A 56,853-nucleotide genomic window follows, 5' to 3' on the forward strand; every position below is an offset into this window, starting at 1 on the left:
ACCCGAACCAATTCACGCCGAACCTCAGGCCGACCAAAACGTCCCACAACACCACCAACCACTCAGGCGTTGCAACGACCCCCTGAACCCGCCGGGGGATTGGGCTCCGTAGGTGACCGGGCGTTGGGGGCGGTCCCGCTTAAGCGGGTGCCAGAGCCTGGTTGAGAACCGTCCGGATGCGCTTTTCCGAGACCGAGTAGGCCGTGCCGAGCTCGACGGCGAAAAGGCTTACGCGTAGTTCCTCGATCATCCAGCGCACCCGTGTTAACTCGGCTCCTGCCCGTCTGCCGGGCAACAGCGCGGACACGGCGTCGTCATAGTCGTCCTCCAACGCCTGCACCACCGACGTGTTCAGCCCGTCACGCTGGACATTGTTCGGGAGCTTTTCGAGGCGCTTCTCGATTCCGGCCAAATACCGGGGAAGCTGGCTCAACTGGGCGTAGCCGGTCTGTGCCACGAAACCCGGGAACACGAGCTGCTCGAGCTGGCTCTTCATGTCGTTGAGCGCACTGATCAGAGCGAGGCTGGTGCTGCCCTTGAGTTGCTTCTCGATCCGCCGGGTGCTCCCCAAGATGCGCTCGACGACGGCGGTCACCGTGAAGACGGTGTCGATCAGTTCGGCACGGACCACCTCGTACAGGGCGTCGAATGACGCTTTGTCCCATGGAAGTTCGGCGGGGGTCAGCTTGTCGATCGCAGCCAGGACGCAGTCCGCGATCAAGGCACTCACTGAGCCGTGGGGGTTCTGGCTGAACGTCAACTTCTCCGTGTTGTTCAAATGTTCCAGGACATAGCGGTCAGGGGCCGGAACCCTCAGGGCGAGCAGCCGGATGACGCCGCCGCGCATCGCTGACTCCTGCTCCGCTCGGGTCTGGAAGACGCGCAGTGCAACGGATTTGCCCTCATCGACGAGAGCGGGAAAGCCCGTGACATCGTGCCCTTTCACCGTGCGCGTCACTTGGCGTTCGATGGCTCCGAAAGTCCAAGCGGTGAGCCCGGTTTGCTCGGACAGGAAACCGGCTCCCGGCGGGGTAGCCCCGCCGCCGTTTCCTGCGGGGGAGCCGGTACCTTGGGCACCGGGGGAGCCCTTCGGGCCCTTGGCGCGTGCCGTCGTCGCGGGAGTTGCCCCGAGGGATTCGGCGATGGCCCGGCGCGTAGCCGGGGCCAGCTTCTCCTGGAGCGCGGCGAGGTCCTTGCCTTCGTCAAGCACCCTGCCGCGGCTGTCCACTACCTTGAAGCTGACGCGCAGATGCGCCGGAACAGCGTCCCAATTCCACGATCCCGGAGGAATGATGTGCCCGCGGATACGCCGCAGCACCAGTTCGAGCGAGGCCTCGAGATCGTCCGAGGCGGGATCGAAGTCAGCTTCCAGGGCTGCAGCGGCTTGCCGTGCCACATCCGGCGCGGGCACGAAGTTCTTCCGGAGCTGTTTGGGCAGCGACTTGATCAGCGCGGTGACGAGTTCCACCCGCTGGCCGGGTATCTGCCATCGGAAGGGGGCGTCCTCGAGCTGGTTGAGGAAGAGCACGGGAACCTCGGCTGTGACACCGTCCGAGGGATTCGGCGGAGAGCCGGGAGCCACGGGATGGAACTCGTAGCTCAGGGGCAGTTCAAAGCCCTTGTGCAGCCAGGTTTTCGGGTAGGCGGAATCATCCAGGGCTTCGGCGTCCTCGCTGATGAGCAGCGACTGATCGAAGTCCAACAAGGTGGGATCCTGCTGGCGGGCTTCCTTCCACCATTTGTCGAAGTGGCGTTCCGAGACCACGTCCTTGCCGATTCTGGCGTCGTAGAACTCGAAAAGCGTGTGGTCGTCCACCAGGATGTCCCGACGCCGCATCCGCGTCTCGAGTTCCTCGATCTCGTGGAGCAGGGCGCGGTTGCGGTGGAAGAACTTGTGGTGGGTCTTCCAGTCTCCCTCAACGAGGGCATGCCGGATGAAGAGTTCGCGGGAAAGTTCGGGATCGATCCTGCCGTAGTTGACGCGGCGGTTCGGGATGATGGGAACTCCGTAGAGCATGACCTTCTCGTGGGCCATGACCGAACCCGTCCGGGTGGACCAGTGCGGCTCACTGTAGGAGCGCTTCACCAGATCCGGCGCAACCTGCTCGACCCACAAGGGATCGAACTTCGCCGCGACCCGGGCCCAGAGCCGGCTTGTTTCGACCAATTCCGCGGCCATCACAAAGGCGGGCGACTTCTTGAACAATGCGGAGCCCGGGAAGATGGCGAAACGGGTGCCGCGTGCTCCGGCGTATTCGCGCTTGCGCTCATCCAGTATCCCGATGTGGCTCAGCAGCCCCGAGAGCAAGCTGATGTGGATTCCCTCGTTGTTGCCTACGGCGTCGGCCTCGCGCTTGTTGTCGATAGTGATGCCCAGCGGCTTGGCGAGCTGGCGCAACTGCTGGAAGAGATCCTGCCACTCGCGGACGCGCAGGTAGTTGATGAATTCGTTCCTGCACAGCCGGCGGAATTGGGTGGAGGAGAGCTCCCGTTGCTTTTCCTGGATGTAGTTCCACAGGTTCAGGAATCCGGTGAAGTCCGAGTTTTCGTCCCGGAAGCGTGCGTGCTTCTCCGCTGCAAGCTGCTGCTTGTCTGTCGGACGCTCGCGCGGATCCTGGATCGTCAAAGCCGCCGCCAGGATCATGACTTCTTTAACGCAGCCTCGCTTTCCGGCCTCCACGATCATTCTGCCGAGCCGGGGGTCGACCGGGAGCTGGGCCAACTTCTGCCCGACGGCGGTCAGGCCGCCGCGGGTATTAGCCCCGCCCGTCCGCGCGGGGCTAAGGGCCCCGAGTTCGCGCAACAGCGTGACGCCGTCGTTGATGGCGCGGGAGTCCGGCGGCTCAACAAAGGGGAAGTTCTCGACGTCTTTGGGACCGCGGGCAACGCCCATGGCCGTCATCTGCAGGATGACGGCGGCAAGGTTGGTCCTCAGGATCTCCGGATCAGTGAACGGGGGGCGGGACTCGAAGTCCTCCTCGGAGTAGAGCCGGATGGCGATACCTTCGGAGACACGCCCGCACCGGCCGGAGCGCTGGCTTGCCGATGCCTGCGAAACACGTTCGATCGGCAGCCGCTGCACCTTGGTGCGGTGCGAGTAGCGGGAGATGCGGGCCGTGCCGGTGTCGATGACATACTTGATGCCGGGCACCGTCAAGGAAGTTTCCGCGACGTTGGTTGCGAGGATGATCCGCCGCTTACCGCCCGGGTTGAACACCCTGTGCTGCTCCTGCAGGCTCAAACGGGCAAATAGAGGCAGCACTTCGGTGCCCGCAAGCCTACGGTTGGCCTGGATCCGGCCGTTCAGGGCTTCCGCGGCGTCACGGATCTCGCGCTCGCCGGAAAAGAACACGAGGATGTCGCCTGGGGCCTCCAGCGCGAGCTCGTCGACGGCGTCGCACACGGCGTCGAGGGGGTCGCGGTCTTCCTCAAGCTCGTCGTCGGACGCGTCCTCGTCTTCACCGGAGGCAGTCCCTCCGGCCGGTTGGGACAGGGGCCGGTAGCGGATTTCCACCGGGTAGGTCCGGCCCGAGACCTCGATAATCGGCGCAGGTTCTTCTTCGCTGCCGAAATGCTTCGCGAAACGCTCGGGGTCGATGGTGGCCGAGGTGATGATGACTTTCAAGTCCGGCCTTTGCGGAAGGATCCGCTTGAGGTAGCCCAGGATGAAGTCGATGTTGAGGCTGCGCTCGTGTGCCTCGTCGATGATGATGGCGCTGTATTTGCGCAGCAGCTTGTCCCGCTGGATCTCGGCCAGCAGGATGCCATCGGTCATCAGCTTGATCTTGGTGGCTTTGCTGACTTCGCCGGTGAAACGGACCTGGAAGCCCACTTCCTGCCCGATCTCCACGCCCATCTCGAAAGCGATGCGTTCGGCGACGGTCCGCGCGGCAAGGCGGCGCGGCTGGGTGTGGCCGATCAGGCCCTTGTCCCCGAGGCCGAGTTCCAGGCACATCTTGGGGATCTGGGTGGTCTTGCCGGAACCGGTTTCGCCGGCGATGATGGTCACCTGGTTTGCGGCAATCGCCGCCATCAAGTCCTCGCGGCGCTCGGAGACGGGCAGCTCTACGGGGTAGGAAATATGAAGTGTCATGGCTGCTGCCAGTCTACTGTGGCGGCGCGTCGCCTTGCAGTGCGTGGTTCCTTGCGGCTTTTTCCAATCGCCCGGCCATGGTGCGGGCGTACTCCTTGAATTCCTCCGGAGCGATGATCTCAAAGTCCATGTCCAGCGCAGCGAGGTGTGCTGCCGGCTGCGCCAGGCTGTCCCAGCCGGCGTGGAGCAGGGTGGCGTTCCCGCCGTCGTCGCTTAAGCTCGCGAGCTGCGGGCCGACGACGGCGGCCACCTCGCCAATGGGGGCATGAAGGCGCACGACGACGTCGTAGCGGTAGGGCGAGCGGGTCACGGAGCGCTGGACGTAGTCCGCGAGGTCCTGGGCCGGCAACGCTCGCGGTACGTACTTTTTCCGTTCAGCCGGAAGTGAGGCGATGCGGTCGGCGCGGAACGTGCGCCAGTCATCCCGGTCCACATCCCAAGCGACGAGATACCAGCGCCGCCCGGTGTCCACGAGCCCGTACGGCTCCACCAAGCGCCTGCCGGCGTCGCCGTCGGCCTTGATGTAGTCGAAACTGAGTTGTCGCCTGTCCGCAATCGCAGCGGAGACCACCGTGAGCTGCTGGGGGTCCACCGACGCCGCGTTGCTGGGGAGCGTAGTGACCGCGGCCTTGAGCATCGCAAACTTCGGGCGGAGACGTGCCGGCAGCACCTGCTCAAGTTTGGCAAGGGCGCGTACCGATGCCTCGCCGATACCGGCCACGGGTCCCGCCGCCACCGAGTTCAGCCCCAATGCGACCGCGAGTGCTTCATTATCGTCGAGCAGCAACGGCGGGAGCTGCGCCCCGGCGCCCAGTTGGTAGCCGCCGGCTATGCCCGGGGAGGCATGGATGGGGTAGCCAAGGTTCCGGAGCTTGTCGATATCGCGGCGGACGGTGCGCTCCGTGACACCCATCCGTTGGGCCAATGCCGGGCCGGTCCATTCGCGCCGGACCTGGAGCAAGGACAGCAATTGCAGCAGCCTGGCGGACGTCTGGATCATGGAATGAATCTAGCCCAGGATGCGGACAAAAGCCGTCCTCGTTCGGGGACGGGGTGTTGAGGAACAGTTGAGGGACAGGGTGCCGTTCAGGCCGGGCCGTGGCTAGAACGCGCGCAGCGTCCAGCATGAGTTGTCCGGCAGCTCCCGCGCGGTCCAAGGCTCGGCATGGTCGGGCAGATGGTGGCCGCGGCCGTCCCGAAGGACGGCTGAGACGGTACCCGCGAGGGTGACGAGGATGAGGATGAACACCAAGACTCCGACGATTTCCATGACTCCATCGTGTTCCTGGCGCGCCCCAAGAAACAGTGGCAGAAATGACCCATTTGAGCAATTTTCTGCCAAACTGGATCTATGTTGAAAACGGTGGCAATCATTGTTGTTCCCAACTTCTCGGTCTTCGAATTCGGCACCGCGTACGAGGTCTTCGGCATTGACCGTTCGGACCGGGGGAGCGGTGTTCCCGGCTTTGACTTCAGGGTCTGCACTCCGGTTCCGGGCGACGTGAAGATGAAGTCCGGCCTGTCGATGCATGTTGGCATGGGGTTGGAAGCCGCGGCCGATGCCGACCTTGTCATCATGGCTCCGTACGGACGGGACGAAGACGTGCCGGAGTCTGTGTTGGATGCGCTGCGTGCGGCACACAACCGGGGTGCTTGGGTCATGTCGATCTGCTCGGGCGCGTTCGCGCTGGCGCGTGCAGGACTTCTGGATGGGCGCCGTTGCACCACGCACTGGCACTATTCACAGGACCTGGCCAGCAAGTATCCGAAGATTCACGTCGACGAAAACGTGCTCTACGTCCAGGATGGAACGATCATCTCCAGTGCCGGCACGGCCGCCGGTATCGATGCCTGCCTGCATCTGGTCCGCGTCGAGCTTGGCGCCAACGTAGCTGCTGCCATTGCCCGGGACATGGTGGTTCTGCCGCATCGCGACGGCGGGCAGGCCCAGTTCATCGACCGGCCCATGCCTACTTGCGGCTCGGCGCCCATGGAGGCGTTGCTGCGCTGGATGGTGGAGAACCTGGAGCACGACCACAGCGTCAACGAACTGGCCGCCCGGCTGCACATGTCCGCCCGTACCTTCGCACGCCGTTTCCGGGCCGAAACGGGTGCCACGCCGGCGGCGTGGCTCAATTCGCAGCGGGTGCTCCGGGCGCAGGAGCTCCTGGAAACCACTGAGTTGAACATCGACGAGGTCGCCCGCGAAGCGGGGTTCGGGCATTCCGTGTTGCTGCGGCACCACTTTGCCAAGGTCCTGGACACGAGCCCGCAGTCGTACCGGAGGGCTTTCCGCGGCCAGTTGGCAGAGGTTGGCTAGCGGCGGAGGGTCTCCCGGCCCTCTACCTTGGCGTTCTCGACGAGAGTGTGCCACGGCCCGGTGACATCGGTCTCGGGAAGCGTGGCCCGGTGTTGTCCGGCGCGGATCGAATACATGAACCGGTCGGCTTGCCCTGCCGCCTTCCCGGCTGCTTGCGCGGTCGCTCCTTTGGCTTGGCCGCGGGATGGCACCTGGTCCCAAGGGCAGGCCTCGACAATCGGCATCCAGCGCCGCCTAGCTTCGGAAGTGGCGGCATCCACAGTCCAGACACGAGTGATAGCGGCGACGCCACCGCTGCGCTGGACAGTGATTTTCATGTTCTGCGGCTTCCACTGCTCCGGAGGGTGCTGCTAGAGCTTTACCTTCACAGTTTCCCATGCCCTGCGGACTGCGTCATGCTCGTTTGAACCGGCGCCGAAGAGTTCCTCCGCCGAAGCGACTGTGGCCTTCGCAAAGCGTCCGAAGGTGCATGTGGCAGGGAGGGCGCCGCCGCTCAGCGTGTTGTACCAGATCTGTCCCGGCGCCTCCCAGGCGTTGCCGCCCAGCTCCAGGGCAACCAGGGAGAACGCCCGGTTGGGGATGCCGGAGTTGATGTGGACACCGCCGTTGTCCGCGGTGGTGCGGACGTACTTGTCCATGGAGTCCGGTTGCGGATCCTTGCCGAGCACGTCGTCGTCATACGCGGTCCCGGGCGCTTTCATGGAGCGGAGCGCGGTGCCCTGGACGGCGTCCGTAAACAAGCCCTCGCCGATCAGCCAACTGGCCTCGGCTGCAGATTGCTTTTCGGCATACTGCTCCACAAGCGCACCGAAAACGTCCGACATGGATTCGTTGAGGGCTCCGGCCTGATTCCGGTAGGCGAGGGCGGCCGTGTACTGGGTGACGCCGTGGGCAAGTTCGTGCCCAATCACGCTGAGTGACTTGGTGAACCTCTGGAAGATCTCGCCGTCGCCGTCGCCGAAGACCATTTGGCTGCCGTTCCAGAAGGCGTTGTCGTACAGTTCGCCGTAGTGGACAGTGGCATCAAGTTTCAGCCCGGCGCCGTCGATCGAATTCCGGCTGAACGCCCCGGCATATAGGGCGTGGGTTTCACCCAGACCCTCGTAGGCTTCATCGGCGGCGGGGTCGCCCGTCGCGGGGCCTTTCTCCTTGCGGACGAGCTTGCCGGGCAAGGCTTCGGCAGAGCCCGCGTCGTAGATGGTCCGCTTGGGCGGCCCGGGTTTCGCCTGGCGCGCCGTCGGCACAGGGACCGGCACCGGAAGCGCCCTGACCGCCTGGAGGTTCCTGATGTGTAGCAAGGACTCCTTGGCTGCGCGCGCAATCACCCGCAAGCGGGGCTCGCGCTGGGCCGCCAGCCTTCGCAGCATGTAGGGAGGAACGATGGAACAGATCACGGCGAACCCTTTCGTACCGGGTGGACGGGTACGAACAGCTTAGGAGCGGCCACCGACTTTTTAGCCGGACCGGTTCGGCATGTCCGGGACACCTCGGATCGGCCCGACAATTCGTGGACACCGTCGGATTCTGCTGGATCATTCTTCTCGTCGAAGTTCCCGGTCCCCGGGATTCCGCGGTTCCGGATTCTGTCCATTCGAATGATTGAGCAGAATCCGCTGTTCGAACGACGTCGATCCCGGGACGCCAGGCAAAGGAAAACCCCGCCGGTTCAGTGAACCGGCGGGGTTTTGGTTGTGCCCTCGATAGGATTCGAACCTACGGCCTTCTGCTCCGGAGGCAGACGCTCTATCCCCTGAGCTACGAGGGCATCCGGGGTTCCCGTCCGTTGCCGGAGGGACGTCCATGAGCTTAGCAGGTCCCGGCGCTGCAATGGAAAACGGGGCGCCCGCCAGGTGCGCCGCTAGGGAGAGTGACCTGCCTTCCGTCAGTAGCCGGCGAAAGCGTCCACATGGATTCGCCGGGCTCCGGCACGGCGGGAGGCTGAGCGAAGGGCGTCCACGTTTGCCGGGGAGCCGGAGACGTACACCTCCCGTTTGGCCACATCCGGGACGAGCTCCCGCAGGGAGTCGCCGTCGATGCGGACCCGCCCGGCGTCGTGCATGAACGTCGGCGGCGGGGAACCGTCAGAAACGCGGGCAATAACCCGCGCGCCGGAAGCCGCCAGGACATCGCTCCCGGCAAGTTCGGCCGCGCTGGGGGCGAGGTACAACACGACGATGTCCCTTTGCGCGGAGTCGGGCGATGCGAGCTGGGACAAGAAAGGGGTGATCCCGATTCCCGCCGCGATGAGCAGCACGGGTTTGCCGGCGTCGCGCGGTAAGACAAAGTCACCGCCCACAGTGGTTCCATGCACGCAGTCTCCAGGCTCCAGCGCGAGCAGCACGCGTTTGGCGGCCGAGACGGGTTGCCCGGTGCCGACGCCGAACGTCAGCTCGGGTGAGTCCGGCGCGCTGGTCATGCTGAAGACCCGCCGTCGTCCTTTCCCGTCCGAGCGCGGGTGCGGAAGGTCGAGCTCCATGAACTGCCCCGGGAGGAAACGGACTGGCCGTCGCGGTTCGAAACGGAATTCGGTGGTGAAGGGCGTCAGGGGCCGCGAACCCTTGAACGTCAGCATGAGGCCGCCCCGCTGTCCCGCGAGGAACGCCAGAAGGTTCCCGATGAGCAGCGCGAGCTGAGGTGAATTGGCCATGCCGGCCAGGTTGTACGGCACGGCAAAGAACAACGCCACGACGACGGCCAGCGCCACCTGTTGCCAACGACGGGGAGGGAGGGTGAGAGGTTCCGTGAGCATGAAGCCGGCGAAAAACAAAAGCGGCTGCTGGGAGATCGGCTGCCACAAAGCCGATCCGAAGGTCATGCCGCCCCCGAGGAGTACGGCACACACCACGGACACCGCCACCAGGAGGAAAGTGCAGGCCATGAGCACCTTGAGTGTCCGGTACAACACCAGCAGCACGCCCGGGACCAGGAGCCACAGCATGGCTGGGGTCGCGGCCCACCACGTGGCGATGTTCAATCCCGTGAGCCCGGCGATGAAGGCGCCCGCCGCGGCGGGATTGAAAATGTGCCGTCCTCTGAAGGCCAACACATATTTGGATGCCGAAGCGAGGACACATGCCAGGGCGACTCCGGCAAGATCGGGGATCTGGACCGTCGGAATCAGTTCAGTGGGCCAGAACAGGAAGTACAACAGCAGGCCCGTGATGAGCGAAGACTCCGAATGTGGCCGCACCTTGAAGGGCATCGCCAGGAACCGGTTGGAGGCGTACGTCAGACCCAGGCACAGCACAAGGTGGACCAGCATTTCAGGCAGCCCGAAGCTTAGCCAGCCCAAGGCGTCCAACACCATGCTGTACACCACGAGCACCGCAAGGACCCAGAGGATCAGCCGATACATCGTGAAACGGCCGAGCCATGCATCCACTCGCGCTTTGATGCCAATCATGAGAAGAGCGTCCCTTCGAAACCGGCCGAATATTCGGCGTGTCCGTCCGAATAGACCTTAAGCCAAGAGAATTCGAACTCTTCCGCAAGCACCTTCGGATCCACCATGAAGAGCGCCGTGGCCAGGGCATCGGCCTCCATTGCCGTGGCCGCCATGGTCCACGTTGCCACCACCGTTTCCACCGGGCGCCCGGTCGAGCCGTCGAGGACATGGTGCAGTCCGTCGCCCCACGCGCGGCGGTTGGCCGCGGAAGCGCACAGCGCACCGTCATGGAGTTCGACGACGCCGATCGCCTGGGTGGGGTCGTAGGGGTGTTCGAGGGCCACACGCAAGGGTTCGGTCCCGGAATGGAGCATGTCGCCGCTGGCATCGACAAGGAATTCCGTGATTCCCGTTCCGCGCAGGACCGCTGCGAGCAGGTCCACCAATTGGCCCTTCCCGGCAGCGCCGATGTCCAGGACCACGGGAGCGGAGGAGGACACGACCGCGCCCTTCCATACAAGGACGTCTTCCCAGCGCGGCGCCGGCACGGGATGGCCGAGGGGCCGCACGGCGTAGTCATGCCCGTAGCCCAGGCGCTCGAGGCTGCCGCCGATGAGCGGTGTCATGGCGCCCCCGGTGAGGCGGTACAGCGTCTTGAAAAGCCCTTCGAGCTCGCTTGCGCCGGCGGGGAGGGTGACGGTGCCGGGTCCGCGGGCGAGTGCGGAGACCAGGGAGTCGTCCCGGAACCGCGAATAGCTTCGGTCGTAATCCTCCACGACGCCGAGCAGGCCGGCGCGCACGTCCTCCTGGAGTTCCTCCGGCGTCGAGATTTCCCAACTGGTCCCGATTCCGTCGAAGCTGAAAGCATTCCAGCCCGGGTGCGTCATGTGCCTATTTGGCCTCGGATTTGATGGTTTCCACGGCCTTGTTGAATCCTTCGCTGGTCAGGGAGGAGCCGGCTACCTTTGTGACGTTGATCTCGTCCAGTTTCTTGCCGACGACTTGCGCGGCGATGCCGTTCTTGAACTGTCCCTGGAACTCCCGGGTGTTCGGGTTGTTGGCATGGACGGTGATGTTCACCGCGGAAATGGTGCTGCCGGACAAGGTCAGCTGGACGCCCACGGTTTCACCGCCGTTGGGCGAAAAGTAGTCACCGTCCGCACTGTAAGTGCCGTCCTTGTAGGGGCCGGTAATCGTTGAGGTCTTTTGCGGGGTGCTTCCTTGGGCCGAAGGGGCACAAGCTGCCACGGAACTGGCAAGGGAGAGGCCAGCGGCGCCCACCAGGAGGCCCTTGCGGAGTGGCGTAGTCATGGTTCTGCTCGTTTCAACTGGACGGGGTTCAACTTGACGGGAAAAGGGTCCATGCGGATTGCTGTGGGCCGCTGGCCCGTTCACCCCGTTGACGTAGATTTCAGCGTAGCGGTTCAGTCTGGGAGCTGTACTGGCCGAAGCTGGGCGCCAGCTGGGTGTGTGCTGGTGCCCGCGTGTACGCATTACTAAGTGTAGGAATTCCACCAGTTGCAAGCCCCACCGGTACGCTAGACGGGTGACTCCCGAAGAACTCTCAGCCGCCATATCCGCCTGCCTGAAAGACGCTGTCGCCGCCGGCGAGCTTGCGCTTTCCGAATCTGCCCTCCCCGAGGACGTGCGCGTGGAGCGACCCAAGAACCGGGAGCACGGGGACTGGGCCACCAACATTGCCTTGCAGCTTGCGAAGCATGCCGGAACCAACCCGCGTGAATTCGCCACGATCCTGGGCAAGCGGCTGGAAGCGATCAACGGCGTCACGGCCGTGGACATCGCAGGCCCGGGCTTCCTCAACATCACCGTGGACGCGGCCGCCGCCGGCGCGCTCGCCAAGGTCATTGTCGAGGCGGGGAGTTCCTACGGAACCAACCAGGCGCTCGCAGGCCATGTGGTCAACATGGAGTTCGTCTCGGCCAACCCCACGGGACCACTGCACATCGGCCACACTCGGTGGGCCGCCCTGGGCGATTCCATTGCCCGCGTCCTCCGCGCCTCCGGTGCCGACGTCACCGCCGAGTACTACATCAACGACGCCGGCTCGCAGATGAACGTTTTTGCGAACTCGGTGCTGTCCCGCCTGCACGGCCGCAGTGTGCCCGAAGGCGGCTACCCCGGCGAATACATCCGCGAACTCGGCGACGAAGTGCTCAAAGCCCACCCGGCAATCCGGGAACTGACCGACGAAGCCGCGCTGCCGGTGATCCGGGCTGCCGCCTACGAAGCCCAAATGAAGGACATCAAGGACACGCTCGCCGAGTTCGGCGTCGCCTTCGATGTCTTCTTCTCCGAACAGGAACTGCACGACGCCGGTGCGATCGAATCCGCTGTTGCCCGCCTCCGGGAGCAGGGCCACGTGTTCGACGACGGCGGGGCAGTCTGGCTGCGGACCACTGACTTCGGCGACGACAAGGACCGCGTGATGATCCGTGCCAACGGCGAACCCACGTATTTCGCCGCCGACGCCGCCTACTACCTGTCCAAGAAGGACCGTGGCTTCACGGAGAAGATCTACTTGCTCGGGGCCGACCACCACGGCTACATCAACCGGCTCAAGGCCATCGCCGCCTGTGCGGGCGACGACCCCGAGGTGAACATCGAGGTCCTGATCGGACAGCTGGTCTCCGTCAACGGCGCCAAGCTGTCCAAGCGTGCCGGCAACATCATCGAGCTCAAGGACCTCATCGAATGGCTCGGCAAGGACGCGGTGCGCTACTCGCTGGCGCGCTTCCCCGCCGATTCGCCGCTCACGCTGGATCCTGAATTGCTGAAGAAGAACAGCAACGAAAACCCGGTGTTTTACGTCCAGTACGCTCACGCCCGTTCGCGCGGAACAGCACGCAACGCGATCGAGGCCGGCGTGGACCACAGCGCCTTCGACGCATCCCTGCTGGACCACGCCACCGAAAACGAACTGCTTTCCTACCTGGGCAGCTACCCGTCCATCGTGGCCAAGGCAGCCGAGCTTCGCGAACCGCACCGTGTGGCCCGCCACCTCGAGGTCATCGCCGGCGCCTACCACCGCTGGTACGACGCTTGCCGTGTTTCACCTTTGGGCGACGAGCCGGTGCAGGATGTCAACCGCACCCGCTTGTGGCTCAACGACGCCACGAGCCAAGTGCTGGCCAATGGGCTGGGACTCCTCGGCGTGTCAGCTCCGGAACGGATGTGACAGGCATGGAAACCACCAACAACAGTGCAGCCTCACCCCTTGCTCCCGAATGGCTCGCCGTGCCGGCGGACCTGAACGCGCTTCACGCGCCGATGTGGGCCGAAGGTGTCCAGAGGAACGACGCCGGTGAACTTGCCATCGACGGCGTTCCGGTCAGTGAACTCAAGGCCCGGTTCGGCACGCCGTTGTTCGTCATGAGCGAAGACGACTTCCGTGCCCGCGCACGCTCCTTCAAGGACGCCTTCGACGCAGCCTTCGAGGACATTTGCGGGGGAGTGGACGTCTACTACGCCGGTAAGTCCTTCTTGTGCACCGCCGTGGCCAGCTGGGTTGCCGAGGAAGGCCTGCGCCTGGACACCTGCTCAGGCGGCGAACTCGGCGTCGCTGCCCGTGCCGGCATCGACGGCGCGAACTTGGGGCTGCACGGAAACAACAAGTCCGACGCCGAGATCAACCGGGCACTGGACATGAAGCTCGGACGCATCGTGGTGGACAGCCTCGACGAGCTTGAGCGTGTTGCGAAGATAGCCTCCGGTCGCGGCGAGACGGCAAAGGTGATGCTGCGGCTGACTCCGGGCGTCCACGCCCACACGCACGAATTCATCGCCACGGCCCACGAGGATCAGAAGTTCGGTCTCTCCATGGCCGAGGATTCCACGGAGTCAGCCGGCCTCTCGGCTGCCGAAGAAGCCGTCGCTGCGGCCACCTCCTACTCGAATGTGGAACTTCTGGGCCTGCATTGCCACATTGGTTCGCAGATCTTCGAGCCCGACGGCTTCGCCCTGGCAGCCGAAAAGCTGTTGGGATTCCTCGCCGCGATGCAGTCGAAGTACTCCATCGTGCTGCCGGAACTGGACCTGGGCGGTGGCTACGGGATTGCCTACACGCCAGTGGACACCCCCCGCCCGCCAGCCGAAATCGCGCAGGCGATGGCCGCCGTCGTACGCTCCAAATGCGCCGAGCTGGGCATCACCGCGCCGCGAATTTCGATTGAACCGGGCCGCGCAATTGTCGGCACCAGCACCTTCACGTTGTACGAGGTCGGGACGCTGAAAACCGTTCGCGTGGACGCGCCCGCCGACGCCGCCGCCAAGCAAAACGTTACGTTCCCGCGTCGCTATGTGTCGGTGGACGGCGGCATGAGCGACAACGCCCGTCCGGTGCTGTACGACGCGGATTATTCGGCCATTCTCGCCTCGCGTGCCTCCGACGCTGCTCCGCAGCTGTCCCGAGTGGTGGGCAAACATTGCGAGAGCGGCGACATAGTTGTTAGAGATGTATATCTGCCCGAAGACGTGGCAGCCGGTGATCTGCTCGCTGTACCGGGAACCGGCGCTTACTGCTGGGCCCTTTCAAGCAACTACAACTATCTGGCCAGGCCTGGCGTTGTCGCAGTGCGTAACGGATCCGCCCGGCTGATCGTCCGCGGGGAAACCGAAGAAGATCTCTTGAACCGCGACATGGGAGTGGCGAATGTCTGAAGTGCGAACCCTGAAGGTGGCCCTGCTGGGCTGTGGCAACGTGGGAGCCCAGGTAGCGCGGATTCTCCTTGACGACGCCGACGCCCTTGCGGCCCGCACCGGTGCTCACCTGCAGTTATCCGGCATCGCCGTACGGAACCTCGATTCAGAGCGCGACGTCGAACTGCCGCGCGAACTGTTCACCACCGACGCCGATACCCTGGCCAAGGACGCAGATCTGGTGATCGAGCTCATGGGTGGCATCGAGCCGGCCCGTTCGCTCATCCTGACGGCCATGCAGAACGGCGCTTGTGTCGTGACCGGCAACAAGGCACTCCTGGCACAGGACGGCCCCACCCTCTACGAAGAGGCCGACAAGGCGGGTGTCCAGCTCTCCTACGAGGCCGCAGTCGCAGGAGCCATTCCGATCCTCCGTCCCATCCGCGACAGTCTTTCCGGCGACCGCATCACCCGGGTCCTGGGCATCGTCAACGGCACCACCAACTTCATCCTCGACCAGATGGACAGCACGGGCGCGCAGTTCGCCGACGCGCTGGCCGAGGCGCAACGGCTCGGATACGCCGAAGCCGATCCGACCGCCGACGTCGAAGGCCATGACGCCGCCGCGAAGGCCGCCATCCTCGCGTCGTTGTCCTTCCACACGCGCTTTGCCCTCGAAGATGTCTACTGCGAAGGCATCACGAAGGTCAGCGCCGCGGACATTGCCGCCGCGAAGGAAGCCGGCTTTGTCATCAAGCTGCTCGCCATCGCCGAGAAGATCACCAACGCAAACGGCGAGGGCGGAATTTCCGTCCGCGTCCACCCGACCCTCCTGCCCCGCGAACACCCGCTTGCAGCCGTCCGCGGTGCGTTCAACGCCGTCTTCATCGAAGCCGAGAACGCCGGCGAGTTGATGTTCTACGGCCAGGGCGCCGGCGGAACCCCGACGGCGTCAGCCGTCCTGGGCGACCTCGTCTCGGCGGCCCGCAGGGTGGTGCTTGGCGGTCCCGGTCGAACCGAAACCACCACCGGGTTCGTGCCGGCGCTGCCAATCGACGCCTCCACCACGAGTTACTACATCGGGCTCGACGTCGCCGACCAGGCCGGCGTGCTGGCCCGGATCACCCACATCTTCGCGGAGCACGGCGTATCGATTGAAATCATGCGCCAGACGATCCACCGCGACGCCCCCTCGAAGGTTGAGTCGGCCGAGCTGAAGATTGTCACCCACCGCGCATCCGAAGCCGCACTCGCGGCAACCGTCGAGGCCGTCAAGGGCCTGGACGTCATCAATTCTGTGACATCCGTCCTGCGGGTAGAAGGGGTCTAAGTGGCTCACCAATGGCGCGGAGTCATCCGCGAATACGCTGATCGTTTGCCTGTAACGGAAGCCACGAAGGTCATTACCCTCGGGGAGGGCGGAACCCCGCTCGTCCACGCGCAGAAGCTCTCCGAACTCACCGGATCCACGGTGTACCTGAAGGTGGAGGGGATGAACCCCACCGGGTCCTTCAAGGACCGCGGCATGACGATGGCCATGACGGCCGCTGTCGAAGCAGGCGCCAAGGCCGTTGTCTGCGCCTCCACGGGCAATACCTCTGCCTCCGCCGCTGCCTACGCCACGGCCGCAGGGCTGAAGTGCGCGGTGCTGGTCCCCGAAGGCAAGATCTCCATGGGCAAGCTCAGCCAGGCGATCGCGCACGGCGCCACGCTCCTGCAGGTTGACGGCAACTTCGACAACTGCCTGGACATCGCCCGCAAGCTCGGTGAGTCCTACCCGGTGTTCCTCGTGAACTCCGTCAACCCGGCACGTATCCAGGGCCAGAAGACCGGGGCCTTCGAAATCGTGGACGCCCTCGGAGACGCTCCGGACATCCACGTCCTGCCGGTGGGCAACGCGGGCAACATCAGCGCGTACTGGAAGGGCTACAAGGAGTATTCCGCGCCTTTCGAGTCCGCGACTGCCGGCACCCTTCCCGCAGTCTCCACCAAGACTCCGGCGATGTGGGGATTCCAGGCAGCAGGCGCGGCACCGTTCGTGGCAGGCCATCCCATCACCGAACCGGATACGATCGCCACGGCCATCCGCATCGGTAACCCGGCGTCCTGGGAAACGGCTATCGCCGCACGTGATGAATCCGGCGGCTTCATCGACGCCGTGACTGACGAGGAAATCCTCGATGCCCACCGCTGGCTCTCCGCCAAGGAAGGCGTCTTCGTGGAACCCGGTTCCGCGGCAGGCGTTGCCGGCCTCATCAAGAAGCACGGCGCAGGCGAGGTCCCCGCCGGAAAGACGATCGTCATCACCGTCACCGGACACGGACTCAAAGACCCGCAGTGGGCCCTCCGTACCGAAGACGGAAGCGAGGTCCAGCCGGTCAAGGTACCGAACGACGTCGTGACCGTGGCATCCGAACTGGGACTGGAAGAAAACCAATAGTGGAAACCACCCAGCCCACCGCGACCGGTCTCAAGCTTGTCGCGGCAGGCCAGCAGGTGACCGTCAGGGTCCCGGGTACCAGCGCGAACCTGGGTCCCGGCTATGACAGCCTCGGCCTGGCATTGTCGATCTACGACACCCTGACCGTCGAAACGCTCCCCACCGGAGAGCTCGAATTCGAGCTCTCCGGCGAGGGGGCCGACACCCTTCCCCGCGATGCCAGCCATCTCGTCGTCCGTGCCCTCAACTCGGCCATGGAGCGCCTTGGGTTCCGGCACGGCGGCCTCAAGATCACCGCGGACAACGTCAACCCGCACGGCCGCGGACTTGGCTCCTCGGCCTCGGCAGTTGTTGCGGCAGTTACCGCCGCTAACGCCTTGGTGCCCGAATCCGCACAGCGCGACCGTGAGTGGATCCTGCAACTCACGAGCGAGATTGAAGGCCACCCGGACAACGTCGCACCCGCGATTTTCGGCGGACTGGCGTTGTCATGGCAGGACAGCGAGCAGTACAGCAGCACCCGCGCTGAGGTGGTTCCGTCCGTGATTCCGATCGTCGCAGTGCCTGACTACGAGCTATCCACCGAAACCGCCCGCGGGTTGTTGCCCGCTTCCATCGGGCACCACGCGGCAGCCATGAACTCAGGACGCGCGGCGCTCCTGGTCCACGCCTTGACGGCCGAACCCCGTTTCCTGCTTCCCGGAACCGAGGACTACCTGCACCAGAGCTACCGCGCAGAGGCAATGCGGCCAAGCGCGGCGCTGATCAAGGCATTGCGGTCCTCGGGCCATGCAGCTGTCGTCTCCGGAGCGGGGCCAACGGTTCTGGCGTTGGCCAACGGCGTTGAAGAAGCCGGGGCGGTTGTCGAATTAATCGACTCGTTCACCGCGGACAACACTCCGGACGTGGCTTGGCGCGTGATGACACTGGCAGTGGACCTCGAAGGTGCTAGAGTGGAGTTGCACCGGCGGTAGTACCGCGGGCAGTTCCCTGACATTGGATCCCGGCTCAAAGCCGTTCCCGTCTCATACTGTGTCGAAGTCTGCCGGTGTCGTCTCCTTATCGGCCTGTCGCAGGTGCCACAGAACCTTTTCTGTTACCCGAACGGTCAGCCCGCGCCCCGCCTGCCGGAGCATCGAAGACGTCTTAGTATCCGGGCCTGCTGAAACTTAACCGGCAAGACCGAAATCCCGGCTGCAGATCTGAACTGCAGTCCAGAACAAATCATCGCGTCCAGCTCTAGGTCTGGACGCCGTCGAGGGGGAAGGATCCTTCGTGACAGAAACCACTGAGCTGGCTCCAGCTGTGGACACAACATCTTCTGCAGCTGAATCAACGGCCGCAACCGCTAAGAGCAGCGGCCTCGCAGGCCTCAAGCTCGCGCAGCTCCAGGCTCTCGCCAGTCAGCTGGGCATTTCGGGTGGATCCCGGATGCGCAAGGGGGACTTGGTCTCGGCGATCTCGGCCCACCGTGCCGGTGCAACCACGAGCAAGGCTCCTTCCGCGGCCAAGGCCGCAGCAGCGAAGGCCGCGCCGGCATCCCCGGAAGCTGAGACCGCTGCCGCGCCTGCCGCAGTATCCGCCGAAGCTGCCGCACAGGAGGGCACCCGGGCACGCCGTGGCCGCAGCCGTCGCGCGAGCAGCGACGGCGTTGTCGCCGCGCCTGCCGGCACGGAAACCGCGGAGGCTCCTGCAGCCGCCGTCGAGGCTCCGGCCGCGCCCGGCGCCGAAGCAAGCGAGGCCGCTGGAGAACGCCGCCAGCCGCGCACGCGGAACCGTCGTCGTGGCGAGGCCGCCGTTGCTCCCGTGGAGACCGGTGAAGGCAGCGAAACCCGTCCGGCCGAGCAGCCCCAGGGTGAGCAGCCCCAGGGTGAACAGCGTCAGCCCGAGCAGCGTCAGGCACAGCCGCGCCAGGGTGAGCAGGCCTCGGCGGAAGCCGGCGAAGCGGGCCAGCGCGAACGCCGCGACAACACCCGTCCGCGTCGCGAAGACACTAACGACGGCGACGACACCGGCAACCGCCGCAATCGTCGCAACCGCCGTGACCGCAACGATCGTCAGGGCTCGCAGGACAGCCGCGATAACCGTGACAACCGCGATGGAAACAGCCGCAGCGAGCGCTTCCGCGACCGCAACGAGCGCCGCCGTGGCCGCGGCCAGGGCCCCGACGTCGACGAGGTCGAGGTCACCGAGGACGACGTCCTGCTGCCGGTCGCCGGCATCCTGGACGTACTGGAGAACTACGCGTTCATCCGCACCTCGGGCTACCTGCCCGGCGCCAACGACGTGTACGTGTCCCTTGCCCAGGTCAAGAAATACAACCTGCGCAAGGGCGACGCCGTCGTCGGTGCAATCCGCGCCCCGCGCGACGGCGAGGACCGCGGCCAGCAGAACGCCCGCCAGAAGTTCAACGCGCTCGTCCGCGTGACGTCGGTCAACGGCAAGACGCCCGAAGAGCTCAAGGACCGCGTCGAATTCGCCAAGCTCGTCCCGCTGTACCCGTCCGAGCGCCTGCGCCTCGAAACGGACCCCAAGAAGATCGGCCCGCGCGTCATCGACCTCGTGGCCCCGATCGGCAAGGGCCAGCGCGGCCTGATCGTCTCCCCGCCCAAGGCCGGCAAGACGCTCATCCTGCAGTCCATCGCCAACGCGATCACCACCAACAACCCTGAGGTCCACCTCATGATGGTGCTGGTTGACGAACGTCCTGAAGAAGTCACGGACATGCAGCGCACCGTCAAGGGCGAGGTTATTGCGTCCACCTTCGACCGTCCCGCCGATGACCACACCACGGTTGCCGAGCTTTCCATCGAGCGCGCCAAGCGCCTCGTGGAGATGGGCATGGATGTGGTGGTCCTCCTGGACTCCATGACCCGCCTTGGCCGCGCCTACAACCTGGCAGCACCGGCCTCCGGCCGCATCTTGTCCGGTGGTGTCGACTCGGCTGCGCTCTACCCGCCGAAGCGCTTCTTCGGTGCCGCGCGCAACATCGAAAACGGTGGCTCGCTCACCATCCTGGCGACCGCCCTTGTGGAGACCGGTTCCAAGATGGACGAGGTCATCTTCGAAGAGTTCAAGGGCACGGGCAACATGGAGCTCCGCCTGTCCCGCCAACTGGCGGACAAGCGGATCTTCCCGGCCGTGGATGTCAACGCTTCGGGTACCCGTCGCGAAGAGAACCTGCTTTCGGCCGAAGAAGTCAAGATCATGTGGAAGCTGCGCCGCGTCCTGTCCGGACTCGAGACGCAGCAGAGCCTTGAACTACTGACCAACAAGATCCGGGAGACCGGGAGCAACGTCGAGTTCCTCATGCAGGTACAGAAGACGACTCTTGGAGCTAAGTCGGATAACGACAAGTAGCTACGTTAGGGGCGGGTGTGCGGTGAGTTGTGTGCGGCTGGGAGGCCGCGCGGAATTCCCGCCCCCGCCCCTTCGCGTGGCGGCTCGGTCCTTGCGGACCCGAGCCGCCACGCTCCGGCAGGCCCGATGCCACTCCCGGGGCGGGAATTCCGCGCGGCGCGGTCGGGCACCTAACGCTCGGCCCACCATCGGTCCGGCAGATGGTCGAATTCGTAGGCGCAACTAGACTTGGCTACAAGTCGAAAGAGGTTTGAAATGTTTGAGTCCGTACAGGGATTGCTTGATGAACATGCTGCTATCCAGGCGCAGTTGAGTGATCCCGCCGTTTATGCCGACCAGCCATTGGCCCGCAAACTGGGCCGGCGCTCTGCCCAGTTGCAGGGCATCGTAGAGGCATATAACCGTTGGCGCGGGCTCATGGACGATCTTGAAGCGGCAAAGGAAATGGCTGCCGAGGATCCTGATTTCGCCGCCGAAGTCGAGGACATCGAGGAGCAGATCCCTGCAGCGCAGGAGAAGCTCCGCCGCTTGCTGATTCCGCGCGATCCCGACGACGCCCGCAACGTCATTCTTGAGGTCAAGGGCGGCGAAGGCGGCGACGAAGCTGCGCTCTTCGCCGGGGACCTGCTGCGCATGTACATGCGTTATGCGGAGTCGCGCGGCTGGAAGACCGAGCTCATTTCGGCCACCGAATCGGATCTGGGCGGCTACAAGGACGTCCAGATGGCCGTCAAGGGCAACTCGAACGATCCCGCAGAAGGCGTATATGCCCGCCTGAAGTTCGAAGGCGGCGTGCACCGTGTCCAGCGTGTTCCCGTCACAGAGTCGCAGGGCCGCATCCACACGTCCGCGGCCGGTGTGCTCGTGCTCCCCGAAGTCGATGAGCCCGAAGAGCTCGAAATCAACCAGAACGATCTCAAGATCGACGTCTATCGGTCCTCGGGTCCCGGCGGCCAGTCCGTCAACACCACCGACTCGGCGGTCCGCATCACCCACCTTCCCACCGGGATCGTGGTGGCCATGCAGAACGAAAAGTCCCAGCTCCAGAACCGTGAAGCCGGCATGCGCGTCCTCCGTGCCCGTATCCTGGCCCACCAGCAGGAGCAGATCGACGCCGAGAACTCGGCCCAGCGCAAGTCGCAGATCCGCACCATGGACCGTTCGGAGCGCATCCGCACGTACAACTTCCCGGAGAACCGGATTGCCGATCACCGCACCGGCTACAAGGCCTATAACCTCGACGCCGTCATGAACGGTGACCTGGAACCGGTCATCCAATCGGCCATCGAAATGGATGAACAGTCCCGCCTGGATGCCCTGGGCGAGTAACGGCCTGCAAGGATCTTCATGACGCTCTTTCCGGGCCAAAGCCTTGCGGACGCCGTCCGCGAGGCAACAGCAATCCTGTCCGACGCCGGGGTCCCCACTCCGCGCGTGGACGCGGAACTCCTCGCGGAACATCTGCTGGGTGTCGGGCTTGGGCGGCTGCGCGCCATGCTGCTTGGCGATTCCGCGGCACCGGAAGGCTACGCGGACTTGGTGGCCGAGCGCGCACAGCGCGTTCCGCTACAGCACATCACCGGCGTCGCGCACTTCCGATACCTCACGCTTGCCGTAGGCCCGGGCGTGTTCATTCCGCGGCCGGAAACGGAATCCGTGGTCCAACTGGTCATCGACCACCTGCAAGGACTCGAGCACCCCAAAGTGGTCGATCTTGGCACAGGCTCCGGCGCCATCGCAGCTTCGATCGCCCAGGAAGTACCCGGAGCCGAGGTCCACGCCGTCGAATTCAGCGCGTTCGCCCATGCCTGGGCCGCCAAGAACCTGAAGCCGCTCGGCGTGAAGCTCGTGCACGGCGACCTCCGCAATGCCTTGCCCGAACACGATGGAACTTTCGACGTCGTCGTTTCCAACCCGCCGTATATCCCGGCTGAGGCAATCCCGAACGAACCTGAAGTGGCACTGCACGATCCGCCCGAGGCCTTGTACGGCGGGGGAGCGGACGGAATGGAGCTTCCGACGGCGGCTGCCGCCTCTGCGGCGCGGCTTCTCAAGAGCGGCGGCTTCTTCGTGATGGAGCATGCGGAAGTGCAGGCAACATGGATTTGCGAACATCTCAAAGCCTCCGGCTGCTGGACGCAGGTCACCACCCACCTCGACCTCAACGGCAAGGAACGTGCCACCAGTGCGGTGTTGGCATTACCTGCCTCCGGAAAATGAAAGAATAGCGCTGTGACCACAAGCTACAACTGCACGTCAGAGGAACAACGCGCCGTAGGCCTGGAGCATGCGCAGCGCGCCATCAGCGAGAAAAAGTGTGTCGTCATGCCGACGGACACCGTCTACGGCATTGCCGCCGACGCGTTCTCACCGCAGGCCGTGACCATGTTGCTTGTCTCCAAGGGTCGTGGCCGCCATATGCCGCCTCCGGTGCTGATTCCGCGGCGCAATGCGCTGGACGGGCTGGCAACCGATGTATCGGAAGAAGCGCGCAAACTGGCACAAGCCTTTTGGCCCGGCGGACTCACGCTGATCTTCCACGCCCAGCCGTCGTTGGATTGGGACCTGGGGGAGACCCGCGGAACCGTGGCCTTGCGGATGCCCGACGATGAAATTGCGCTTGAACTGCTCAACCGCACCGGACCGCTGGCAGTGTCCTCGGCTAACCGCACCGGTCAGCCGGCCGCACAGACCGCTGCCGAGGCAAGGACCCAGCTTGCCGAATCGGTAGAGGTGTACCTCGAGGGTGGCTTCAGGCCGGTCGAGGGAACCGAGTCCCTGCCGTCCACAATTGTCGACGCCACCACGCTGCCATTGCGCGTAGTGCGCGATGGTGCCATTTCCGTGGAACGCCTCCGCGAAGTTGTCCCCGGAGTGCTTGCCCTGGGAGAAACCGCGCCCGAGCCGGCGGAGACTGGGCTGCCAGAGACTGTTCCGGCAGAGACCGGGCTGGCAGAGACAGAGCCAGCGCAGACTGAACCTGTAGCGGAGGACCAGGCCGCGAGTGCCGTCCACACGGAGACCAAGGCCGAATGAGCCTGGTCCGGGATCGTGTCCCCCTTCTGGACGTAGACGTCACCGCACTGTGCACCGGCGATCTTATCGAGGCCATCAGCGGGTACGTTTCGGACGGCACCACCAGGGTTGTCCTCGGACACAATCTCCACAGCGTCACTCTGTTCCATTCGAGCCCGGCTTTCCGCAGCCTCTACGAACGCAGCGATGTGGTGCTCATGGATGGCGCGCCTGTAGCCATGCTCTGGGGACTTGGACGGCGCGGTGCTCCACGGCGCGACGCCGCGGGGTTGATGCAATACCGCCTGGGATCCACTGACTGGGTGCCGGCACTTGGCGGCGTCGACGGACTACGCCGGATCGCCGTCGTAGGTGCCGGTCCCGAAGCCAACAGCAAGACGGTGGAGCGGCTCCGCCGGATCGTTCCGGGCGCCGAGGTCGCCGGACGGCCCGGTGAGAACTGGGACGATGCCAGCGAAGAGGCCGCCGTCGCCTGGTTGGTGGATTTCCGCCCTCAGCTTGTGCTACTTGGCCTCGGAATGCCGCTGCAGGAATCGGTCCTGCAGCGCCGACTGGACGAGCTCCCGCCCGCCGTCTACTGTACGGTCGGCGGCGCTATCGAGCAGTTGGCGGGCCTCCAGAAGCTCGCTCCACGCTGGCTGGGCCGCCTCGGACTGGAATGGGCCTGGCGGCTCGTCCTGCATCCGGGCCGCGTCGCTTACAGGGTCTTTTGCGAGCCCTGGGTGCTCCTCGGCCTGCTGGTACGCCGCCGGCTCACGGGCAGGAACAGCAAGGGCAGGAACAGCGCGCTGAAGCGACGTGCACGGCAGGGCCGTTAGAACTTCTGGTCCTCCAGCGGGCCGAAGCCCTTGTCCCGCAAGCCGGCGGAAAATGCCCGGAACCATTCAGCGAGCCCGCGGAAGTCACCGCGGGGGAGGAAATAGCCCAAGTAGCCTCCGACGTCGGCCACCATCGACTTGCCGCGGCGGTAGCGGCGGATCAAATAGCCCCGGTTGCGGTAGTAGAAGTAGCGCTTGAACGCTGACTCCGGAACGATCACGTGCCAGCGGGCGCCGAAGACGTGCTTTGTTTCGGAAAACGCATGCGGGTGGGTGATCCACGCCGTCGCGACAGTGCCGAAGCGTATTCCCGCTTTCCTCAGGCGGATCATGAAGTCCACCTCGTCGCCCCGGATGAACAGCCGGATATCCGGCACCCCCACTTTGAAGAAAACGCTGGAACGGATGAGCGCCCCGTTGAAGAAGTGTCCGACGTCGGGCAGGAACCCCGCCTTCTCCACCTCGGCGCGGTCGTGGGTCACCTTGCCGTCAATCCGGAAGAAGAACGAGAGCTTGTCCGGGTGGTCGGGTGCAACGACGAGCGGAACGACGGCGTCCAGGCCGCGGGCCTCCGCTTCGCGAACCAGGGTTTCGAGGCACGCGGGATCGCCGGGTTCGGCATCATCGTCCATGATCCAGACCCATTCGGCGCCGCTGGCCACGGCCTTGAGGATCGCAAGGGCGAAGCCGCCTGCGCCGCCCAGGTTCGCCTCCGAGCGGACGTAGTCCACCTTTGGATGGCTTGACGCAAGCTCCCGCGAAGGGGTGGTTCCGCTGTCCACGAGGCAAATGGTGTCCACGGGCATGGACTGCTTGTTGATAGCGTCGAGCAGGACTGCAAGCTCTCCGGGGCGGTCAAAGGTCACGGCCGCAACGGCAACGGAGACAGTCATGTAGGGTTCCTTCCGGGCGGTCGCGGGGAGAGTCCTCCCGGCTCGCCCTAGGGGCGCGTGAAACGGAGCAAAGCCGCCGTAGCCGCTAGTATCTTGACAGAGTCCAACTGTAGTACAGCAATATTCGGCGGTGCGCAGAGGTGTTGCAGGTGTTGTGCCGGCAGCTAATCGCCACGGACAGAATCCACCACCACCGCCAACAGGAGCCGCCAAGTGATCATGTATTCGCTCATGATGCTCACGGCTGCCGTCGTGTCGTATCTCGCTACGTGGGTAGCCCGCCAGATGGGTAACAAACTCCGGCTTTTCGCCCCCATCCGCAGCCGGGACATGCATTCGGTCCCCATTTCCAGGCTAGGTGGCCTGGGACTCTTCGCGGGTTTTGCCGTGGCCCTCGTGGTTGCCAGCAATTCGTTTTTCGTGAAGGACATATTCCACGGAAACGGTGCGCCCTGGGGAATCCTGGCAGGGGCCCTGGTGATCGTCGTGGTTGGTGTTGCAGACGACGTCATGGACATCCGCTGGTGGGTCAAGCTGATCGGCCAATGCACGGCTGCCACGATCGTTGCGACCTGGGGTGTGCAGATGTCCGTGGTTCCTTTTGTTCCGGAACCCATACGGATCGAGGGGGAACCGTTACGGATCCTCCTGACTGCCCTCGCGATCGTGACCACCATGAACGCGGTCAATTTCATCGACGGGCTGGACGGCCTCGCTGCGGGCGTTGCAGCCATCGGCGGAGTTGCGTTCTTCCTGACGGCGTACTGGGTCCACCGCAATGCAACCCTCACGGACCGCTCGGACCTGGCAGCACTGCTCATGGCCATCATTGTGGGTTGTTGCATCGGATTCCTGCCGCACAACTGGTTCCCCGCCAAAATCTTCATGGGCGACTCCGGGGCCATGCTGCTGGGGCTTGTGATGGCCTCCGCCGGTGTGGTGTCCACGGGCCAGATCAGTTCCGGACTTTACGATCGCGCCAATGGTATTCCGACCATCGTCCCCATCCTGCTGCCATTCGCGATTTTGTCGCTGCCGTTGCTGGACCTGGGGCTGGCTGTCCTGCGACGAACGGCACGAGGGCAATCGCCCTGGTCGGCGGACCGCGGACACTTGCACCACAAGCTCATTGAGCTCGGCCACACCCACCGCACAGCGGTCCTCATGATGTACGTGTGGACCTGCATTCTGGCGTTTGGAGGCCTGGCTTTTGCCATTTTCCCTTGGCAGATGGTCCTCACCGTGGACATCGCGGCCGCGCTCATTATGGCCGCAGTGACAGCCTGGCCGTACTTTGCCCGAAAAGGTCGCGCCGCGCAGTAGACGGCGTGTGACTAAGGCGTTAACATCACAGTTCTATCTCATGTAGAATTCTAGGGCGGACAGTCACTCGCCCGCGCACCCACCCTTTTGAGACTTCGGCATTTTTGCCACGACGATTGGCATCCCCATGACCTCCAACGCCGGCGGACATCAGTCCGACTCGAGCGGCGTTGCTGCCTCCCGCTCGATTTCTTCGCTGTGGCTGCGGCTTCTTTTCCTCAGCTCGACGACGGCGGTTGCGGCTCTCGCGGCAACCTCGGCGGTAGCGGCGGTCATGAACGGTGGCGTGGGCGTGCTTTCCGCGGCCCTCGGAGGGGCGATTGTCATGGCATTTTTTGCCATCAGCCTCCTGATCGGCCATTTTGTCGGCCGGAACAATCCCTCCGGCGCGGTTGGTCTCTTCGTGGCCAGCTACTTTGTCAAGGTGGTCGGCTTTGCGGTGGTGCTGTTCGTCCTGGGAGCACCCGCCTGGCTGCACGGCCGCTGGTTCGTGATCGGCGCCGTCGTCACGGTTGTCTCGTGGCAAGCCGCCGAAATCTACGGCTTCAGCAAGGCCCGGCTCCAGATCTACAACGACCCCGCAGCAGGCAAAGGGGGCGACGATGTTCACTCCTAGGAACAAGCGACTCCCGGCCACGCCCCATGCCGCAAAATCCGCTAATTCCGCTGATCAAGCGAACGATGGAAGCGACGGCGGATACAACGCCGGCATTGCCGTCTTCAGCTATATCGTTGGCGGAATCATAGTCTGGAGTTTGATAGGCTGGGGTTTGGATAATCTGTGGGGGACTCGCTGGATTGTGCTCCTTGGCGCTCTGCTTGGAGCCACGGGAGGGTTCTATCTTTCCCATATGCACGGCCTCACAAGTCATCGCTCGTCTTCCGGCGGAAGCAAAGCAGACAGTGGTCCGTCCCAGGACGGGGACAGTAATGCCAAATAATTTCACACGGGAAATGGCTGCAAGAAACGCGGCCGGATCCTCAACAACGCCCAATGATGGACACTGCAGAGAGGAAACGCGTTGATCGCGCTTGCGCTCCCGGCCCAGGATTCAGGGACCTTCACTCCTCCCGGAATCGACCAAATGCACCTGCCGGCTATCCTGCCCTGGGGTGCGAGCGATGGCTTCTCCAAGCAGATGCTGCTGGTGATCCTGTCGGTCGTTATTATCGCCAGCTTCTTCGTCGCTGCCGCCCGCAAGCAGCAGCTGGTTCCCGGCAAGCTGCAGTTCGCAGGCGAGATGGCCTACGGCTTCGTCCGCAACAGCATCGCCAAGGACATTATCGGCGGCCGCGACTTCATGAAGTTCGTGCCGCTCCTGTTCTCCCTGTTCTTCTTCATCCTGGTGAACAACATCTACGGCGCCATTCCCGTGATCCAGCTTCCGAGCTTCTCCCACGTCGGCGGAGCCTATGTGCTGGCCGCAGTCGTGTACATCACCTGGATCGGCATCGGCATCAAGAAGAACGGCCTGAAGTACTTCAAGCTGGCCACCGTTCCGTCCGGAGTGCCTTGGTACATCCTGCCGATCGTCGTGCCGATCGAAATCATCTCCAACTTCATGGTCCGTCCGGTCACCCACAGCCTCCGTCTCTTCGCCACCATGATGGCAGGGCACCTGATTGTGATGATCGCCGGTTCCGGCATTGAGTTCCTCGTCATGCAGGAAAACGTCCTTCTCAAGGGCGCGTCAGTGCTGGTACTCGTTGGCGCCGTCGCCATGTACATGCTCGAAGCGCTGATCATGGTGCTGCAGGCGTACGTCTTCACCCTGCTTACTGCGATCTACATCGAAGGCGCGCTCCACGCCGACAGCCACTAGGCACAACCCTCAATCTTCCCCCTCGGGGGTTGAAGCAAACCAAACAACCTGCCGCGACTGCGGCATCTTGAAAGGAAAACAATGAACGGCGACATCAACGGCTCCCTTAACCTCATTGGCTACGGTCTCTCCGCAATCGGCGGTGGTATCGGTGTGGGTCTCGTCTTTGCTGCTTACATCAATGGTGTTGCACGTCAGCCGGAAGCCCAGCGCGTGCTCCAGCCGATCGCGTTCCTTGGTCTGGCTCTGACCGAAGCCCTCGCCATCCTCGGCCTGGTCTTCGCTTTCGTTCTCAAGTAAACCGCTAAGAACCAAGCGAACATTCAGAACCGAGTAGATAAGGACGGGTGAAACATGAATCAGCAGATCATCTCAGCCGCCGCTCAAGGCGCCGCAGAGTCGGCTAATCCGCTCCTTCCCAATCCTTGGGAAATGGGCGTCGTCCTCGCTGGCTTCGCGGTCCTCTTTTACATCGTGGTCAAGTTCGTTGTCCCGATGTTCGAGAAGACTTTCGCCGAGCGCGCAGAGGCGATTGAGGGTGGCATTGCCAAGGCTGAAAAGGCCCAGGCTGAAGCTTCTGCGGCTCTCGAAGAGTACAAGCAGCAGCTCCACGATGCCCGCGCCGAAGCCAACCGCATCCGCGAAGAAGCTCGAGCCGAAGGTGCCCAGATCCTCGCGGAGCTGAAGGCCAAGGCGGCAGTCGAGTCGGCACGCATCACCGAGCAGGCGCACGCCCAGATCGAATCGGAACGCCAGGCAGCTGTTGTCGCCCTGCGTTCCGAGGTGGGCACTCTGGCCACGACTCTGGCAGAGCGCATCGTTGGCGAATCGCTCAGCGATGACGAGCGTGCCGCCCGCGTAGTGGACCGCTTCCTCGCAGATCTGGAGACCCAGAGCGCAGGTGCAGCTAAATAATGGCAGGTGTATCGAGCGAATCGCTGACCAAAGCGCTGGAGCAGTTGGAAGCCAGGCTTCCGAACGCCTCGCTGCAGTTGGCTAGGGACCTCTTCGGAATCCTGGGAACGGTGGACAGCTCGGCTGGCTTGCGCCGCGCCCTGACTGACCCCTCCCGCAGCGGAGAAGAAAAGTCGGCGCTGGTCAAGCAGCTGGTTGGCGGGAAAGTCTCCGCTGATGCTGCGGAAATCGCGAGTGGATTGGCCGCCTCACGCTGGGCATCCGCACGTGATATCGGCGATGCACTCGAGACTCTTGCCGCCACGGTGGTTATTGCCGTGGCTGAAAACAAGTCGGCCGTTTCTGCCTCCGGAATCACGGGGCTGGAAGAGCTGGAAAACGATCTGTTTGCTTTCAATCAGGCCGTCGCTTCCAGCCACGAGGTACAACGTGCCCTGGGAGAGCCGCAGGCAAGTGCTGCGGCGAAGATCAGCCTGGCTGAGAAGCTCGTTCCTGGCGCAAGCGAGGAAGCCAAGCTTCTCATAGCACAGGCCGTGTCGCAGCCGCGCGGCGTCAAGCCGAGCAAGCTCATCGAGAACTTCGCCAAGCTTGCAGCCAAGCGCCAGCAGCGCTGGATCGCAACTGTCCGCGTTACCCGTCCGCTGACGGATGCGCAGGCCAGCCGCCTGCAGGCCGGACTTGATGCCCTCTATGGCCGCGAACTGAAGGTCAACGCCAGCGTTGATCCGACGTTGATCGGTGGAATCCGGGTCCAGGTAGGGGACGAAGTGCTTGATGCATCTGTCGTCGCCCGCCTGTCCGAGCTCCGCCGTCAACTCGCAGGCTAGCCAGACAAGCACAACTTAACTGATACAAAAACCGGTCATCGTGAGCAACGATGATCACGAAACAGGAGAGCAGGGACTGCAGATGGCCGAATTGACCATCAACGCCGACGACGTCCGTAATGCGTTGAACGAGTTCGCGGCGTCCTACGAACCCGGAAACGCAGAGCGCGTAGAGGTCGGCCGCGTGACCGCCGCAAGTGACGGCATCGCCCGTGTTGAGGGCCTTCCCTCGGTCATGGCGAACGAGCTGCTTCGCTTTGAAGACGGCACCCTGGGCTTGGCCCAGAACCTCGACGTCCGCGAGATCGGCGTCATCATCCTCGGTGACTTCGGGGGTATCGAAGAAGGCCAGGAAGTTCACCGCACCGGTGAGATCCTGTCCGTCCCGGTGGGCGACGCGTTCCTGGGCCGCGTGGTTGACCCGCTGGGCCAGCCGATCGATGACCTCGGCGAGATCAAGGCTGAGACCACCCGTGCACTGGAACTCCAGGCTCCGGGCGTGACCGAGCGTAAGTCTGTCCACGAGCCCATGCAGACCGGTCTCAAGGCGATCGACGCCATGATTCCGATCGGCCGTGGCCAGCGCCAGCTGATCATCGGTGACCGGCAGACGGGCAAGACCGCCATCGCCGTGGACACCATCATCAACCAGAAGGCCAACTGGGCTTCGGGCGATGTCAACAAGCAGGTTCGCTGTGTCTACGTCGGCGTCGGCCAGAAGGCTTCCACCATTGCCGCCGTCCGCCAGACCCTGGAAGACCACGGCGCGCTGGAATACACCACCATCGTGGCTTCCCCGGCATCCGACCCGGCCGGCTTCAAGTACCTGGCTCCGTACGCAGGCTCGGCCATCGGCCAGCACTGGATGTACGGCGGCAAGCACGTACTGGTGATCTTCGATGACCTGTCGAAGCAGGCCGAAGCCTACCGCGCAGTCTCCCTGCTGCTCCGCCGTCCGCCGGGGCGCGAAGCATACCCGGGTGACGTCTTCTACTTGCACTCCCGCCTCCTGGAGCGTTGTGCCAAGCTCTCCGACGAGCTGGGCGCAGGCTCGATGACCGGTCTCCCGATCGTCGAAACCAAGGCGAACGACGTCTCGGCCTACATTCCGACCAACGTCATCTCCATCACCGATGGCCAGATCTTCCTGCAGTCGGACCTCTTCAACGCCAACCAGCGCCCTGCTGTTGACGTTGGTGTGTCCGTGTCCCGCGTGGGTGGTGCAGCACAGGTCAAGTCCATGAAGAAGGTCTCCGGTACCTTGAAGCTGGACCTGGCTCAGTACCGCGACATGCAGGCGTTCGCGATGTTCGCGTCCGACCTCGACGCGGCTTCGCGCCAGCAGCTGACCCGTGGTGCCCGCTTGATGGAACTGCTCAAGCAGGGCCAGTACGCGCCGTTCCCGGTCGAGGACCAGGTTGTATCCATCTGGGCCGGTACCAAGGGCTACTTGGACGATGTCCCGGTTGAGGATGTCAGCCGTTTCGAGTCCGAGTTCCTCGAGCACCTCAAGCACAAGTCCTCCATCCTGACCACGCTGGCGCAGACCAACGTCCTGGACGACGACACCGCAGAAGCGTTGAAGTCATCGATCATCGACTTCAAGAAGGGCTTCTTCGGAGAAGGCGACAACCGCTTGGTTGGTGCCGGACACGAAGAGCACGAAGCGATCTCCGGCGGCGAAGTCGACCAGGAAAAGATCGTCAAGCAGAAGCGCTAGAGCATTGGTCCCCGGGCCTGCGGTATCCGCAGGCCCGGGGCCTTCGCCAAAGCCTTAGCCGCTGATCCATCGGGATCTTAGGAAAGGAAATGTATGGGAGCCCAGATCCGGGTCTACCGCCAGAAGATCAGCTCGACGACGTCGATGCGCAAGATCTTCAAGGCGATGGAACTGATCGCTACCTCGCGCATCGGTAAGGCCCGTGCCCGCGTTGCAGCTTCGACGCCCTACGCAAACGCGATTACCCGTGCTGTTTCTGCTGTCGCAAGCCAGAGCGAAATCGATCACCCGCTAGTCACCGAGCCGGAGCAGATCCGCCGCGCCGCCGTCCTGGTCATCACCTCGGACCGTGGCCTGGCTGGTTCCTACTCCGCAAGCGTGCTCAAGAAGGCTGAAGGTCTCAACGAGCTGCTCCGGGCAGAGGGCAAGGAAGTCAAGACCTACCTGGTCGGCCGCAAGGCGCAGGCATACTTCGACTTCCGCAGCCGTCCGTACTCCCGCGTGTGGACCGGCGGAACCGATGCACCGGAATTCGAGACCGCCAAGGAAATCGGTGCCGCACTTCTCGAAGAGTTCGCCAACGACTTCGCTGAGGGTGGCGTGGATGAGATCCACGTCGTTTACACCCGCTTCAAGTCGATGGTGACGCAGGAGCCTACGATTGTCCGTCTGCTGCCGCTTGAAGTGGAAGAGCAGGCCGTCAGTGAGTCGGAACTTTTGCCGCTGTACGAGTTCGAACCGGAGTCGGAGCGGGTGCTTGATGCACTGCTTCCGCGCTACATCGAATCCCGGATCTTCGCAGCAATGCTTCAGGCAGCAGCTTCCGAGCTCGCCGCCCGCCAGCGCGCCATGAAGTCGGCGGGCGACAACGCGACCGAGTTGATCAAGAAGTACACGCGTCTGCGCAACACGGCCCGCCAGGCTGAGATCACGCAGGAGCTTTCCGAGATCGTGGCCGGCGCCGACGCGCTTAGCGCGTAGTTGCCGGTGCCTGGTCCGGCGCAAGCTGCAACCTGCACCAAATAGATAAACTTAACCCCACGCCATCTACTGAGTGAAGTGAGAGAGATGACTGCCACCGCTACCGAGCACGTAGCAACGGCCGGTGCCACCGGCCGCATTGCCCGTGTCATTGGCCCGGTTGTCGACGTCGAATTCCCGGCCGACGCAATCCCCGCGATCTACAACGCACTCACCACTGAGGTAACCCTCAACGGTGAGACCAAGACCATCACGTTCGAGACGTCGCAGCACCTTGGCGACAACCTCGTCCGCGCCATTTCCCTGCAGGCTACCGACGGCTTGGTCCGCGGTACGTCCGTCAAGGACTCCGGTTCCCCGATCTCCGTGCCCGTGGGCGACGGCGTCAAGGGCCACATCTTCAACGTCCTCGGCAAGCCGCTGGACGTTGCGGAGTCCGAGATCAACGCGGACGCCTACTGGCCGATCCACCGCAAGGCTCCGTCCTTCGCGTCCCTCGAGGGCTCCACGGAGATGCTCGAGACCGGTATCAAGGTCATCGACCTCCTCACCCCGTACATCAAGGGTGGAAAGATCGGCCTCTTCGGCGGCGCCGGCGTCGGCAAGACCGTTCTGATCCAGGAAATGATCACCCGTGTCGCCCGCAACTTCGGTGGTACCTCGGTGTTCGCCGGTGTTGGCGAGCGTACCCGTGAAGGCAACGACCTCTGGGTTGAAATGGAAGAGGCCGGCGTCCTCAAGGACACCGCCCTTGTATTCGGCCAGATGGACGAGCCCCCGGGAACGCGTTTGAGGGTCGCCCTGTCCGCGCTCACAATGGCGGAGTACTTCCGCGATGTGCAGAACCAGGACGTGCTGCTCTTCATCGACAACATCTTCCGGTTCACCCAGGCCGGTTCCGAGGTCTCCACCCTGCTCGGCCGCATGCCGTCCGCTGTTGGTTACCAGCCGAACCTCGCCGACGAGATGGGCCTCCTCCAGGAGCGCATCACCTCGACCAAGGGCCACTCGATCACGTCGATGCAGGCCATCTACGTGCCCGCTGATGACTACACCGACCCGGCTCCGGCAACGACCTTCGCACACCTCGACGCGACCACGGAACTTTCCCGTGAAATCGCCTCCCGTGGTCTGTACCCGGCCGTTGACCCGCTGACGTCGACGTCCCGCATCCTGGACCCGCAGTACATCGGCAAGGACCACTACAACACGGCTGTCCGTGTGAAGCAGATCCTGCAGAAGAACAAGGAACTCCAGGACATCATCGCCATCCTCGGTGTTGACGAACTGTCCGAAGAAGACAAGATCGTCGTGTCGCGTGCACGCCGCATCCAGCAGTTCCTTTCCCAGAACACGTACACCGCCAAGCAGTTCACCGGCGTCGAGGGCTCCACCGTGTCCATCAAGGACACAGTCGAAGGCTTCACGGCGATCTGCGACGGCGAGCTGGACCACATCGCAGAGCAGGCGTTCTTCAACGTCGGCGGCCTGGATGACGTCGAGCGCCAGTGGGCCAAGATCCAGGAACAGACCAAGTAGTATGGCTGAGCTCGAGGTTGAGATTGTCGCAGCGGACCACTTCGTGTGGTCTGGTGCGGCCAAGATGGTCAAGGCCCGCACCAGTGATGGTGAAATCGGGATCCTGCCCGGCCACTCGCCGCTCCTCGCCATTCTGGCCGCGGGCGAGCTGGCCATCGAGCCGGTTACCGGAGACCGCCTGGCAGTGGTTGTTGACGGCGGGTTCTTCTCCGTCGACAACGACCGCGTGGTGATCGTCGCTGACAACGCCCAACTGGGCGATTCAGCTACTGCGGGGATCCGATAGCAAGACCTTGATGGACGATTCTGCTCTTCCGTTCATCGCCTTGGCAACGGCGTTTGCGTTGCTGATTTTCACACTGTGCCTGGTCGGGGTGCGCCGCTTCAATTTGCGGCGCGCCCTGGGCACGGTCGACGCCTCCATCTGCACGGCTGGAAACAGTTGGCGGATGGGGGTTTGTCGTTATCAGGACTCGGAACTCGAGTGGTTCCGCCTGCTCTCCCTCAGCTTCCGTCCGAAACACAGCTTCCGCCGCAGCTCATTGGAGCTGCTCGGACGCCGGAAACCGACGGAGGAAGAGCTGACGAAGCTTCAGCCCGACGTCGTGGTCGTCGAACTCCAGCATGAGGGTGAGTCGTTCATGTTGGCAATGAAGTTTGATGCCTATACAGGGCTGTCGTCCTGGCTGGAGGCTGGCCCCGTGGTGGGCGTCGGCACCTGGCGCTGAGGACAGTGGACTTCCTTTACGGCGTGAGACTCGTCGACGGTCCGTTTTATTGGGCGGTCGTTGGAGCTGGAATTGCCGGGAGTGGATTCCTCCTCCTGCCGCGGGACCGTCGCTGGTTGCTTTCGATAGCTGTGTCGCTTGTCCTGGCGACGGGAGCTGTCGCAGTCATCCACTGGTTGCTCGTCAACGTTCTTACCGTATTCCCGGAAGACCTCCCCAGCGATGTCCTCGCATGGTCGGCTGTTGCCTTCGCCGCGTTGGTCCTTTTCCTTTTTCGACTCGCTGGCTCCTCGTGGCGAGGCAGGAGCGCCGCAGGCTTCTCGTTCCTCTCCGTGCTGCTCCTCTCAGCCCTCCAAATCAACGGCTATTTCGGGCTCAACCACACGGCAGCTGATCTCTTCGGCCACAATGTGGGACGGATCCCCGCGCTCGAGGACGGCTTCAAGAGGGGCATTTCCGGGGCCATTCCGGTGTCCGCGACGGACGGAGGGGTAGTCCGCAGGGCTTCCATTCCCGGAATCGAATCGGGTTTCGAGGGCCAAGACGCTTTCATTTACCTGCCGCCGGCCTACTTGGGCACCGAGCGCAGCCAGCTGCCCGTATTGGTTCTTTTTGCTGGCCAGCCTGGACGGCCCGCCGATTGGCTCACCGGCGGCCTGCTTGAGCAGACGATGAATACCTTCGCCGCAAGCCACGGAGGCGTGGCGCCGGTTGTCGTGGTGGTCGATCCAAACGGCTCCGATACCGCGAACACCATGTGCATGGACAGCCGGATCGCACGTGCCGACACTTACCTCGCGATCGATGTTCCGCGTTGGATCAACTCGACGCTCGAGGTTTCCGCGGACCCAAGGAAGTGGACGGTCGGCGGGTTCTCCTTTGGCGCAACCTGTGCCGTCCAGATGACTACCCTGCATCCCGAAATCTACCCTTCCTTCATCGCGTTCTCGGGAGAGCGGGAGCCTTCGCTCGGTCCTGATCGACGGCGCACCATCCAGACCGCATTTGGCGGGGACTCAGCGGCCTTCGAAGCCCTGACGCCTCTGACCCTGATGAAACAGCGGAGCTACGACGGCCATGCAGGCTACTTCGCCGTTGGGGCTGCGGACCACGAGTTCGCCGGGTTCGCCAACGAGATGGCAGCAGCTGCCCGCACTTCCGGGTTCGAGATCAGGCACGCTTCCGTTGCTGGAGCCGGCCACTCGTGGGCCGTGGCCGTGCAGGAGCTTCCCTCGGCGATGGAATTCCTGGCCCCGAGATGGGGGCTCGTCCAATGAGTACCCAGGAAGCCCAACTGTCCAAGGACCAGACGGCTGGCCCCGAAGAGGCCAAACCCGCCCGGCTGATGGTGGCGGCGCTTGCCCGGACCATCCTCGGCAACGTGGCCGCCCATATTGGCGCCATCCCCTTCACGGTGGTTGTGCTCGCGCTCTACCTGCTCACTCCGGCAATGTTCGACTCCGACCTCGGGTATGGCCCCGACGCGCTGCGGCACCTTTCGAGCGTGAGCGGCGGAGGACTGAAAGCGGGGGACTGGTGGTCCATCTGGACTTCGATGTTTTTTTCGACCAGCCCCTTCGAATACGTCATGGTCTCGTTGCTGCTCGTCGTCCTCTTGGGTTCTTCGGAGCGCAAGCTGGGGTGGTTCCGCACCGCGGCGGCCTTCTTCGGCGGGCAGTTTGCGACCGTCACCGCCTTCTTGTTGGTGGTCCAGTTGGCAGCCTACGCCGACGACGGCTGGCTGGGGCGGATGATGGACGCCAGGACGTCCGGCCCCTTGCCGGCAACCCTCTTCGTCGCCATGGCGGCCAGCGGCCTTCTCCCGACCCTTTGGCGTCGCCGGTTGAGGGCGACAGTGGTCTCCCTTGCGCTTCTCCTGGTCCTGTACGTCGGCGATCCCTCGGCTGTCATGGCCCTGGCCGGTGCTTTGCTCGGACTGGGGACCGGCCTGTGGCTCCAGCTCGACCATGGCATTCAACCGAGCCACCGAGCCACCAGACGTGAGACACGGAACCTGTTGTCGCTCATGGTGGCGATTTTCGGCGTCGGGCCCTTGGTGGCGGGCGCCGTGAGGAGTCCGGCGGGGCCGCTGGCGTTGCTGCGCGAAATGGTCCTGAACCCCGTTCCGACGCTCAATCAGTTGCAGGCGAACTGTGGTGGAACCGTGGATATCAGCTGCCTGGAACTTGGCCGCCAGGGCTACCCAGGGCCCGCCGGAGTGGCCCTCGCAGTGGTACCCGCGTTGCTTCTCTTGATCTGCGCGGTGGGCATGCGCCAAGGAAGGCGCTTGGCGCTGAAAATCGCCATCGGCGTGCAACTTGGCGTGGTGGCACTGTCCTTCGCCTACTTGGTGTTGTTTGCGAGCATTCCGCATTTTCCCGGACGGGGCCGCACCGTCGTCATGGGCTCCGCGGTGTTCCACATCCTGAGCCTCGCCCTGGTTCCCCTTATCCTGGCGGTTCTGCTTTTCCTGTTCCGGGGAAACTTTGTGGTGGGCTCGCGGGCGCCGCTCCGTCGGAAGATGGCGTGGCTTGTTGGCAGCACGTGGCTCATCTTGGCGAGCGGCTACACCGGGGCGTGGCTTGGCTCAGGCGGTTTGGCGCACGACGGCGGCATCCTGGGCCTCGTTGCCGAACTCGCCCGGCAATATCTTCCTTTGCCCATACCCACGGTTTTCGGTCGCGTGTTCGCGGAGCGAAGCGCCGCCGAATCGATATTGTTTGCGTGGTCGGGAATCATCTTCTGGCTCGTAGCCTTGGCGGCGGTGTGGACTCTGCTTCTCAAACGGCAGCACGGACCCGACGGCGATGATCCTGCCCGCCTGGTGGCCAGGGAGCTGGTCAAACGCGGCGGGGAGTCCCTTTCCTGGATGGCGCTTTGGGAGCCGAACAAGTTCTGGTTCACTCCCGGAATGGACGCGGGAATTGCCTACCAGCAGCACGGAAACGTCGCATTAACCCTCGCAGGCCCTTTCGGTGATCCCGCGCAAGCCGCCGCCGCTACCGAGGGTTTCCTGGACTACTGCGCACACCATGCATTGGTGCCGTGCCTCTATTCCTGCACTGAGGGATTGTGGCCGATGCTGCAATCCACGGGATTCCGCCGGATTGCGGTCGCCCAGGAGACCCGGCTCTCCATCCGCGACCTCGAGTTCACGGGCAAAGCGTGGCAGAACGTGCGCACGGCAAAGAACCGTGCCCTGAAGGCCGGCGTTGTGGCCCGGTGGGGGCGCTATTCGGAGTTCTCGCCCCACATACGCTCCCAACTCGGCGAAGTGTCGGAAGAGTGGGCAGCCCGGAAGACGGTACCTGAAATGGGCTTCACCTTGGGTTCCCTCGACGAGCTGATGGACGATGAGGTGCTTTGCTGCATAGCCGTCGACGGGAAAGGGATTGTCTACGGGGTCACCAGTTGGCTACCCGTGTTTCGCGACGGCCAAGTGATCAGCTGGACATTGGACTTCATGCGCCGGCGCAGCGATGCCTTTCCCGGCCTCATGGAATTCATGATTGCCTCGGCAGTCCACAAGTTGCGGCAAGAAGTGGAAGTCATTTCATTGTCCGGCTCGCCGCTGGCCGGGGAGACCGAGGAATTCTCCAGCGGGGAAGCGGGCATGGCGGGCATTCTCGATCTCGTTGGCAGGACTTTGGAACCTCTTTACGGATTCCGCTCCTTGGCCCGCTTCAAATCCAGGTTCCAGCCGGAGTATAGGACTTTGTATATGTACTACCAAGACAGCCTGGAGATTCCTTCGATCGGCGCTGCGCTGAGCCGCGCATATTTGCCGGGACTATCCGTTCGGCAAACTGCCAGGCTTCTGCGCACCCTCGTTGCGTGAGCTAACCGGCTCGGAATATTTGTCGTTATGGCGCACTTTCACGCACCTTAACGACAACAAATGCGAGCCAGCCGGGAAGGGAAAAGGGGTCCCGCATCCAGTGCGGAACCCCTTCGCTGAACCTGCCAGGCAGAATTCAAGCGGTCAGACTAGACGGCCGTTACGCCGGTGGCCTGCGGGCCCTTTGCGCCCTGACCGATCTCGAACTGAACACGCTGGTTCTCGTCGAGGGTGCGGAATCCGCCGGTCTGGATCTCGGAGTAGTGGACAAAGACGTCGCCTTCGGCGTCGTCCGGAGTAATGAAGCCGAAGCCCTTTTCAGCGTTGAACCACTTGACGGTGCCCAGTGCCATTTTTGTTTCTCCTCATTGTGGAACTTTTAAGTCCGGCACACCTCGTGCCGGCCTTGGTTACTCCGCGAGAAGACCTGGTATTCCGTCCAAGCAAGGCCTGGCTGGCTTCGCAGGAGCTTCACGCTCGCAACACGTCTTGCGAGCATGAATCACACCTACACAAAGACTGCTACAACACTTTCATGGCGAATACTGGAGGTCAACGGTCTACTGGGGAATTCCGACAAATTTTAAGTAAAAAGAAGGTAACGGAAGAAAGCGTGTCCGGCACTGGATGCGCCATTGGGAGCGTGCGAATTCCGGCCTAGGCCAGCCAATCCCCGTTGCGCAATACACCCGCGAGTTGTAGCCCCTTGTCCACGACGACGAGGTCGGCCCGCAGGCCCCGGCGAAGGCCGCCGAGTTCATCCGAGAGCCCCAGGACTGCGGCGGGAACCGCCGTCGCCGATGCAACCGCGTCGGCGAGCCCGACGCCGGCCGCAACGGTGCGCCTGACGACGTCGAGCATGGTGGCAGTACCCCCTGCGATCGATCCTGTCGCATCCAAGGTGGCCACGCCGTCCGTGACGGTCACCGGGGACGGACCCAGCATGTAGTTTCCGTCGGAGAGCCCCGCCGCCGCCATTGAATCGGTGACGAGGACGATGTTTGCGGCGCCTACCAGCTGAAAGACGGTTGCGACTGTGCTCGGGTCGAGGTGGGTGCCGTCTGCGATCAGCTCCACCACGGCCTTGCCTTGCTGGGCCGTGCGAAGGGAGGCAGCCACGGGCCCGGGGGAGCGGTGGTGCATGGGAGGCATGCCATTGAACAAATGCGTGACGGTCGGCAATGAGCTGACACCGTCGAAACCAGCGGATTCCAAGCCTTCCCGCGCCGCGATGAGGGAGGCTGCCGCCGTCGCGTCGTCGCAATCCGTGTGTCCGAGAGACGGCGTCACTCCGTGGAACGTCATCAGGTCCACGAGTGCCGCAGCGCCGGGAAGCTCGGGGGCGTAGGTCATGGTGGCAAGCTTGCCGGCAGCGGCTTCAACGAGCTCGGTCATGAGGTCCAGGTCCGGTTCCAGCAGGTAGGCGGGGTTCTGGGCGCCGCAGCGGGCATGGGAGAGGAACGGCCCCTCCAGGTGGATACCCGCTACGAGTCCCTCATCGGCCAGGCGTACGTAAAGTTCGATGCCGCGGAGCAGGTCCTCCTTGGGCGCCGTAACCATGCTGGCGAGGAGCGTGGTGGTTCCCGATCGGTGCAGGAAATCGATGGCTTTGCGTGCCGAGGATTCATCGGCCCCTGGGAAGTCGCCTCCATTACCGCCGTGGCAATGCACGTCCACGAACCCGGGAACGATATACCGCTCCGCGGGGAAATCGGTCCGGGTAGTTTCCTCGAACCCTTCGAAGGCTGCTTCGTGGAATTCGGATGCCGGCCCGGCGAAGGCGATGCGGTCGTCCTCCACCGCCACCAGGCCATCCTCGATCACCACACCGTCGCTGACGATGGTTCCGGTGATCAGGTGGCGCACAGGCGCAGAGGAAGATTCAGGCCCCTCTTGGACAGTCATGCTTCGATTCTAGTTGCCGGGTCCAGCGCCTGACCCGGTTTACCCGCGATCACCGCCGGGACACCTAGAAACGGCCGGGGCACCTAGAACAGGCGCGACTCGCTGTCGTCTACGCCTCGCATCGCGTCATAGTCCAAGGTGATGCAGTCGATTCCTCGGTCATTGGCAAGGACCTTAGCCTGCGGCTTGATCTGTTGGGCGGCGAAAATGCCCCGCACCGGCGCCAGGAGCGGATCGCGGTTGAGCAGTTCAAGGTAGCGCGTGAGCTGCTCGACGCCGTCGATGTCGCCGCGCCGTTTGAGTTCGACGGCGACTGTCCTGCCGTCGCCGTCCCGGGCAAGGATGTCCACCGGACCGATGGCAGTGAAGTACTCGCGCCGGATCAGGGAATAGCCGGCACCAAGGGTTTCGATCTGCTCGGCGAGAAGTCGCTGCAGATCCGCTTCGACACCGTCCTTGATGAGCCCGGGGTCCGTTCCGAGATCGTGGGAAGTGTCATGGAGGTGTTCGTAGATATTGATGATGAGCCGGTCATCGGTCTTGGCCGATTGCACGGTCCACTGCTCCACCACGCCTTCTTCAACCTCGGTCTCCTCAGGCGTGGTCACCCGCAGGGTAGCGGGCGGGCTCATCCAGTTCAGCGGCTTATAGGAGCCGCCGTCGGAGTGGACCAGTACGGAACCGTCGGATTTGACGAGCAAAAGCCTGGTGGCAAGCGGGAGGTGGGCCTTGAGGCGGCCAACGTAATCTACGGAACAACGGGCTATGACGAGTCGCACCCGCTCCACTTTACTTGCTCTGCCACTTCCTCCGCCGCTCGCCAGCAACGACTGGGGCAGAATGGAGGTATGCCCCGCTCCAACCGCCCGCGACGCACTGAATCAGCCAAGTCGAGCTGGAAACGGACTGGCGAGTCGCCGGAACTGGACCTGGAACGTGCCCGTTCTGGCATTGCCCGCAGGGAAAGCGCCCCCGACGGCGACTGGATGGTCCGGACCATGACCGCACGCAATGCCGAGAAGACGTATATATGTCCCGGTTGCTCGACGGCGATCGTGCCCGGAATCGCCCACTTGGTGGTGTGGTCCGAGACCCACCTCTTCGGCGATGCCGCAGGGTTGGCCGAACGCCGGCACTGGCATAACAACTGCTGGACCGGCCGGACCTATAGATACCGCTGAGGACACCCAAATGCCACCGTGACACGCAGACGGGCTGATGACACCCGGATATGAGTGTCACCAGCCCGTTTGCGCCGCACCAGTCCGTTTGCGCCGCACCAGCACTTAGGCTTGGAAGCATGAGTTTCGATCCTGCTTCCCTCGTTTTCAGCCAGCCGGAGTCACCCACGGACATCAGGGCATCGACGGTTTTGCCTGCGCGCCGCGAAAACGTGGAGTTCCGCACCGAAGACGGCAAGTTGCTTGTGGGTGAGCTGGCTCTGCCGGAATCAGGCGAGATCTCGGCGACGCTTATTACGCTGCATCCCTTGCCCACGCACGGCGGATTCATGGATTCGCACGTCTACCGGAAGGCGTCCTATCGGCTTCCGGCACTCGCCGGCGTCGCGGTTCTGCGCTTCAACACGCGGGGCACGCATTCGCCGCGGGGGACCAGCCAAGGTCGGTTCGAGGAGGGAATCGGCGAGCGATACGACGTCGAGGCTGCCGTTCGCTTCGCGGTGGAACGCGGGCTTCCGAACCGCTGGTTGGTGGGCTGGTCCTTCGGCACGGAGCTGGCATTGATGTACGGGGCCGTCGAGCCCGTGGCCTCCCAAGTGGAAGGCGCCGTTCTTCTCTCTCCGCCGCTGCACCGGGCCACGGATGTCCATCTGAAGGAATGGGCTGCCTCGGGTAAACCGCTGTCGGTCCTGGTTCCGGAACACGACGACTATCTCCAGCCGGCCGAGGCCGCCGGACGATTCAGCTTGGTGCCGCAGGCCCGTGTCCTGGGGATCGACGGCGCCAAGCACCTCTGGGTCGGAGAGAAGTATGCGGCGCGGGTCTTGGACGAGATCGTGGACGACGTGACCGAAGCCGGCGCAGGACCGGATGGCCTGCCGCGCCACTGGACAGGTCCAGTGGCCACGGCCTAGTGGCGGTCCTGGCGGGCGATGAAGACTTCCTTGAGCAGCAGCATGATGGCTGCTGCTGTCGGGATGGCGATCAAGGCGCCGAGCACGCCCAGTAGGCTTCCGCCCGCGATCACCGAAATCACGGCCACGGCACCGGGAACGGCGACGGCCTTCTGCATGATGCGCGGGGAGATGAAGTAGGCCTCGAACTGCAGGTAGGCGAAGTAGCAGATCGCGTAGACCACAGCGGTCTGCCATCCCACGGTCAGGGCCACCAGAATGACCACGACGGCGGCAATCAAGCCTCCCACCAAGGGGATGAAGGCAAGCAAGGCAACCACGAAGGCCAGCAGGACGCTGAACTGAATGCCCAGGATGCTCATGACGATGAAGGCGAACAAGGCGTTGAGCAAGGCAACGCAAGCCTGGCCGATGACGTAGTTGCCCACCGAGCGTGTGATTTCTTCGGACAATGCCTCCACGCGCGGCCTGCGTGAGCGCGGTGCGAGACGATATCCCCATCTCTTCATGGCAGGCAGCGCGCCAAGGAAATAGAGGCTGAGGACCAGGACGATCAGCGTGCCGAAGACCCCGTTGGCCACTGTGGATCCGAATCCGACGACGCCGCCGAAGATACCGCCCATGGCATCGGGGTTCTTCACGAACTTGTCGAGCTCTTGGCTGATCTTGTCCCGGACGCCGAATTGGCTGTCAAGGGAACGGAAGAAATCCGAATCCACGAAGCTTCGGATCCAGTCCGGAGCCTGCCTCACGATCTGTGAGACCTGCTCCACGATGGTGGGGATAAGGGTGGCGAAAAACGCCGCCACTCCGGCGACGAGGGCTCCGACGGCGATGACGACGCCGGCAGGGCGCGGAACCTTGCGGTCTTCGAGCCAGCGGACCACGGGGTCAAGTCCCAAGGCAATGAACAGGGCCGTCACGATCCACAACAGCAGCTGGGCGGTGTTGGTGCCGATGTAATACAGCATGAGGGCGACGCCGACGCCGGCCGTGCCCATGAAACCGACATACAGCGGATGTTGCGCAGACATCCTTGGGCCGGGGGAACCGAAGCGCGGACCGTCGAATTCATCTTGGGCGGCTTCGGCTGTTACATCGTGCTCAAGCTCGGGAGGCATCTCGAAACGGACTCTGGGCTGGGCGCCCGGAATGGGTTGGCGGAGGCGGCGGACGAAGGACGCCATCAGGCCCTCGCCGTGATCCCGGCCATCCTGGGCGGACCCATTAGCCAAACCATCCGGACCGGTCCCGGACCCTTGTCCGGCGGGGGTGGGGTCCTTACGCTCTTTCACGTGTTTCAGCTGCCTTTTCGTTCCGCGGTCAGGCTCGAGGAGTGCCCGATGTCATGTTGTTCGCCACACTATCAGCAGGGCGGAATTGCCGAATTCTAGAGGGTTAGCGGTGCGGCGGGAAGCCCTTGGGGAGCGCCCCGAACTGACTCATTGGTAACAAAACCGTTACCCTTGAAGTTCAACGACCGCTGATGATTGGTATTCCTGTGCGATTGAAGACTGCAGTTTCGCTGGTGCTGCTTGGCCTGCTGACACTGTTGGCCGGCATTGGCCAGCTGACCTTTTGGGCCCCGGCCGAGACCATAACCGCGTCCGCCCCCGGCGACTCCAAAGCCGCTCCGCTGACCGTGATCACCCAAGACGTGTTGACCCACAAGGGTGGCCCCAGACAAATCAGCATCAAGGGCGATGGCAAGTTCGTCTTGGCTCTCGGACGTCCGGACGACGTTGATGCGTGGGTTGGCAAGACCGCGCACAACAGCATCACCGGCGTCTCCGAGGACGGTAAGTCGCTCCAGGTAGCGGCCGCCGACGGCGAAACAACCGCTCCGTCGCCGGCCGGATCGGACATGTGGGTGCAAACGGAGAACGCCAGCGGACAGCTGGACTACACCTTTACCCCGCCCGCGAGCGGCAACTGGTCCCTTCTTCTGGCAAGCGACGGAACCAAGCCCGCGCCGTCGTCGGTCTCCATCACGTTCGCCAACGATGCCACCATGCCGTGGGCCGTCCCGCTCATTGTCATTGGTGCGATCCTCATTCTCGCGGGCGCGGCGTTGCCGTTCGTCGGCAAGTTCACCAAGGGCCGGGGCCTTCGTCCCCGCGGTCCGCGCGGCGGCGGGAACGGCGGCGGGAACGGCGGCGGGAGCAAGGAAACCGACACGGAAACGGGCCAGGAACCCGTCGGTGGCCAAGTCGCCGAGAAAAGCGATGAGGACATCATCACCGGGGCGGCCCCTGTCGAAGACGCCAAAAAGGGTGGGCGCGCTCCTGCCGAGGACCCCAATAAGGGCCGGGGTCCCGCACTTCGTATTTCGCTTGTAGCTGCCGCGGTCGTCACGGCCCTCGCAGGCGGCAACGCCGCAGGCGCCCAAGCAGCCGAAACCCCTTCTCCCTCCGGATCCGCGACGCCGAGCCCGGCAGGATCCTCGACGCCGAGCCCGGCAGGATCCTCGACGCCGAGCCCGGCCGGGGCGCAGGCTGCACCCGTCCTGGTGGACGTGCAGCTCAAGCGCATCCTGGACCAGGTCGCCGGCGCAGTGGCCGCCGGGGATGCTGCGCGTGACGCCTCCAAACTCGCACCCCGGGTTGACGGCACTGAGCTTCAGGTGCGCACACAGAACTACAAGATCCGGTCCCAGGTTGCCACGCACGAGGCGCGGATGCCTGTCCGGTCAAGCAAATTGCTGGGCAGCGTCATCTCCACCCAGCGGACCTGGCCACGCACAGTCATTGCCCTGACCCAGGGCGATGGCAACGTGGTTCCCCAGGTCCTGACCCTCGTGCAGGCCTCGCCGCGGGAGAACTACAAGCTGAAGAGCACCGCCCCGCTCCAACCGGGAACGTCCTTCCCGGCGATCCCCTTGGGCGGAACCGCGCAGCTGGCGGCCGGAGACAAGTCCGGGCTGCAGTACAGCGGTACCGAAGCGATGGCGGCCCTGGGCGATCGTCTGACCAAGGCGGATTCGGCCTTCAAGGACAAGCTCGTGGAAGGCACCAACTCGCCATACATTGCCGATGTCCTGGACTACCAGGCGAGCACCGTCAAGTCCGGCACCAATGGCAATTTCACCTTCACGCACACGCCCTCTCCCGCGGACACGGCAGTGTTCCGGACTTCCGACGGCGGCGCCGTGGTGGTGGGAAAGCTGGACTTCGCCTTCACCAGCAAGCCCAAGGCTGATGGCGACACGTTGAACGTGGACAAAGCCGCGGCAGTGCTTGCGGGCGGGGATTCCACGAAAGTCGGCCTTGTGCAGACGTTCGCGGAGTCGGTGGCCATTTACGTTCCACCGGCAGGCTCCACTGCTCCCATGAAGCTCGTTGCCGCGGTCCGCGGACTGGTGGGAGCCAGCTTCCAGTAGGCAAATGTGGTTGGCGCAGCGGCTAGAGTGGAAGGTATGAGTTCGCCAGGATCCCGTCCCGTCTCTCCAGCCGCCGCCAGCCAGCTCAACCTGCGCGGCGCCGTCGACCTCTCTGCCTTGCGGCGGCCCGCGCCGGCCGCACCGGCCGCCTCCGACGGAAGCTCCGGAAGCAGCCAGCCCCTTCGCGTGGATGCAACCGAGGCCAATTTCCAGGACCTTGTGCAGTTGTCCGCGCAGATCCCGGTCCTTTTCCTCTTGTGGTCCAATCGCTCCTTGGAGGCTTCGAGCCTCCTCCACAGCCTTGAGGGCGTCGTTGAAGGCTACGCCGGCAAACTCGTGCTGGCCGCAGCGGACGTCGACGCGTTCCCGCAGCTTGCGCAGGCATTCCAGGTCCAGGCCATTCCCACGGCCGTCGCGGTCTTGAAGGGTCAGCCCGTGCCGCTCTTCGAGGGGCCCGCTTCGGACCAGGAAGTCCGCAGCCTCATCGATGAACTCCTCAAGGTGGCCGAAGCAAACGGCGTCACGGGCAGCGTCGGTGCTGGTGCCGCTGCTGCGGAGGCCCGCCCGCTGCCCCCGCTCCACCAAGCAGCTTTCGATGCCATCGAAGCCGGGGACTACGCCGCTGCTGCCGCCGCCTACCGCCAGGCGCTTGCGGAGAAACCGGCTGATGCCGAGGCGAAGGCCGGGCTCGCCCAAGTGGAACTGATGGGCAGGCTCGAGCAGCTGACCGCTACGGACGCCGAAGCCTTGCGTCAGCGGGCGGCGGAGGAACCGGACAACATCGAAGTACAGCTCAAAGTGGCCGACCTCGACATTTCCGGTGGGCACATCGAAGACGCGTTCAACCGCATCATCGCCTTCATCGGCCGTAATTTCGGACCCGAACGCGAGACCGCCCGGGTGCGGCTGCTGGAGCTGTTCGACGTCGTCGGCATTTCCGACGAGCGCGTGGCCAAGGCCCGGCAAGGTCTGGCCAGGGTCCTCTTCTAATGGCGCAGCCGGCCCTGTTCAGCCCACTTCAATTGCGCTCTTTGACGTTGCCGCATCGTGGCTGGGTTTCACCCATGTGCCAGTACAGCTGCTCGCCCGACGGCGGGGGCGGCTTGCCCAACGATTGGCACCTGGTGCATCTTGGAGCCTTCGCCACGGGCGGCGCGGCCCTCATCCTCACCGAGGCCTCGGCGGTCAGCGCCGAGGGGCGGATCAGCCCGCGGGACGCCGGACTCTACACGGACGAGCAAGCGGCCGCGTGGCAGCGGATTGTGGACTTCGTCCACCGCAACAGCGCCGTGGGCGGCAAGATCGGTGTCCAACTCGGGCACGCCGGTCGCAAGGCTTCCACATATTGGCCGTTCGCCGAAAAGAGCGGATCCGTGCCGGAGTCCGACGGCGGATGGGTGGCACGGGGTCCCGGAGTGGAGGCCTTTGACGGGTTTGCCAGTCCGGTTGCCATGAGCGAGGCGGACATCCAAACCGTGATTTCGGATTTCGCGGCTGCAGCCAAACGCGCCGTGGACGCCGGTTTCGACACGGTGGAAATCCACGGTGCCCACGGCTACCTCCTGCACGAATTCCAGAGCCCCCTGATCAACAAGCGCGACGATGCCTGGGGCGGCAGCGAGGACGGCCGGAACCGCCTGATGCTTACGGTCATCGACGCCGTCCGTGCTGTCATCCCGGATTCGATGCCGTTGCTGCTGCGGATTTCCGCCAGTGATTGGGCCGAAGGCGGCATAGACATTGACGCCTCCGTGCGCCTCTCGCGGGCGGCGGCCGAGCACGGCGTGGACTTGGTGGACGTCTCCAGCGGTGGCGCCGTTGCCCACCAGCGGATCAAGGCCGGTCCTGGATACCAGACGGGATTCTCGGAACAGATCCGGCGCGAAGCAGGCGTTCCCACCGGGGCCGTCGGCTTCCTGACATCCTCAGGGCAGGCCGAACACACGGTGGCAACGGGCCAAGCCGACGGCGTATTCATGGCACGGGCGGCCCTCCGGGATCCACATTGGTGGCTTCGCGCGGCTTTTGAACTCGGATACCCTCTGGACTGGGCGCCTCAGTATCAACGCGCGGTTCCGCGGCACAGCTTCTAGGCGAAGCTCCCAGTCTTTTGGGATGACTAGTCCTTTGGGATGAGGCGGCTGCGGAAAGGGGCTCCGTAGTTCCCCCTCGGGGACGACCCGGGGAGGCGGCGCCGGGGCTAGGCTGGCTCCATGAGTGTCCAGCTTCCCGGTTCCCCCCTCAACTCGCCAGTGCCTGCTTTGGCATTGCGCGGGCTGGCAAAACGCTTCGGCGCCAAGGTCGCCGTCGACGGCATCAGCCTGGATGTGCCGGCCGGCTCCTTCTACGGGGTAGTTGGCCCCAACGGCGCGGGCAAGACGACCACGTTGTCCATGGCCACGGGGCTCCTGCGGCCGGACTTCGGAACGGCCTATATCCACGGTGTGGACGTGTGGGGTGATCCGCTCGAAGCCAAGAAACTGATGGGGATCCTGCCCGACGGTGTCCGCCTTTTCGACCGGTTGACGGGTGAACAGCTCGTCACTTACGCCGGTTTGCTCCGCGGCATGGACAGGAAGGTCGTTGCCCACAGGGTGGGAGAGTTGATGGCCGCGCTGGACCTGAGCGGCGACGCCGGCACCCTCGTGGTGGACTACTCCGCCGGCATGACCAAGAAGATCGCCCTCGCCTCGGCCCTCATCCATGCGCCCAGGCTGTTGGTGCTGGACGAGCCCTTCGAGTCCGTGGACCCGGTGTCGGCAGCAAATATCCGGGGAATTCTTGACAACTATGTGGCCTCGGGTGGGACGGTCATCGTCTCGAGCCACGTCATGGACCTCGTGCAGCGCATGTGCGACCACGTGGCCGTTGTGGCTGCGGGCAGGGTCCTTGCCGCCGGAACCGTTGAAGATGTCCGCGCCGGCGCCTCGCTCGAGGACCGATTCGTGCAGCTCGTGGGCGGCGGAAACCAGTCGGGAGGCCTGGAATGGTTGCGCACCTTCTGAGCCTGAAGTGGCGGCTCCTGCTGAATGGATTCCGACGCAGCCCGGGCCAGCTCGTGGGAATAGCGATCGGTGGACTCTATGCACTGGGAGTCGTCGCTACCTTGGTGGGGACACTCGTCGCGCTGCGGTGGGCCGACCCCGAGACGGCGCACACCGCCGTCGTGCTCGGTGGCGCTGCCGCCATCCTGGCGTGGGCTGTGGTGCCGCTGATGGCCTCGGCCGCCGACATGACGCTTGACCCTTCCCGGTTCACGACGTCGGCAATTCCCATGCGCCAGCTGCTAGCCGGGCTCACCCTGGCCGGATTCATCGGATTGCCGGGGATGTCCACGACGATTGTGGCCTTATTCACTGCGGCCACGTGGTGGCGCAGTGTCCCGGCAGTGCTCGGCGCCCTGCTGGGCGCGGTCCTGGGTGTATTGAGCTGCGTCGTCTTGTCGAAGGTAATAACGACGGCGACGGCCGGCCTCGCGGCCTCGCGCCGTTTCAAGGATGTGAGCAGCATTGTGGTTTTCGTGCCACTCGTGCTGATGGGACCCATTGTGGCCGGTGTCTTCAGGGGAGTGTCCGGTTCCGCCGGCTATCTCCCCGAACTTGCCCGGACGGTCTCCTGGACCCCGCTCGGAGCTTCGTGGTCGCTCGGCGGTGACCTGGCTTCCGGAGATGTCGCTGCTGCCGGACTGAAGGCGTTGATCGCCCTGGCCACTCTGCTCGTGCTGTTTGCCGCGTGGAATGTCCTGCTCAAACGCGCGCTCGTCGCTCCGCCGTACTCCGGTGGATCAGGAAAACGCGGCGGGAAACTTGGCTTGTTCGGCCTGCTGCCGGGAACCCCCACCGGGGCCGTGGCCGCACGGTCCCTCAGCTATTGGATCCGCGATCCGCGCTACGCAGCCTCGCTGATCGTGGTCCCGTTGTTGCCCGTGATTTTCCTGTTCCAGTCCGCGCAGTCCGGAAGCTACTCCCTGTTGGTGATTCTGGGGCCAATGGCTGCCTTCGTCCTCGCATGGTCCATTGCCGCGGATGTTTCCTATGACAACACCGCATTTGCCTTGCATCTTGCCACTGGAGTCCGCGGCAACCATGACCGGCTCGGCCGTGCCTTGGCTTGCCTGGCTTTCGCCCTCCCGGTGGTGTTGATCTTCGCCGTCGGGCCCTTTTTCCTGACGGGAGAATGGGGCTGGTTGCCCGGCGTCCTGGGCCTTTCCCTGGGTGTCTTGTTCAGCGGCCTGGGTTTGGCCTCCATCGTGTCGGCCCGGTATACGTCCAGCGTGCCGTTGCCCGGTGACAGCCCTTTCAAGAAGCCGCCGGGAAACGTTGCCCAGACGCTGGCCGTCCAGTTCGGTGGAATGGCTGTACTGTTCCTCCTGGTCCTTCCCGAACTTGTCCTGGTGCTCGTCCAGTCGGTCACGGGCGATCCGCTGTGGGGATGGATCAACCTTGCTGTCGGTACGGTCCTTGGGGTGGCTTTGTTTGTGGTCGGGGTCCGGATCGGGGGCCGCTGGCTCGACCGGCGCGGGCCGGAACTCTTCGCGCAATTGAGCGTCAATCGGTGAATCCATGAACCACGATGATAAGTTATGGGACATGGGATAACCCCTAGAATTGAATTAGTCGATCCGGGATACACAACGAGAAAGGCCGTGGACGATGGAAGTTGTCATCCTTCCGGGAAGTAAACAGATCGGGGCGCTTGCCGCCGATGCCATCGAGGCGCTGCTCCTGCGAAAGCCGAACGCCGTCCTGGGCCTGGCCACGGGGTCTTCACCGCTTCCCGTCTACGACGAACTGGCGCGCCGCCACGAGGAAAGGGACCTCGACTTCAGCCACGCACACGCCTTCGCCCTTGACGAATACGTCGGGCTCGAGCCCGGCCATCCGGAGTCGTATCGCGAAGTCATTCGGCGTGAATTCACGGACCGGGTCAACATCGACCCCGCCAATGTCCACAGCCCGGACGGTACCGCGGCAGACCTTCCTGCGGCATGCCAAGCGTACGAGGACTCCATGCGGGCACTCGGCGGAGTCGACCTGCAGATCCTTGGGGTGGGCACCGACGGCCACATCGGGTTCAACGAGCCCGGATCCTCGCTGGCTTCACGGACCCGGATCAAGACGCTGATCGAGCAGACCCGCAAGGACAACGCGCGCTTCTTCAAGAGCATTGAGGATGTCCCGCACCATGTGGTGACTCAAGGGCTCGGAACCATCATGGACGCCCGGCATGTCATCCTGATTGCGACGGGGGCGCAGAAAGCCCAGGCAGTCAGGGACTTTGTCGAGGGACCCGTGGCCGCCATCTGCGCGGCATCGGTATTGCAGATGCACCAGCACGCCACCATCCTGATCGATGAGGCCGCGGCGTCTTCGCTCAAACTCGCCGACTACTATCGCCACACCTACGACAACAAGCCGAAATGGCAGAGCATCTGACGCCGTGCATCTGATCGCGGATCTGCAGCGGCTAAGATGGATGGCATGACTACGCTGCCTCCGGACCCATTCGAAAACGATCCCATGCGCGAGCTTTCCGGAGCTGGAACTTCCACTGCAACCATTGAGCGCGAAGAATTGCGCCAGGAAGTGGAACCCGGTGACCGGGAGCGTTTTTCGCACTATGTCCGCAAGGAAAAGATCATGGAGTCCGCCCTGACAGGCGAACCAGTGATTGCGCTGTGCGGCAAAGTGTGGACCCCTGGCCGGGACCCGCAGAAGTTCCCGGTCTGCCCCGAGTGCAAAGAAATCTATGAAGGACTCCGCCCCGGCAACGACGGCGGCGACGAGGGCGGCTCCAAGTAGTGGCTCAGCCCCGGCAGTAAAGAAATCCCTGGTAGTCGGGTATTTCCTGGTAGCACGCGGGGGAGCGTTTCTCCCTGCCTGTTTACTGCCCTGCGTGATTTGGCGCATACGGAACAGATTGGTGTTTTTGTGGTTATTTGGGTCTCGCTGGCTGCAGCGGCCTCGCTTGGAATCGCCGTTGCCTCGCGCAGCGGCCTGTACGGAGCCGCGCCTGATGGCGTGGCCCGCGGCGTGATAGCCGCGAGCCGGGCAGCCGCCAGGCAGGTGGAATCCGCGTGACTGAAACACTCTTCGGCGGCCCTGCACTGCCTCCCGCATATCCGGAACGCGCAGCCTGGGGTACCGCCCCGAAACTGCGCGCCTGGCAGCAGGAAGCACTGGACCTGTACCTGAACACCAGCCCGCGCGATTTTCTCGCTGTGGCAACGCCGGGCGCGGGTAAGACCACCTTCGCCCTGCGGATTGCGTCAATGCTCCTTGACAGCGGGACCGTGAATCGCGTGACGATCGTCGCTCCTACCGACCACCTGAAACGGCAGTGGGCAGACGCCGCGGCCAGGGTGGGCATTGCGATCGATCCGAACTTCAAGAATTCCGACGGCCAGCATGGCAGGGGCTTCGTCGGCGTCGCGGTGACCTATGCGCAGGTGGCCAGCAAGCCCATGCTTCACCGGGCCAAGACCGAGGCCGCCCGCACGTTGGTCATCCTTGACGAAATCCACCACGGCGGCGAGGCGTTGTCCTGGGGGGACGGATTGCGCGAGGCCTTCGATCCCGCGGCAAGGCGCCTGGCCCTCACGGGCACGCCTTTCCGGTCCGACACCTCACCCATCCCGTTCGTCGAATACGCGGAAGACCGTGACGGCATCCGACGCTCGAAGGCGGATTACACCTACGGCTACGGCAATGCCTTGCGGGACCATGTCGTCCGTCCCGTGTTGTTCATGGCGTATTCGGGCCAGATGCGTTGGCGTACCAGCGCGGGAGACGAAATGGCGGCTTCGCTCGGCGAGGCTGCCGTGACCAAGGACATCACCTCCCAGGCATGGCGGACCGCGCTAAACCCGAACGGCGAATGGATTCCCGCCGTTCTTGCTGCCGCCGACAAGCGCCTCAGCGAAGTGCGCCGTACCGTGCCCGACGCCGGTGGCCTGGTGATTGCCACGGACCACGACGACGCCCGCGCCTACGCCGGTCAGCTCAAGAAGATCACGGGCCAGTCGCCCACGGTGATCTTGTCCGACGATTCCAAGGCTTCGCACAAGATCGAGGAGTTCACGGCAAGCGACAAGCGCTGGATGGTGGCCGTCCGCATGGTGTCCGAAGGCGTGGACGTGCCGCGTCTTTCCGTGGGCGTCTATGCGACGTCGACTTCCACACCGCTGTTCTTCGCCCAAGCAGTGGGGCGCTTCGTCCGTGCCCGCAAACGCGGGGAAACGGCGTCGGTCTTCCTGCCCTCCGTGCCGCCCCTCATGGCCTTGGCCAACTCCATGGAAGCCGAGCGGGACCACGCGCTGGACCGGCCCGAGAAGGAAGACGCGGACGGCCTCTTCAACCCCGAAGAGAACCTGATGGCCGAGGCCAACCGGGAAGAGAAGGCTTCGGATTCCTTGGAGAAGGGGAAATTCGAAGCCCTCGATTCCCAGGCGTCATTCGACAGGGTGCTTTTCGACGGCGGTGAATTCGGCACCGGAGCGGATATCGGGTCAGAGGACGAACTCGATTTCCTCGGGATCCCCGGGTTGCTCGACGCCGAGCAGGTGGGAACGTTGCTCCGGCAGCGGCAGCATGACCAGCAGTCGAGGAAGAAGCGCCAATCTCCGTTGGCTGCCGCCGCGTCACCGGCGGTTCCGGACCACCGCATGCTGATGGACCTGCGCAATGAGCTCGCGAAAAACGTCGCCGCGTGGTCGGCCCGCACCGGTACCCCGCACGGCGTCGTTCACAACAAGTTGCGTGAGGTGTGCGGCGGACCGGCCGTCGCGCAGGCAAACGAGGAACAATTGCAGTCGCGGCTGCGCAAGCTCCAGGATTGGTTCATCGGACGGAAGTAGCCCGGCGGGGCTCAGGGGCTCAGGGGCCTCAGGCCTGGGCCAGCTCGACGCCGTTTTCTTCCAGCTCCGCGTAGGTCTCGCCAAGGTCCGCTGCGATTCCGGCGGTGAGTTCACCGATTACTGTCACGGAGTAGCCCGCCTGAACAGCGTCCAGTGCGGTGGCCCGGACGCAATAGTCCGTGGCGATTCCCACGACCACCACTTCTTCCACACCGTGGCTCTGCAACCAGTCATCCAGCCCGAGGGCGTCCTCGTCCAGCTCGACGGAGGGAACGGCACCTGGCGCGAGCTCACCCGTGGGAACCTCGTCTTCGGGTGCCAGGACTCCCTCGAACCCTGAGTAGGCCGCGGTGTATTGTCCCTTGCGGAAGTAGGCCTGGATGTACTCGGCGTCGAGATCCGGGTGGAGTTCGGCGCCCTTGCTCCCGGCGCGGCAATGCGGCGGCCAACTGTCAACGAGGTCCGGCGTTTCCGAAAAATGGCTGCCCGGGTCCACGTGCCAGTCCTGCGTGGCCACGACATGGTCGAAGTGCTGGTGATTCGCGTCAAGGTATTCGCTGATGGCGGCAGCCGTGGCCGCGCCGCCTTCCACTGCGAGGGACCCGCCCTCGCAGAAATCGTTCTGGACATCCACGATAATCAGGGCACGGGACATTCAGTCCTCCTCATAGACGGTGGGGATTGCCGGCTCGCCGCGCTGCAGCCTGCGGACTACCGGGGGAAGTTCGGCCATGGTGGCAGCGTGGCGGTCCTGGGCCCGGATCACGCCCTCGTGTCCCGTCCATCCGGGGAGCAATTCGCCGTTTTTAACGAACTGCTGGAGCAACGGGCGATCGTTGCCGTCGTCTTCCGGCCGGTGGCCGATGCCCACGATCTCCTGGGTTGCTATACCGGATTCGTTGAGTTTGCGGAGGGCATACTTGCGGCCGCCCACGCTGGCTTTGTTCTTGGCTACCTTGGCCACGGGAACGAACTCCCCGGCATCGTTGGTCCGGCTGACCAGTTTGTAGACCATGCTGGCCGTCGGCGCCCCGGATCCTGTGACCAGGGAAGTGCCTACGCCGTACACATCCACCGGGGCCGATTGCAGGGCTGCGATGGCGAATTCGTCAAGGTCCGAGGTGACGACGATCCGTGTGTCGGTGTTGCCGAGGTTGTCCAGCAACTCGCGGACCCACTGGGCCTGGGCCACCAGGTCGCCCGAGTCGAGGCGCACGGCCCCGAGCTTGTCGCCCGCGAGCTCCACTGCGGTGCGGACTCCGACCTCGACGTCGTACGTGTCCACCAAAAGCGTCGTGCCCGGCCCGAAGGCGGCGATCTGCGCTTCGAAGGCTTCGCGCTCGGAATCGTGCAGGAGTGTGAAGGAGTGGGCGGCGGTGCCCACGGTCTTGATGCCGTAGCGGCGGCCGGCCTCAAGGTTGGAGGTACTGCCGAACCCGGCGATGACCGCCGCACGGGCTGCCGCCGTCGCGGACTCCTCCTGGGTGCGCCGGGAGCCCATTTCGATGCACGGCCGGTTACCGGCCGCGCTGGTCATCCGCGAGGCAGCCGAAGCAATCGCGGTGTCATGGTTGAGCACGGACAAGATGTAGGTTTCGAGGATGCACGCTTCCGCGAACGTGGATTCAACAATCAGGATCGGCGAGCCGGGGAAGTAGGCCTCGCCCTCCGGATAGCCCCAGATGTCGCCGGAAAACCTGTAATCCGCGAGGAAGTCCAGTGTCCGCTTGTCAACTACGTTGTGCTGATCGAGGAACGCGAGCTCGGCGTCTCCGAAACGGAAATCCCTGATTCCCTCAAGCAGCCGGCCGGTGCCCGCGACAATGCCGTAGCGGCGGCCGTCCGGGAGGCGGCGGGCGAAGGCCTCGAAGACCGAGCGCCGGTGCGCCGCGCCCGAGTGGAGGGCGGCTTCGAGCATTGTCAGCTCATAGTGGTCGGTGTACAAAGACGTGCGGGGGCGGTCCCAGGCGACGGATCTACTCACGAATTCACTCTAGTCCCCAGCGGCTCCCAGGTCTCGCTTCGCTCGACCCGGGGCCCTCGCCGCTGTGGGCCCACCCAGCGGCTCCCAGGTCTCGCTTCGCTCGACCCGGGGCCCTCGCCGCTGTGGGCCCACCCAGCGGCTCCCAGGTCTCGCTTCGCTCGACCGCCATTAGAATGGACAGATGATCACTACCGTCGGCCCCGGCACAGCCCCCGGCACATATTCAGCCACCAACACAGTGACAGACGCAGGCTTAAAGGGAGAAGAACGGACGGACACCTCGGAGCAGTCGTCCACGGACCTCCTCAGCGCTGCTGACATCCCTTGGAACCTGGTGGTCTGGAACGATCCCGTCAATCTCATGAGCTATGTGAGCTACGTGTTCCAAAGCTACTTCGGCTATTCGGAAGCCAAATCCAACAAACTCATGCTCGAGGTCCACAAGAAAGGGCGCTCGATCGTGGCGTACGGCGGCAAGGAACAAGTAGAGCAGCACGCTGTTGCCATGCACGGCTACGGCTTGTGGGCAACGGTCGAAAAGGCAAACAGCAGCGGCGACGGCCAGGGACGCAAGGGTGGCGCACGTGGCTAAGGCTTTCAAATACGGACTCAAGGGCATCACCGGCTACCTTGAGCCCGCCGAGCGCGAACTCCTGCGCGGCCTCCTGGACGACGTCATTTCAATGCTGGAACCGCAGCTGTCGAGCAACGAAGATCCGCTGACGGCCATGATCGGACTGGACATGAACGTCAAGGAACCGTCCGATCGCGCCCTTTTGCGGCTCTTGCCGAACGTCATGAAGAGCGACGACGCCGCGTCCCTCGAGTTCCGCCAGCTCACCGAACGCTCGCTGCGGGAAGGAAAAATCGGCGCGCTGAGGGCCGCTGCGATGGGCCTGGACCGAAACGAGCTCGTCCTCACGCCGGAGGAGGCGAAGCT

The 56,853-nt window shown here is 64.0% G+C and carries 53 protein-coding genes and 1 tRNA gene (1 of these 54 only partly in view); 38 read left to right on the forward strand and 16 right to left on the reverse strand.

The window, feature by feature from the left end:
• Window positions 1–139: 139 nt before the first annotated feature.
• The 3 genes from hrpA to J2S96_RS18050 form a co-directional block, all read right to left on the reverse strand.
• Window positions 140–4,093: an ATP-dependent RNA helicase HrpA gene (gene hrpA, locus J2S96_RS18040; protein WP_306866549.1), complete on the reverse strand. Its 3,954-nt coding sequence runs from the start codon at window positions 4,091–4,093 to the stop codon at window positions 140–142.
• A gap of 13 nt (window positions 4,094–4,106) precedes the next feature.
• Entirely contained in the window at window positions 4,107–5,093 is a 987-nt protein-coding gene (locus tag J2S96_RS18045) for a helix-turn-helix transcriptional regulator (RefSeq protein ID WP_306866552.1), read from the reverse strand.
• 102 nt (window positions 5,094–5,195) lie between these two features.
• Complete coding sequence (locus J2S96_RS18050; protein WP_306866556.1) at window positions 5,196–5,363, reverse strand: hypothetical protein; 168 nt, start codon at window positions 5,361–5,363, stop codon at window positions 5,196–5,198.
• 81 nt (window positions 5,364–5,444) lie between these two features.
• On the opposite strand from J2S96_RS18050, the gene J2S96_RS18055 reads away from it, so the two are divergent.
• Entirely contained in the window at window positions 5,445–6,413 is a 969-nt protein-coding gene (locus J2S96_RS18055) for a GlxA family transcriptional regulator (RefSeq protein ID WP_306866561.1), read from the forward strand.
• Here J2S96_RS18055 and J2S96_RS18060 read toward each other — a convergent pair.
• From J2S96_RS18060 to J2S96_RS18085, 6 genes are all read right to left on the reverse strand, one after another.
• Window positions 6,410–6,730: a protealysin inhibitor emfourin gene (locus J2S96_RS18060; protein ID WP_306866565.1), complete on the reverse strand. Its 321-nt coding sequence runs from the start codon at window positions 6,728–6,730 to the stop codon at window positions 6,410–6,412. The two genes, J2S96_RS18055 and J2S96_RS18060, sit on opposite strands and share 4 nt — an antisense overlap.
• 33 nt (window positions 6,731–6,763) lie before the next feature.
• Entirely contained in the window at window positions 6,764–7,780 is a 1,017-nt protein-coding gene (locus J2S96_RS18065) for a M4 family metallopeptidase (protein WP_306866720.1), read from the reverse strand.
• A gap of 325 nt (window positions 7,781–8,105) precedes the next feature.
• Window positions 8,106–8,178: transfer RNA gene (locus J2S96_RS18070), tRNA-Arg, on the reverse strand.
• A gap of 117 nt (window positions 8,179–8,295) precedes the next feature.
• Window positions 8,296–9,816 (reverse strand): FAD-dependent oxidoreductase, encoded by a 1,521-nt coding sequence (locus J2S96_RS18075; protein WP_306866567.1) that lies wholly within the window; start codon window positions 9,814–9,816, stop codon window positions 8,296–8,298.
• Entirely contained in the window at window positions 9,813–10,685 is an 873-nt protein-coding gene (locus J2S96_RS18080) for an FAD:protein FMN transferase (protein WP_306866570.1), read from the reverse strand. Before J2S96_RS18080 ends, J2S96_RS18075 begins: the two co-directional genes overlap by 4 nt.
• Before the next feature lie 4 nt (window positions 10,686–10,689).
• Window positions 10,690–11,109 (reverse strand): FMN-binding protein, encoded by a 420-nt coding sequence (locus tag J2S96_RS18085; RefSeq protein ID WP_306866572.1) that lies wholly within the window; start codon window positions 11,107–11,109, stop codon window positions 10,690–10,692.
• A 235-nt stretch (window positions 11,110–11,344) separates the two neighbouring features.
• Here J2S96_RS18085 and argS point away from each other — a divergent pair, with 235 nt between their 5' ends.
• The 10 genes from argS (at window position 11,345) to J2S96_RS18135 (ending at window position 24,108) form a co-directional block, all read left to right on the forward strand.
• Entirely contained in the window at window positions 11,345–12,994 is a 1,650-nt protein-coding gene (gene argS / locus J2S96_RS18090) for an arginine--tRNA ligase (protein WP_306866575.1), read from the forward strand.
• A gap of 5 nt (window positions 12,995–12,999) precedes the next feature.
• Entirely contained in the window at window positions 13,000–14,475 is a 1,476-nt protein-coding gene (lysA, locus tag J2S96_RS18095) for a diaminopimelate decarboxylase (protein ID WP_306866576.1), read from the forward strand.
• Window positions 14,468–15,784 carry a homoserine dehydrogenase gene (locus tag J2S96_RS18100; RefSeq protein WP_306866577.1) on the forward strand — a complete coding sequence of 439 codons (1,317 nt, stop codon included), beginning with the start codon at window positions 14,468–14,470 and terminating at the stop codon, window positions 15,782–15,784. The genes lysA and J2S96_RS18100 overlap by 8 nt, the downstream gene beginning before the upstream one ends.
• Window positions 15,785–16,894: a threonine synthase gene (gene thrC / locus J2S96_RS18105; protein ID WP_306866579.1), complete on the forward strand. Its 1,110-nt coding sequence runs from the start codon at window positions 15,785–15,787 to the stop codon at window positions 16,892–16,894.
• Window positions 16,894–17,868 carry a homoserine kinase gene (gene thrB, locus J2S96_RS18110; RefSeq protein WP_306866582.1) on the forward strand — a complete coding sequence of 325 codons (975 nt, stop codon included), beginning with the start codon at window positions 16,894–16,896 and terminating at the stop codon, window positions 17,866–17,868. The genes thrC and thrB overlap by 1 nt, the downstream gene beginning before the upstream one ends.
• 301 nt (window positions 17,869–18,169) lie before the next feature.
• Window positions 18,170–20,254 (forward strand): transcription termination factor Rho, encoded by a 2,085-nt coding sequence (rho, locus tag J2S96_RS18115; RefSeq protein ID WP_306866585.1) that lies wholly within the window; start codon window positions 18,170–18,172, stop codon window positions 20,252–20,254.
• A gap of 255 nt (window positions 20,255–20,509) precedes the next feature.
• Window positions 20,510–21,583, forward strand: coding sequence for a peptide chain release factor 1 (gene prfA, locus J2S96_RS18120; RefSeq protein ID WP_306866588.1), 1,074 nt, complete (start codon window positions 20,510–20,512; stop codon window positions 21,581–21,583).
• An 18-nt stretch (window positions 21,584–21,601) separates the two neighbouring features.
• Window positions 21,602–22,474, forward strand: a complete 873-nt coding sequence (gene prmC / locus J2S96_RS18125; RefSeq protein ID WP_306866592.1) for a peptide chain release factor N(5)-glutamine methyltransferase — start codon at window positions 21,602–21,604, stop codon at window positions 22,472–22,474.
• A 12-nt stretch (window positions 22,475–22,486) separates the two neighbouring features.
• Complete coding sequence (locus J2S96_RS18130) at window positions 22,487–23,290, forward strand: L-threonylcarbamoyladenylate synthase (RefSeq protein WP_306866595.1); 804 nt, start codon at window positions 22,487–22,489, stop codon at window positions 23,288–23,290.
• Window positions 23,287–24,108: a WecB/TagA/CpsF family glycosyltransferase gene (locus J2S96_RS18135; protein ID WP_306866598.1), complete on the forward strand. Its 822-nt coding sequence runs from the start codon at window positions 23,287–23,289 to the stop codon at window positions 24,106–24,108. Before J2S96_RS18130 ends, J2S96_RS18135 begins: the two co-directional genes overlap by 4 nt.
• Here J2S96_RS18135 and J2S96_RS18140 read toward each other — a convergent pair.
• Window positions 24,105–25,001: a glycosyltransferase gene (locus J2S96_RS18140; RefSeq protein ID WP_306866601.1), complete on the reverse strand. Its 897-nt coding sequence runs from the start codon at window positions 24,999–25,001 to the stop codon at window positions 24,105–24,107. The genes J2S96_RS18135 and J2S96_RS18140 overlap by 4 nt on opposite strands.
• A 213-nt stretch (window positions 25,002–25,214) precedes the next feature.
• Between J2S96_RS18140 and J2S96_RS18145 the strand changes: the two genes are divergently transcribed.
• The 14 genes from J2S96_RS18145 (at window position 25,215) to J2S96_RS18210 (ending at window position 38,695) form a co-directional block, all read left to right on the forward strand.
• Window positions 25,215–26,324, forward strand: coding sequence for an MraY family glycosyltransferase (locus tag J2S96_RS18145; RefSeq protein WP_306866604.1), 1,110 nt, complete (start codon window positions 25,215–25,217; stop codon window positions 26,322–26,324).
• Window positions 26,325–26,451: 127 nt separating this feature from the next.
• Window positions 26,452–26,940, forward strand: a complete 489-nt coding sequence (locus J2S96_RS18150; protein WP_306866607.1) for a hypothetical protein — start codon at window positions 26,452–26,454, stop codon at window positions 26,938–26,940.
• On the forward strand, window positions 26,927–27,265 hold the full coding sequence (locus J2S96_RS18155) for an AtpZ/AtpI family protein (protein WP_306866610.1): 339 nt from the start codon (window positions 26,927–26,929) through the stop codon (window positions 27,263–27,265). The genes J2S96_RS18150 and J2S96_RS18155 overlap by 14 nt, the downstream gene beginning before the upstream one ends.
• Window positions 27,266–27,346: 81 nt before the next feature.
• Window positions 27,347–28,147 (forward strand): F0F1 ATP synthase subunit A, encoded by an 801-nt coding sequence (gene atpB / locus J2S96_RS18160; RefSeq protein WP_306866613.1) that lies wholly within the window; start codon window positions 27,347–27,349, stop codon window positions 28,145–28,147.
• Window positions 28,148–28,228: 81 nt separating this feature from the next.
• Entirely contained in the window at window positions 28,229–28,447 is a 219-nt protein-coding gene (gene atpE / locus J2S96_RS18165) for an ATP synthase F0 subunit C (RefSeq protein ID WP_028264751.1), read from the forward strand.
• A 54-nt stretch (window positions 28,448–28,501) separates the two neighbouring features.
• The gene (locus J2S96_RS18170) at window positions 28,502–29,062 is read left to right on the forward strand and encodes a F0F1 ATP synthase subunit B (protein WP_306866617.1); all 561 of its coding nucleotides are present in this window, start codon (window positions 28,502–28,504) and stop codon (window positions 29,060–29,062) included.
• The gene (locus J2S96_RS18175; RefSeq protein ID WP_306866620.1) at window positions 29,062–29,889 is read left to right on the forward strand and encodes a F0F1 ATP synthase subunit delta; all 828 of its coding nucleotides are present in this window, start codon (window positions 29,062–29,064) and stop codon (window positions 29,887–29,889) included. Before J2S96_RS18170 ends, J2S96_RS18175 begins: the two co-directional genes overlap by 1 nt.
• Window positions 29,890–29,971: 82 nt before the next feature.
• Window positions 29,972–31,609 (forward strand): F0F1 ATP synthase subunit alpha, encoded by a 1,638-nt coding sequence (gene atpA, locus J2S96_RS18180; protein WP_306866723.1) that lies wholly within the window; start codon window positions 29,972–29,974, stop codon window positions 31,607–31,609.
• A 93-nt stretch (window positions 31,610–31,702) separates the two neighbouring features.
• Window positions 31,703–32,590: a F0F1 ATP synthase subunit gamma gene (locus J2S96_RS18185; RefSeq protein ID WP_306866622.1), complete on the forward strand. Its 888-nt coding sequence runs from the start codon at window positions 31,703–31,705 to the stop codon at window positions 32,588–32,590.
• 87 nt (window positions 32,591–32,677) lie between these two features.
• Window positions 32,678–34,129, forward strand: coding sequence for a F0F1 ATP synthase subunit beta (gene atpD, locus J2S96_RS18190; protein WP_306866624.1), 1,452 nt, complete (start codon window positions 32,678–32,680; stop codon window positions 34,127–34,129).
• A 1-nt stretch (window position 34,130) separates the two neighbouring features.
• Complete coding sequence (locus J2S96_RS18195; protein ID WP_306866627.1) at window positions 34,131–34,415, forward strand: F0F1 ATP synthase subunit epsilon; 285 nt, start codon at window positions 34,131–34,133, stop codon at window positions 34,413–34,415.
• 10 nt (window positions 34,416–34,425) lie between these two features.
• A complete protein-coding gene (locus J2S96_RS18200) occupies window positions 34,426–34,857 on the forward strand; it encodes a DUF2550 domain-containing protein (RefSeq protein ID WP_306866630.1) in 432 nt (143 codons plus the stop codon).
• A gap of 23 nt (window positions 34,858–34,880) precedes the next feature.
• Complete coding sequence (locus J2S96_RS18205; protein WP_306866633.1) at window positions 34,881–36,134, forward strand: alpha/beta hydrolase; 1,254 nt, start codon at window positions 34,881–34,883, stop codon at window positions 36,132–36,134.
• Window positions 36,131–38,695: a bifunctional lysylphosphatidylglycerol flippase/synthetase MprF gene (locus tag J2S96_RS18210; protein ID WP_306866636.1), complete on the forward strand. Its 2,565-nt coding sequence runs from the start codon at window positions 36,131–36,133 to the stop codon at window positions 38,693–38,695. The genes J2S96_RS18205 and J2S96_RS18210 overlap by 4 nt, the downstream gene beginning before the upstream one ends.
• Before the next feature lie 149 nt (window positions 38,696–38,844).
• Here the strand turns inward: J2S96_RS18210 and J2S96_RS18215 are convergent, their stop codons facing one another.
• From J2S96_RS18215 to nucS, 3 genes are all read right to left on the reverse strand, one after another.
• The gene (locus J2S96_RS18215) at window positions 38,845–39,048 is read right to left on the reverse strand and encodes a cold-shock protein (protein ID WP_028264741.1); all 204 of its coding nucleotides are present in this window, start codon (window positions 39,046–39,048) and stop codon (window positions 38,845–38,847) included.
• A gap of 304 nt (window positions 39,049–39,352) precedes the next feature.
• On the reverse strand, window positions 39,353–40,600 hold the full coding sequence (nagA, locus tag J2S96_RS18220) for an N-acetylglucosamine-6-phosphate deacetylase (RefSeq protein WP_306866639.1): 1,248 nt from the start codon (window positions 40,598–40,600) through the stop codon (window positions 39,353–39,355).
• 83 nt (window positions 40,601–40,683) lie between these two features.
• Window positions 40,684–41,379 carry an endonuclease NucS gene (nucS, locus tag J2S96_RS18225; RefSeq protein ID WP_306866642.1) on the reverse strand — a complete coding sequence of 232 codons (696 nt, stop codon included), beginning with the start codon at window positions 41,377–41,379 and terminating at the stop codon, window positions 40,684–40,686.
• A 69-nt stretch (window positions 41,380–41,448) separates the two neighbouring features.
• On the opposite strand from nucS, the gene J2S96_RS18230 reads away from it, so the two are divergent.
• A complete protein-coding gene (locus tag J2S96_RS18230) occupies window positions 41,449–41,781 on the forward strand; it encodes an ATP/GTP-binding protein (protein WP_306866645.1) in 333 nt (110 codons plus the stop codon).
• Window positions 41,782–41,900: 119 nt separating this feature from the next.
• On the forward strand, window positions 41,901–42,695 hold the full coding sequence (locus J2S96_RS18235) for an alpha/beta hydrolase (RefSeq protein ID WP_306866647.1): 795 nt from the start codon (window positions 41,901–41,903) through the stop codon (window positions 42,693–42,695).
• Here the strand turns inward: J2S96_RS18235 and J2S96_RS18240 are convergent.
• Entirely contained in the window at window positions 42,692–43,882 is a 1,191-nt protein-coding gene (locus J2S96_RS18240; RefSeq protein WP_306866725.1) for an AI-2E family transporter, read from the reverse strand. The two genes, J2S96_RS18235 and J2S96_RS18240, sit on opposite strands and share 4 nt — an antisense overlap.
• Before the next feature lie 299 nt (window positions 43,883–44,181).
• Here J2S96_RS18240 and J2S96_RS18245 point away from each other — a divergent pair, with 299 nt between their 5' ends.
• The 9 genes from J2S96_RS18245 to J2S96_RS18285 all read left to right on the forward strand — a co-directional run bounded on the left by J2S96_RS18245 (window position 44,182) and on the right by J2S96_RS18285 (window position 53,929).
• The gene (locus J2S96_RS18245) at window positions 44,182–46,074 is read left to right on the forward strand and encodes a hypothetical protein (RefSeq protein ID WP_306866650.1); all 1,893 of its coding nucleotides are present in this window, start codon (window positions 44,182–44,184) and stop codon (window positions 46,072–46,074) included.
• 36 nt (window positions 46,075–46,110) lie between these two features.
• On the forward strand, window positions 46,111–47,064 hold the full coding sequence (locus tag J2S96_RS18250) for a tetratricopeptide repeat protein (protein ID WP_306866653.1): 954 nt from the start codon (window positions 46,111–46,113) through the stop codon (window positions 47,062–47,064).
• A complete protein-coding gene (locus tag J2S96_RS18255; protein WP_306866655.1) occupies window positions 47,064–48,167 on the forward strand; it encodes an NADH:flavin oxidoreductase/NADH oxidase in 1,104 nt (367 codons plus the stop codon). The genes J2S96_RS18250 and J2S96_RS18255 overlap by 1 nt, the downstream gene beginning before the upstream one ends.
• 120 nt (window positions 48,168–48,287) lie before the next feature.
• Window positions 48,288–49,079, forward strand: coding sequence for an ABC transporter ATP-binding protein (locus J2S96_RS18260; RefSeq protein WP_306866657.1), 792 nt, complete (start codon window positions 48,288–48,290; stop codon window positions 49,077–49,079).
• Window positions 49,061–50,632 (forward strand): transporter, encoded by a 1,572-nt coding sequence (locus J2S96_RS18265; RefSeq protein ID WP_306866660.1) that lies wholly within the window; start codon window positions 49,061–49,063, stop codon window positions 50,630–50,632. Before J2S96_RS18260 ends, J2S96_RS18265 begins: the two co-directional genes overlap by 19 nt.
• A 94-nt stretch (window positions 50,633–50,726) precedes the next feature.
• A complete protein-coding gene (gene nagB, locus J2S96_RS18270) occupies window positions 50,727–51,509 on the forward strand; it encodes a glucosamine-6-phosphate deaminase (protein WP_306866663.1) in 783 nt (260 codons plus the stop codon).
• A 36-nt stretch (window positions 51,510–51,545) separates the two neighbouring features.
• Window positions 51,546–51,875 (forward strand): DUF3039 domain-containing protein, encoded by a 330-nt coding sequence (locus tag J2S96_RS18275; RefSeq protein ID WP_306866666.1) that lies wholly within the window; start codon window positions 51,546–51,548, stop codon window positions 51,873–51,875.
• A gap of 129 nt (window positions 51,876–52,004) precedes the next feature.
• Window positions 52,005–52,154 carry a hypothetical protein gene (locus J2S96_RS18280; protein WP_306866669.1) on the forward strand — a complete coding sequence of 50 codons (150 nt, stop codon included), beginning with the start codon at window positions 52,005–52,007 and terminating at the stop codon, window positions 52,152–52,154.
• Entirely contained in the window at window positions 52,151–53,929 is a 1,779-nt protein-coding gene (locus J2S96_RS18285) for a DEAD/DEAH box helicase (RefSeq protein ID WP_306866672.1), read from the forward strand. The genes J2S96_RS18280 and J2S96_RS18285 overlap by 4 nt, the downstream gene beginning before the upstream one ends.
• Window positions 53,930–53,957: 28 nt before the next feature.
• Here J2S96_RS18285 and J2S96_RS18290 read toward each other — a convergent pair whose 3' ends face one another.
• Complete coding sequence (locus J2S96_RS18290) at window positions 53,958–54,584, reverse strand: isochorismatase family protein (protein ID WP_306866674.1); 627 nt, start codon at window positions 54,582–54,584, stop codon at window positions 53,958–53,960.
• Entirely contained in the window at window positions 54,585–55,913 is a 1,329-nt protein-coding gene (locus J2S96_RS18295) for a nicotinate phosphoribosyltransferase (RefSeq protein ID WP_306866677.1), read from the reverse strand. It abuts the gene before it with no gap.
• Window positions 55,914–56,094: 181 nt separating this feature from the next.
• Between J2S96_RS18295 and clpS the strand changes: the two genes are divergently transcribed.
• Both clpS and J2S96_RS18305 read left to right on the forward strand, forming a co-directional pair.
• The gene (clpS, locus tag J2S96_RS18300) at window positions 56,095–56,505 is read left to right on the forward strand and encodes an ATP-dependent Clp protease adapter ClpS (protein WP_306866680.1); all 411 of its coding nucleotides are present in this window, start codon (window positions 56,095–56,097) and stop codon (window positions 56,503–56,505) included.
• On the forward strand, window positions 56,498–56,853 hold the 5' portion of the coding sequence (locus J2S96_RS18305) for a DUF2017 domain-containing protein (protein WP_306866683.1). Its footprint extends 211 nt past the window's final position; 356 of the gene's 567 nt are visible here — the first part of the coding sequence; the start codon lies at window positions 56,498–56,500; its stop codon lies off the right edge, out of view. The genes clpS and J2S96_RS18305 overlap by 8 nt, the downstream gene beginning before the upstream one ends.

This window comes from Arthrobacter bambusae (assembly GCF_030812595.1).
Classification (GTDB): Bacteria; Actinomycetota; Actinomycetes; order Actinomycetales; family Micrococcaceae; genus Arthrobacter; species Arthrobacter bambusae_B.

Bases quoted from the DNA above. Each gene is read 5' to 3' on its own strand.
- J2S96_RS18240 (WP_306866725.1), bottom strand. From the start codon at position 43,882: ATGGCGTCCTTCGTCCGCCGCCTCCGCCAACCCATTCCGGGCGCCCAG.
- prfA (WP_306866588.1), top strand. From the start codon at position 20,510: ATGTTTGAGTCCGTACAGGGATTGCTTGATGAACATGCTGCTATCCAG.
- J2S96_RS18175 (WP_306866620.1), top strand. From the start codon at position 29,062: ATGGCAGGTGTATCGAGCGAATCGCTGACCAAAGCGCTGGAGCAGTTG.
- J2S96_RS18135 (WP_306866598.1), top strand. From the start codon at position 23,287: ATGAGCCTGGTCCGGGATCGTGTCCCCCTTCTGGACGTAGACGTCACC.
- J2S96_RS18195 (WP_306866627.1), top strand. From the start codon at position 34,131: ATGGCTGAGCTCGAGGTTGAGATTGTCGCAGCGGACCACTTCGTGTGG.
- J2S96_RS18170 (WP_306866617.1), top strand. From the start codon at position 28,502: ATGAATCAGCAGATCATCTCAGCCGCCGCTCAAGGCGCCGCAGAGTCG.
- nagB (WP_306866663.1), top strand. From the start codon at position 50,727: ATGGAAGTTGTCATCCTTCCGGGAAGTAAACAGATCGGGGCGCTTGCC.
- J2S96_RS18100 (WP_306866577.1), top strand. From the start codon at position 14,468: ATGTCTGAAGTGCGAACCCTGAAGGTGGCCCTGCTGGGCTGTGGCAAC.
- J2S96_RS18230 (WP_306866645.1), top strand. From the start codon at position 41,449: ATGCCCCGCTCCAACCGCCCGCGACGCACTGAATCAGCCAAGTCGAGC.
- hrpA (WP_306866549.1), bottom strand. From the start codon at position 4,093: ATGACACTTCATATTTCCTACCCCGTAGAGCTGCCCGTCTCCGAGCGC.
- J2S96_RS18275 (WP_306866666.1), top strand. From the start codon at position 51,546: ATGGATGGCATGACTACGCTGCCTCCGGACCCATTCGAAAACGATCCC.
- J2S96_RS18185 (WP_306866622.1), top strand. From the start codon at position 31,703: ATGGGAGCCCAGATCCGGGTCTACCGCCAGAAGATCAGCTCGACGACG.
- J2S96_RS18260 (WP_306866657.1), top strand. From the start codon at position 48,288: ATGAGTGTCCAGCTTCCCGGTTCCCCCCTCAACTCGCCAGTGCCTGCT.
- lysA (WP_306866576.1), top strand. From the start codon at position 13,000: ATGGAAACCACCAACAACAGTGCAGCCTCACCCCTTGCTCCCGAATGG.
- atpE (WP_028264751.1), top strand. From the start codon at position 28,229: ATGAACGGCGACATCAACGGCTCCCTTAACCTCATTGGCTACGGTCTC.
- clpS (WP_306866680.1), top strand. From the start codon at position 56,095: ATGATCACTACCGTCGGCCCCGGCACAGCCCCCGGCACATATTCAGCC.
- J2S96_RS18050 (WP_306866556.1), bottom strand. From the start codon at position 5,363: ATGGAAATCGTCGGAGTCTTGGTGTTCATCCTCATCCTCGTCACCCTC.
- J2S96_RS18245 (WP_306866650.1), top strand. From the start codon at position 44,182: ATGATTGGTATTCCTGTGCGATTGAAGACTGCAGTTTCGCTGGTGCTG.
- J2S96_RS18065 (WP_306866720.1), bottom strand. From the start codon at position 7,780: ATGCTGCGAAGGCTGGCGGCCCAGCGCGAGCCCCGCTTGCGGGTGATT.
- nagA (WP_306866639.1), bottom strand. From the start codon at position 40,600: ATGACTGTCCAAGAGGGGCCTGAATCTTCCTCTGCGCCTGTGCGCCAC.
- J2S96_RS18290 (WP_306866674.1), bottom strand. From the start codon at position 54,584: ATGTCCCGTGCCCTGATTATCGTGGATGTCCAGAACGATTTCTGCGAG.
- J2S96_RS18200 (WP_306866630.1), top strand. From the start codon at position 34,426: ATGGACGATTCTGCTCTTCCGTTCATCGCCTTGGCAACGGCGTTTGCG.
- J2S96_RS18255 (WP_306866655.1), top strand. From the start codon at position 47,064: ATGGCGCAGCCGGCCCTGTTCAGCCCACTTCAATTGCGCTCTTTGACG.
- J2S96_RS18215 (WP_028264741.1), bottom strand. From the start codon at position 39,048: ATGGCACTGGGCACCGTCAAGTGGTTCAACGCTGAAAAGGGCTTCGGC.
- J2S96_RS18085 (WP_306866572.1), bottom strand. From the start codon at position 11,109: ATGACTACGCCACTCCGCAAGGGCCTCCTGGTGGGCGCCGCTGGCCTC.
- J2S96_RS18150 (WP_306866607.1), top strand. From the start codon at position 26,452: ATGACCTCCAACGCCGGCGGACATCAGTCCGACTCGAGCGGCGTTGCT.
- J2S96_RS18045 (WP_306866552.1), bottom strand. From the start codon at position 5,093: ATGATCCAGACGTCCGCCAGGCTGCTGCAATTGCTGTCCTTGCTCCAG.
- J2S96_RS18235 (WP_306866647.1), top strand. From the start codon at position 41,901: ATGAGTTTCGATCCTGCTTCCCTCGTTTTCAGCCAGCCGGAGTCACCC.
- J2S96_RS18155 (WP_306866610.1), top strand. From the start codon at position 26,927: ATGTTCACTCCTAGGAACAAGCGACTCCCGGCCACGCCCCATGCCGCA.
- J2S96_RS18250 (WP_306866653.1), top strand. From the start codon at position 46,111: ATGAGTTCGCCAGGATCCCGTCCCGTCTCTCCAGCCGCCGCCAGCCAG.
- J2S96_RS18055 (WP_306866561.1), top strand. From the start codon at position 5,445: ATGTTGAAAACGGTGGCAATCATTGTTGTTCCCAACTTCTCGGTCTTC.
- J2S96_RS18075 (WP_306866567.1), bottom strand. From the start codon at position 9,816: ATGATTGGCATCAAAGCGCGAGTGGATGCATGGCTCGGCCGTTTCACG.
- J2S96_RS18210 (WP_306866636.1), top strand. From the start codon at position 36,131: ATGAGTACCCAGGAAGCCCAACTGTCCAAGGACCAGACGGCTGGCCCC.
- prmC (WP_306866592.1), top strand. From the start codon at position 21,602: ATGACGCTCTTTCCGGGCCAAAGCCTTGCGGACGCCGTCCGCGAGGCA.
- J2S96_RS18140 (WP_306866601.1), bottom strand. From the start codon at position 25,001: ATGACTGTCTCCGTTGCCGTTGCGGCCGTGACCTTTGACCGCCCCGGA.
- J2S96_RS18265 (WP_306866660.1), top strand. From the start codon at position 49,061: ATGGTTGCGCACCTTCTGAGCCTGAAGTGGCGGCTCCTGCTGAATGGA.
- J2S96_RS18080 (WP_306866570.1), bottom strand. From the start codon at position 10,685: ATGACGCACCCGGGCTGGAATGCTTTCAGCTTCGACGGAATCGGGACC.
- atpD (WP_306866624.1), top strand. From the start codon at position 32,678: ATGACTGCCACCGCTACCGAGCACGTAGCAACGGCCGGTGCCACCGGC.
- J2S96_RS18060 (WP_306866565.1), bottom strand. From the start codon at position 6,730: ATGAAAATCACTGTCCAGCGCAGCGGTGGCGTCGCCGCTATCACTCGT.
- atpA (WP_306866723.1), top strand. From the start codon at position 29,972: ATGGCCGAATTGACCATCAACGCCGACGACGTCCGTAATGCGTTGAAC.